The 55589-nt window shown below is 71.8% G+C and carries 50 protein-coding genes and 4 pseudogenes (1 of these 54 running past the window's edge); 23 read left to right on the top strand and 31 right to left on the bottom strand.

Annotation, left to right across the window (positions count from 1 at the left end; translation table 11 throughout):
- The 5 genes from ACIQ1J_RS33230 to ACIQ1J_RS33210 all read right to left on the bottom strand — a co-directional run.
- Positions 1–253: the 5' portion of a glycosyltransferase gene (locus ACIQ1J_RS33230; protein WP_210957713.1), read on the bottom strand. The gene continues 938 nt to the left of window position 1, outside the view; 253 of the gene's 1191 nt are visible here — the first part of the coding sequence; its start codon is at positions 251–253; its stop codon lies beyond the left edge, outside the window.
- Entirely contained in the window at positions 250–1899 is a 1650-nt protein-coding gene (locus tag ACIQ1J_RS33225; protein ID WP_403562770.1) for a phospholipid carrier-dependent glycosyltransferase, read from the bottom strand. The genes ACIQ1J_RS33230 and ACIQ1J_RS33225 overlap by 4 nt, the downstream gene beginning before the upstream one ends.
- The gene (locus ACIQ1J_RS33220) at positions 1896–3158 is read right to left on the bottom strand and encodes a glycosyltransferase (RefSeq protein ID WP_210957715.1); all 1263 of its coding nucleotides are present in this window, start codon (positions 3156–3158) and stop codon (positions 1896–1898) included. The genes ACIQ1J_RS33225 and ACIQ1J_RS33220 overlap by 4 nt, the downstream gene beginning before the upstream one ends.
- A gap of 208 nt (positions 3159–3366) precedes the next feature.
- Entirely contained in the window at positions 3367–5409 is a 2043-nt protein-coding gene (locus ACIQ1J_RS33215; protein ID WP_403562767.1) for a thioredoxin domain-containing protein, read from the bottom strand.
- A gap of 311 nt (positions 5410–5720) precedes the next feature.
- Entirely contained in the window at positions 5721–6599 is an 879-nt protein-coding gene (locus tag ACIQ1J_RS33210; RefSeq protein WP_210957717.1) for a LysR substrate-binding domain-containing protein, read from the bottom strand.
- A 274-nt stretch (positions 6600–6873) separates the two neighbouring features.
- Here ACIQ1J_RS33210 and kdgD point away from each other — a divergent pair, with 274 nt between their 5' ends.
- The 4 genes from kdgD to ACIQ1J_RS33190 all read left to right on the top strand — a co-directional run bounded on the left by kdgD (position 6874) and on the right by ACIQ1J_RS33190 (position 12467).
- Entirely contained in the window at positions 6874–7800 is a 927-nt protein-coding gene (gene kdgD / locus ACIQ1J_RS33205) for a 5-dehydro-4-deoxyglucarate dehydratase (RefSeq protein ID WP_403562764.1), read from the top strand.
- 61 nt (positions 7801–7861) lie between these two features.
- Complete coding sequence (locus tag ACIQ1J_RS33200; RefSeq protein ID WP_403562762.1) at positions 7862–9475, top strand: aldehyde dehydrogenase (NADP(+)); 1614 nt, start codon at positions 7862–7864, stop codon at positions 9473–9475.
- Positions 9476–9499: 24 nt separating this feature from the next.
- Positions 9500–10858 (top strand): enolase C-terminal domain-like protein, encoded by a 1359-nt coding sequence (locus ACIQ1J_RS33195; protein ID WP_403562759.1) that lies wholly within the window; start codon positions 9500–9502, stop codon positions 10856–10858.
- A 100-nt stretch (positions 10859–10958) separates the two neighbouring features.
- The gene (locus ACIQ1J_RS33190) at positions 10959–12467 is read left to right on the top strand and encodes a GntP family permease (protein WP_403562757.1); all 1509 of its coding nucleotides are present in this window, start codon (positions 10959–10961) and stop codon (positions 12465–12467) included.
- Between the two features lie 144 nt (positions 12468–12611).
- Here ACIQ1J_RS33190 and xdhC read toward each other — a convergent pair.
- The 3 pseudogenes from xdhC to ACIQ1J_RS33175 all read right to left on the bottom strand — a co-directional run.
- Positions 12612–13418, bottom strand: a pseudogene (gene xdhC / locus ACIQ1J_RS33185) (xanthine dehydrogenase accessory protein XdhC); the annotation flags it as partial.
- A pseudogene (locus ACIQ1J_RS33180) lies at positions 13348–13557 on the bottom strand (molybdopterin cofactor-binding domain-containing protein); the annotation flags it as partial. The pseudogenes xdhC and ACIQ1J_RS33180, both read right to left, overlap by 71 nt.
- A gap of 5 nt (positions 13558–13562) precedes the next feature.
- A pseudogene (locus ACIQ1J_RS33175) lies at positions 13563–14132 on the bottom strand (2Fe-2S iron-sulfur cluster-binding protein); the annotation flags it as partial.
- Positions 14133–14333: 201 nt separating this feature from the next.
- Here ACIQ1J_RS33175 and ACIQ1J_RS33170 point away from each other — a divergent pair.
- Entirely contained in the window at positions 14334–17537 is a 3204-nt protein-coding gene (locus tag ACIQ1J_RS33170; RefSeq protein WP_403562755.1) for a tetratricopeptide repeat protein, read from the top strand.
- 184 nt (positions 17538–17721) lie between these two features.
- Here ACIQ1J_RS33170 and ACIQ1J_RS33165 read toward each other — a convergent pair whose 3' ends face one another.
- Together ACIQ1J_RS33165 and mca are read right to left on the bottom strand one after the other, a co-directional pair.
- Positions 17722–17964 carry a hypothetical protein gene (locus ACIQ1J_RS33165; protein ID WP_403562753.1) on the bottom strand — a complete coding sequence of 81 codons (243 nt, stop codon included), beginning with the start codon at positions 17962–17964 and terminating at the stop codon, positions 17722–17724.
- On the bottom strand, positions 17957–18838 hold the full coding sequence (gene mca, locus ACIQ1J_RS33160; protein ID WP_403562751.1) for a mycothiol conjugate amidase Mca: 882 nt from the start codon (positions 18836–18838) through the stop codon (positions 17957–17959). The genes ACIQ1J_RS33165 and mca overlap by 8 nt, the downstream gene beginning before the upstream one ends.
- A gap of 158 nt (positions 18839–18996) precedes the next feature.
- Here mca and ACIQ1J_RS33155 point away from each other — a divergent pair, with 158 nt between their 5' ends.
- Both ACIQ1J_RS33155 and greA read left to right on the top strand, forming a co-directional pair.
- A complete protein-coding gene (locus ACIQ1J_RS33155) occupies positions 18997–19395 on the top strand; it encodes a DUF4307 domain-containing protein (protein WP_403562749.1) in 399 nt (132 codons plus the stop codon).
- A 181-nt stretch (positions 19396–19576) separates the two neighbouring features.
- Positions 19577–20074, top strand: a complete 498-nt coding sequence (gene greA, locus ACIQ1J_RS33150) for a transcription elongation factor GreA (protein WP_055418146.1) — start codon at positions 19577–19579, stop codon at positions 20072–20074.
- 90 nt (positions 20075–20164) lie between these two features.
- Here greA and ACIQ1J_RS33145 read toward each other — a convergent pair whose 3' ends face one another.
- From ACIQ1J_RS33145 to ilvA, 3 genes are all read right to left on the bottom strand, one after another.
- Complete coding sequence (locus ACIQ1J_RS33145) at positions 20165–21022, bottom strand: ABC transporter permease (protein ID WP_403562746.1); 858 nt, start codon at positions 21020–21022, stop codon at positions 20165–20167.
- Positions 21019–22041: an ATP-binding cassette domain-containing protein gene (locus ACIQ1J_RS33140; protein ID WP_403562744.1), complete on the bottom strand. Its 1023-nt coding sequence runs from the start codon at positions 22039–22041 to the stop codon at positions 21019–21021. Before ACIQ1J_RS33140 ends, ACIQ1J_RS33145 begins: the two co-directional genes overlap by 4 nt.
- Before the next feature lie 148 nt (positions 22042–22189).
- Complete coding sequence (gene ilvA / locus ACIQ1J_RS33135; RefSeq protein ID WP_403562742.1) at positions 22190–23419, bottom strand: threonine ammonia-lyase; 1230 nt, start codon at positions 23417–23419, stop codon at positions 22190–22192.
- A gap of 162 nt (positions 23420–23581) precedes the next feature.
- Here ilvA and ACIQ1J_RS33130 point away from each other — a divergent pair, with 162 nt between their 5' ends.
- The 3 genes from ACIQ1J_RS33130 to ACIQ1J_RS33120 all read left to right on the top strand — a co-directional run bounded on the left by ACIQ1J_RS33130 (position 23582) and on the right by ACIQ1J_RS33120 (position 25223).
- Positions 23582–24088: a MarR family winged helix-turn-helix transcriptional regulator gene (locus ACIQ1J_RS33130; protein WP_403562815.1), complete on the top strand. Its 507-nt coding sequence runs from the start codon at positions 23582–23584 to the stop codon at positions 24086–24088.
- 129 nt (positions 24089–24217) lie between these two features.
- On the top strand, positions 24218–24727 hold the full coding sequence (locus ACIQ1J_RS33125; protein WP_403562740.1) for a sigma factor-like helix-turn-helix DNA-binding protein: 510 nt from the start codon (positions 24218–24220) through the stop codon (positions 24725–24727).
- 238 nt (positions 24728–24965) lie between these two features.
- The gene (locus ACIQ1J_RS33120) at positions 24966–25223 is read left to right on the top strand and encodes a hypothetical protein (RefSeq protein ID WP_210958118.1); all 258 of its coding nucleotides are present in this window, start codon (positions 24966–24968) and stop codon (positions 25221–25223) included.
- 27 nt (positions 25224–25250) lie between these two features.
- Here ACIQ1J_RS33120 and ACIQ1J_RS33115 read toward each other — a convergent pair whose 3' ends face one another.
- Entirely contained in the window at positions 25251–26405 is a 1155-nt protein-coding gene (locus ACIQ1J_RS33115) for a cystathionine gamma-synthase (protein ID WP_210957731.1), read from the bottom strand.
- A gap of 97 nt (positions 26406–26502) precedes the next feature.
- On the opposite strand from ACIQ1J_RS33115, the gene ACIQ1J_RS33110 reads away from it, so the two are divergent.
- Positions 26503–27621: a hypothetical protein gene (locus ACIQ1J_RS33110; RefSeq protein ID WP_403562738.1), complete on the top strand. Its 1119-nt coding sequence runs from the start codon at positions 26503–26505 to the stop codon at positions 27619–27621.
- 63 nt (positions 27622–27684) lie between these two features.
- On the opposite strand, the gene msrA is transcribed toward ACIQ1J_RS33110, so the two are convergent.
- Positions 27685–28197 carry a peptide-methionine (S)-S-oxide reductase MsrA gene (gene msrA / locus ACIQ1J_RS33105; protein ID WP_403562736.1) on the bottom strand — a complete coding sequence of 171 codons (513 nt, stop codon included), beginning with the start codon at positions 28195–28197 and terminating at the stop codon, positions 27685–27687.
- A gap of 412 nt (positions 28198–28609) precedes the next feature.
- Here msrA and ACIQ1J_RS33100 point away from each other — a divergent pair.
- A pseudogene (locus ACIQ1J_RS33100) lies at positions 28610–28963 on the top strand (DUF6247 family protein).
- Between the two features lie 151 nt (positions 28964–29114).
- Here the strand turns inward: ACIQ1J_RS33100 and ACIQ1J_RS33095 are convergent.
- Entirely contained in the window at positions 29115–29714 is a 600-nt protein-coding gene (locus ACIQ1J_RS33095) for a TetR/AcrR family transcriptional regulator (RefSeq protein ID WP_403562734.1), read from the bottom strand.
- Between the two features lie 209 nt (positions 29715–29923).
- Between ACIQ1J_RS33095 and ACIQ1J_RS33090 the strand changes: the two genes are divergently transcribed.
- The gene (locus ACIQ1J_RS33090; RefSeq protein ID WP_403562732.1) at positions 29924–30943 is read left to right on the top strand and encodes an aldo/keto reductase; all 1020 of its coding nucleotides are present in this window, start codon (positions 29924–29926) and stop codon (positions 30941–30943) included.
- A gap of 24 nt (positions 30944–30967) precedes the next feature.
- Here ACIQ1J_RS33090 and ACIQ1J_RS33085 read toward each other — a convergent pair whose 3' ends face one another.
- Positions 30968–31783, bottom strand: coding sequence for an SDR family oxidoreductase (locus tag ACIQ1J_RS33085; protein WP_403562730.1), 816 nt, complete (start codon positions 31781–31783; stop codon positions 30968–30970).
- 185 nt (positions 31784–31968) lie between these two features.
- Positions 31969–33009 carry an NAD(P)-dependent alcohol dehydrogenase gene (locus ACIQ1J_RS33080; RefSeq protein WP_403562728.1) on the bottom strand — a complete coding sequence of 347 codons (1041 nt, stop codon included), beginning with the start codon at positions 33007–33009 and terminating at the stop codon, positions 31969–31971.
- A 171-nt stretch (positions 33010–33180) separates the two neighbouring features.
- On the opposite strand from ACIQ1J_RS33080, the gene ACIQ1J_RS33075 reads away from it, so the two are divergent.
- Entirely contained in the window at positions 33181–34053 is an 873-nt protein-coding gene (locus tag ACIQ1J_RS33075) for a helix-turn-helix domain-containing protein (protein ID WP_403562726.1), read from the top strand.
- A gap of 188 nt (positions 34054–34241) precedes the next feature.
- Here ACIQ1J_RS33075 and ACIQ1J_RS33070 read toward each other — a convergent pair whose 3' ends face one another.
- Positions 34242–34538: a DUF397 domain-containing protein gene (locus ACIQ1J_RS33070; protein ID WP_403562724.1), complete on the bottom strand. Its 297-nt coding sequence runs from the start codon at positions 34536–34538 to the stop codon at positions 34242–34244.
- On the bottom strand, positions 34510–35373 hold the full coding sequence (locus ACIQ1J_RS33065; RefSeq protein ID WP_403562722.1) for a helix-turn-helix domain-containing protein: 864 nt from the start codon (positions 35371–35373) through the stop codon (positions 34510–34512). The genes ACIQ1J_RS33070 and ACIQ1J_RS33065 overlap by 29 nt, the downstream gene beginning before the upstream one ends.
- 115 nt (positions 35374–35488) lie before the next feature.
- Between ACIQ1J_RS33065 and ACIQ1J_RS33060 the strand changes: the two genes are divergently transcribed.
- Together ACIQ1J_RS33060 and ACIQ1J_RS33055 are read left to right on the top strand one after the other, a co-directional pair.
- Complete coding sequence (locus ACIQ1J_RS33060) at positions 35489–35710, top strand: hypothetical protein (protein ID WP_403562720.1); 222 nt, start codon at positions 35489–35491, stop codon at positions 35708–35710.
- A complete protein-coding gene (locus ACIQ1J_RS33055) occupies positions 35707–36114 on the top strand; it encodes an ATP-binding protein (RefSeq protein ID WP_403562718.1) in 408 nt (135 codons plus the stop codon). Before ACIQ1J_RS33060 ends, ACIQ1J_RS33055 begins: the two co-directional genes overlap by 4 nt.
- Here ACIQ1J_RS33055 and ACIQ1J_RS33050 read toward each other — a convergent pair.
- From ACIQ1J_RS33050 to ACIQ1J_RS33030, 5 genes are all read right to left on the bottom strand, one after another.
- Positions 36078–37742: an AAA family ATPase gene (locus ACIQ1J_RS33050; RefSeq protein WP_403562717.1), complete on the bottom strand. Its 1665-nt coding sequence runs from the start codon at positions 37740–37742 to the stop codon at positions 36078–36080. The two genes, ACIQ1J_RS33055 and ACIQ1J_RS33050, sit on opposite strands and share 37 nt — an antisense overlap.
- Before the next feature lie 134 nt (positions 37743–37876).
- A complete protein-coding gene (locus ACIQ1J_RS33045; RefSeq protein WP_403562715.1) occupies positions 37877–38728 on the bottom strand; it encodes a hypothetical protein in 852 nt (283 codons plus the stop codon).
- An 81-nt stretch (positions 38729–38809) separates the two neighbouring features.
- On the bottom strand, positions 38810–42133 hold the full coding sequence (locus tag ACIQ1J_RS33040) for a S8 family peptidase (RefSeq protein ID WP_403562812.1): 3324 nt from the start codon (positions 42131–42133) through the stop codon (positions 38810–38812).
- 434 nt (positions 42134–42567) lie between these two features.
- Positions 42568–43815, bottom strand: coding sequence for an Ig-like domain-containing protein (locus tag ACIQ1J_RS33035; protein ID WP_403562713.1), 1248 nt, complete (start codon positions 43813–43815; stop codon positions 42568–42570).
- 224 nt (positions 43816–44039) lie between these two features.
- The gene (locus ACIQ1J_RS33030) at positions 44040–44393 is read right to left on the bottom strand and encodes a hypothetical protein (protein ID WP_210957746.1); all 354 of its coding nucleotides are present in this window, start codon (positions 44391–44393) and stop codon (positions 44040–44042) included.
- 109 nt (positions 44394–44502) lie between these two features.
- On the opposite strand from ACIQ1J_RS33030, the gene ACIQ1J_RS33025 reads away from it, so the two are divergent.
- Complete coding sequence (locus tag ACIQ1J_RS33025; RefSeq protein ID WP_403562711.1) at positions 44503–44820, top strand: hypothetical protein; 318 nt, start codon at positions 44503–44505, stop codon at positions 44818–44820.
- 210 nt (positions 44821–45030) lie between these two features.
- On the opposite strand, the gene hutH is transcribed toward ACIQ1J_RS33025, so the two are convergent.
- The 3 genes from hutH to ACIQ1J_RS33010 form a co-directional block, all read right to left on the bottom strand.
- Positions 45031–46569 (bottom strand): histidine ammonia-lyase, encoded by a 1539-nt coding sequence (gene hutH / locus ACIQ1J_RS33020; RefSeq protein WP_403562810.1) that lies wholly within the window; start codon positions 46567–46569, stop codon positions 45031–45033.
- 93 nt (positions 46570–46662) lie between these two features.
- A complete protein-coding gene (locus ACIQ1J_RS33015) occupies positions 46663–47811 on the bottom strand; it encodes a diguanylate cyclase domain-containing protein (protein ID WP_210957748.1) in 1149 nt (382 codons plus the stop codon).
- Between the two features lie 122 nt (positions 47812–47933).
- Entirely contained in the window at positions 47934–48734 is an 801-nt protein-coding gene (locus tag ACIQ1J_RS33010) for an enoyl-CoA hydratase/isomerase family protein (RefSeq protein ID WP_210957749.1), read from the bottom strand.
- 209 nt (positions 48735–48943) lie between these two features.
- Between ACIQ1J_RS33010 and ACIQ1J_RS33005 the strand changes: the two genes are divergently transcribed.
- Positions 48944–49609: a hypothetical protein gene (locus tag ACIQ1J_RS33005; RefSeq protein WP_403562708.1), complete on the top strand. Its 666-nt coding sequence runs from the start codon at positions 48944–48946 to the stop codon at positions 49607–49609.
- Positions 49610–49704: 95 nt separating this feature from the next.
- Here the strand turns inward: ACIQ1J_RS33005 and ACIQ1J_RS33000 are convergent, their stop codons facing one another.
- Together ACIQ1J_RS33000 and ACIQ1J_RS32995 are read right to left on the bottom strand one after the other, a co-directional pair.
- Positions 49705–50847, bottom strand: a complete 1143-nt coding sequence (locus ACIQ1J_RS33000; RefSeq protein ID WP_403562706.1) for an adenylate/guanylate cyclase domain-containing protein — start codon at positions 50845–50847, stop codon at positions 49705–49707.
- A 119-nt stretch (positions 50848–50966) separates the two neighbouring features.
- A complete protein-coding gene (locus ACIQ1J_RS32995) occupies positions 50967–51833 on the bottom strand; it encodes a biotin--[acetyl-CoA-carboxylase] ligase (RefSeq protein ID WP_403562704.1) in 867 nt (288 codons plus the stop codon).
- A 110-nt stretch (positions 51834–51943) separates the two neighbouring features.
- On the opposite strand from ACIQ1J_RS32995, the gene ACIQ1J_RS32990 reads away from it, so the two are divergent.
- From ACIQ1J_RS32990 to ACIQ1J_RS32975, 4 genes are all read left to right on the top strand, one after another.
- Positions 51944–53536: an acyl-CoA carboxylase subunit beta gene (locus ACIQ1J_RS32990; protein ID WP_403562702.1), complete on the top strand. Its 1593-nt coding sequence runs from the start codon at positions 51944–51946 to the stop codon at positions 53534–53536.
- 9 nt (positions 53537–53545) lie between these two features.
- Complete coding sequence (locus tag ACIQ1J_RS32985) at positions 53546–53755, top strand: acyl-CoA carboxylase epsilon subunit (protein WP_403562700.1); 210 nt, start codon at positions 53546–53548, stop codon at positions 53753–53755.
- Between the two features lie 136 nt (positions 53756–53891).
- Complete coding sequence (gene mmpB, locus ACIQ1J_RS32980) at positions 53892–54020, top strand: morphogenic membrane protein MmpB (protein WP_282107431.1); 129 nt, start codon at positions 53892–53894, stop codon at positions 54018–54020.
- 31 nt (positions 54021–54051) lie between these two features.
- The gene (locus tag ACIQ1J_RS32975; RefSeq protein WP_210957754.1) at positions 54052–54672 is read left to right on the top strand and encodes a nucleoside triphosphate pyrophosphatase; all 621 of its coding nucleotides are present in this window, start codon (positions 54052–54054) and stop codon (positions 54670–54672) included.
- Here the strand turns inward: ACIQ1J_RS32975 and ACIQ1J_RS32970 are convergent.
- Positions 54641–55123, bottom strand: coding sequence for a hypothetical protein (locus tag ACIQ1J_RS32970; RefSeq protein ID WP_403562697.1), 483 nt, complete (start codon positions 55121–55123; stop codon positions 54641–54643). The genes ACIQ1J_RS32975 and ACIQ1J_RS32970 overlap by 32 nt on opposite strands.
- Positions 55124–55497: 374 nt before the next feature.
- On the opposite strand from ACIQ1J_RS32970, the gene ACIQ1J_RS32965 reads away from it, so the two are divergent.
- On the top strand, positions 55498–55589 hold a 92-nt coding region (locus tag ACIQ1J_RS32965; RefSeq protein ID WP_308427085.1), incomplete at its 3' end, for a biotin carboxylase N-terminal domain-containing protein.

The raw sequence follows: 55589 nt of genomic DNA, 5'->3' as shown, positions 1-55589 counted from the left end.
TGACCGGGAAGGGGCAGTCGAGCGCCGCCTCGCGGATCACGTCCGGGGTGTCGTCGGTGGAGTCGTCCACGAAGACGACCTCGCAGGGCAGCCGGGCGGGTACGGACTCGGTGATCAGGTGCAGCAGCCGCCGTACGTTCCCCGACTCGTTGAAGGTCGGTACGACGATGGTGACGGCGCCCGGCTCGGGCACCTCCGAGGCGCCTACGGCCGGACGTCCCAGCTCGTCGGGGACGGTGGACTCGTGGCTCATCGGGCGGCTCCGGAAGGCTGGATACGGCGGATCTCGATGCGGTCCGCACCGGTGCCGAAGACGGCGACCGGGGCCGAATGGTTCATGGCGGCCTTGACGTTGGGCAGGTCGACCGCGTCGCGCCGCACGGTCGGGGAGGCGACCACGTAGTCGATGTCGCGCCAGCCGCCCGGCATCGTCTTCGTCACCGCCGGGTCGAGGTCGGCCTTGTAGAACCAGATGACCCCGAGTCCGGGTTCGTATCCGGCGTGCACGAGGTCCAGCCAGAGCGCGTCGTCGACGAGGACGCGGGTGTCCTCCGGATTCGGCACCTCGGTCGCCAGCCAGTCGGCGGCGGCCTCGTAGGGAGCGTTGGCGTCGGCCGTGACCGCGGTGCGGGCGCCGTCGTACCAGCGGGGTACGACGTAGGCGCCGGCGGTCAGCACCAGGACGCCGGCGAGCGCGTACCGGCCGATGGTGAGCCCTCGTTTCTCGGCCTCGGTGCGCCATCTGCGCAGTACGGCGTGGGCGACGCTCGCCGCGCCGCCGGCCAGGACCAGGGCGAGGAAGGGCAGGGCCTGGATGACGTACATCGCGGGCAGGTAGCCGGTGGGGCGCAGGGCGAGACCGGCGAGGATCGCGACCGTCAGCGCCGGTCCGGCGAGCGCCCGCGCGGTGACCGACCAGCTCCAGGTGACGAGCAGGAGCAGCGCCCCGGCGAGGCCGCCGAGCGGCAGCACGCGGTCGTAGTACAGCCAGGACTGGAGGACGCCCCAGGATCCGGAGCCCTCGTCGAGGATGAAGCCGGAGCCGGGGCGGGTGAGCTGGTACTCGATGCCCTCCCACAGGGAGACGTGCCCGCTGCCCGGCAGCAGCTCGCCCTTGAGCAGGGCGAAGAGCGGATACGAGAACCCGATGAGGACGCAGGCCGTGACGGCGCCGGTCAGCGCGAACTTGCGGGTGTCCCGGTGGCTGTGCCGCCACATGGTGACCAGCAGGGCGGGCAGGACGACGAGCATCGTCTCCTTGGTGAGCACGGCCGTGGCGGCGACGATGCCCGCGCCGAAGTGGTGCCACAGGTGGCGGCTCGGGGAGGCGGCGAGCGCGAAGGCCAGCAGCGTCCACATCACCGCGAGGTTGTCGAGGAAGATCTCCCGCTGGAGGACCACCGACAGCGGGGAGAGGCCGAAGAGGGCCATGGCGAGCCCGGCCGCCCAGCGGGGCAGGGAGAGGCGGCGGGCGATGACGTAGACGAGGACGGCGGAGACGGCGCTGACGATCAGCATCACGCCGCGCATGGCGCCGACCGTCATCGAATCGGGGCTGAGCAGCGCGGGGATCCAGGTCAGCACGGCTATCTGGATCCAGCCGAGCGGCGGGTGGTCGTACCAGTAGGTGTAGTGGGCCAGCCCCTCGCCCTGCTGGACGGCCCAGGCCTGGGCGAGGTAGGTGCCCTCGTCGTCGCTGAGGGTCGGGTAGTCGGAGATGTTCCAGCCCTGCACGAGCATGATCGCCACGAGGAGTCCGCCGCACAGCAGCAGGTCGGGGCGCGAGGAGCGAAGGCGGCTTGGCGGCGCCTTCGGTTCGGGGGGCGGGCCGGTGTCGTGCGCAGGCCGGCGCTGCGCGGGGACCTTGGTGCCGGTCGCCGCGGGGAGGGTGGAGGTCACGCGGGAACGTCCTCTCGTTCCACGGGCGCGAGGTGCGCGCCCACGTGGCTGGTCAGCTCCCAGTCGTTGCGGCCGCGCTGCTCACGCCATACGGCGCGGACGGCGGCCCCGGCGAGGAGTACCTGGTAGAAGGGGCCGCCGACGATCAGCTTCAGGTAGTGCGTGAAGCGGACCCGCAGGCCGTACTGCCGGCCGAAGTCGTGCAGTCCGACGACCTCGAAGACGAAGGTGACCAGGGCGGTGACGGCCGGCAGGAAGGTGACGAAGGCGATGCCGACGGGCACGTCCAGGAGGAGCGCGATGGCCACGTTGAGCGGAATGATGACGCCGGTGAAGGCTTGCAGGAAGGGCGTCATCAGGGTGTAGCGGGCCAGCAACCGCTGGGTGAAGGTGGGCAGTTGCTTCCAGTCCTTCTTCCGGTACACCTGGAGGAAGCCTTGGTTCCAGCGGGTGCGCTGCTTGAGCAGGGAGACCAGCGAGCCCGGGGTCTCCTCCCGGGTCACCATGTCGGAGTCGTAGGCGACGACGACCTTCTTGCCGACGCTGGAGAGCCGGACGCCGAGGTCGCAGTCCTCGGCCAGGCAGTTCGGGTCCCAGCCGTCGGCCGCCCGCAGCACGTCGGTGCGGACGAAGACGGTGTTGCCGCCGAGCGGGATGAACCCCTTCTGCGCGTGCAGGTGCAGCCGGGAGCGGAACCAGAAGAAGTACTCCAGGCAGTTGCGCAGGCTGTACCAGCTGGAGTGGAAGTTGATCAGCTGGACCCCGCCCTGCACGACGTCGGCGCCGGTGGTGCGGAAGGCGTGGTCGACGTGGGCGAGCAGTTCGGGGTGGACCTGGTCCTCGGCGTCGAAGACCCCGACGACGTCGCCGCGGCAGTGCGGCAGCGCCGTGTTCATGGCCTTCGGCTTGTTCTTCTTCTCGTGGGTGTCGACGACGACCCGGACGCGCGGATCGCGGCCGGCGGCCTTCTCGGCGACGGCGGTGGTCTCGGGATCGTCGTGTCCGACGATCACGATGATCTCGAAGTCGGTGTGGGACGAGGTCAGCAGCCGCTGGATGGTGTGGTCGAGCACGGCCTGCTCGTGCCGTGCGGGCAGGAGCAGCGAGAACGACACGTGCTCGTCGCCGTCGGGCCGGCTGAACCGGGTGGAGGCGAGTACCTCCGGCGTACGCCAGGCGTGCATCTGCCACCAGAGCGTGAACGCCGCCATCCAGAAGAGTGCCAGTGAAACGGCAGCGATGAAGACGGACGTAAGCAAGAAAGATCCCCCCAGATCTTTGAACTCCCCCTGCGCGACGGAGCAACCCGGATCGGGCGCCCGCTCCGCCGCGTCATGATGAAGAGATTAGGGGCAACCTGTGAAACCCATAAGGTGTTTGAGTGAAGAGCGTGTTTCCTCACCATGAGGACCAGGTCTGAACAATTCGCCCGCCGGTCTCGTATCAGATGCTTCCGTTTATGTCGTTTTAGCTGCTCACGGCTACACCCAGCGCGGTACGCAGCCGCTCCGGGTCGGTCGTCGGCGCGTCACAGGTGAAGTTCCGGCAGACGTACGCGGCCGGTGCCCCGTCCACCAGGGGCCGGTCGGCGAACAGGGGGAACTCGTCGCTGCCCTCGGCACCGAAGGCGACGACCGCTCCCGGCGCCGTCCCCAGCAGCGCCGTACGGTGCAGGCCCTTCGCGGCGCTGTCGTCCAGCCCCGGCCCGACGACGGCGACTTCGCGCGGCCCGTCGAGCAGCGCCTCGGCGGCGGCCAGCCCCCAGCCGACGAAGCGCGGAACCCTCGGGCCGAGCGCCTTCACCACGCCGAGGGCGTGCTCGGCGGCGGTGCGGTGCGGCTCGGAGCCGGTGTGCGCGGCGTAGGACAGCAGGGCGCCCGCGGCCGCGGACCAGCCGGACGGGGTGGCGTTGTCGGTGGGGTCCTGGGGGCGGCGGATCAGTTGCTCGGCGTCGGCCGCGGTGTCGTAGAGGGAGCCGGACTCGTCGGTGAAGCGGGTGAGGACGTGGTCGAGCAGCAGGCCGGCCAAGTCCAGCCAGACGCCCTCCCCGGTGACCGACGCGAGCGAGAGGAACCCCTCCGCCACGTCGGCGTAGTCCTCCAGCACCCCCGCGTTGGCGCCCGCCCGGCCGTCCTTGCTGGTGCGGAAGAGCCGGGCCTGCTCGTCGAGATGCAGCCGCACGAGCAGGTCGGCGGCGGCGACGGCGGCCTCCACCAGGTCGGGGCGCTCGAAGTAGGCGCCCGTCTCTGCGAGCGCGGCGATCGCGAGGCCGTTCCAGGCGGCGACCACCTTGTCGTCCCGGGCCGGGGCGGGGCGCCCGGCCCGCGCGGCCAGCAGCCGCTCCCGGACGGAGGAGATGCGCTCGGCGTCGAACACGCCCTCCTGCCTCGGCAGTTGCAGCACCGACGACCCGTGCTCGAAGGTGCCCTCCTCGGTCACGCCGAAGTACTGCGCGGCGAGCGCGGCGTCGTCGGCCCCGAGGACCTCGGTGAGCTGCGCGGGCGTCCACACGTAGTACGCGCCCTCGACGTGCCTGCCCGTGCCGTCGTCGCTGTCGGCGTCCAGCGCGGAGGCGAAGCCGCCCTCCGCGGTGCGCAGTTCACGCACCATGAAGTCGGCGGTCTCCAGGGCGACGCGGCGGGCGAGGTCCGAGCCCGTGGCGCGCCACAGGTGAGCGTAGACGCGGCACAGCAGGGCGTTGTCGTAGAGCATCTTCTCGAAGTGCGGCACGACCCAGTCGCGGTCGACGGAGTACCGGGCGAAGCCGCCGCCCAGCTGGTCGTAGATCCCGCCGCGCGCCATCCGCTCGCAGGTGTCGCGCGCCATCTCCAGCGCGCCGTCGGCGCCGGTGCGGGCGTGGTGGCGCAGCAGGAACTCGACCACCATGGACGGCGGGAACTTCGGCGCCCCGCCGAACCCGCCGCGCTGCGGGTCGTACTCCCGGGTGAGACCGAGGAGCGCCTGCCCGAGTTCCGCCTCCCCGGGGGGCTGCGCGTCGCCGTAGGAGATCTCCCGTCCGGCGAGGTCCCGCACGATCTTCCCCGCGACCTCGGTGACCTCGTCCCGGCGCTCGGCCCAGGCCTGGTGCACGCCCTGGAGCACCTGGCGGAAGGACGGCATGCCGTGCCGGGGCTCGGGCGGGTAGTAGGTGCCGAAGTAGAAGGGCTCGGCGTCCGGGGTGAGGAACACGGTCATGGGCCAGCCGCCCTGCCCGGTCGCCGCCTGTACGGCCTCCATGTAGACGGCGTCGACGTCGGGACGCTCCTCGCGGTCGACCTTGACGCTCACGAAGTGGGAGTTGAGGAAGTCGGCCGTGGGGCCGTCCTCGAAGGACTCGTGCGCCATCACGTGGCACCAGTGGCACGCGGAGTAGCCGACGCTCAGCAGGACGGGCACGTCGCGGCGCCGGGCCTCTTCGAAGGCGGCGTCCTCCCACGGCCACCAGTCGACCGGGTTCTCCGCGTGCTGGAGGAGGTACGGGGACGTCGCCTGCGCAAGTCGGTTCGGCATACCTCCATCCTCGCGCACGCGCCGCCGCCCCGCCGATACGCCACGGGGGGGGTGACGCGCGGATGGGGCCTTCGTCCGCCTTCCCGCGCCCGTGGAAGCGGTCTCCGGGCGTGGAAGTGCTCTCCACCCGTGGAAGCGGTCTCCACCCGGAAGTGCTCTCCGGGCGAGGAAGCGGTCTCCGGGCGTACGCACACGCACTGCTCGGGGCCGGCGCGCTCCCGGCGCCGCCTTCCGGTCCTCGGGTCCTCGCCCGGCCGGTGGCGGTCCGGGCGTCTTCGGCGCCAGCACCTCCGTGGTCGTACCGCGCGGCGTCACAGGTGCTGGAGGAGGACGTGCAGCGCGGGATTGTCGTTGTTCTTCCGCCAGACCAGGTTCAGCTCGACCGAGGCGGGCGCGGCCAGACCCACGGGCCGGAAGACCACGCCCGGGAAACGCGCCTGCGCGGCCGTCTCGGGGACGAGCGCGACGCCCCAGCCCGCGTTGACCATCGCCAGGATGCTGTGCACCTGCGTGAGGTAGTGGGTGAACTCGGGCATGACGCCCGCGGCGCGGAAGACACTGATCAGCAGCTCGTGGAAGTAGCGCGCCTCGACGGGCGCGTACATCAGCAGCTCCTGACCGTCGAAGTCGGTGATGTGCAGGCCCGCGCTCTGTTCGGCCAGCCGGTGGCCGACCGGCAGGGCGGCGAGGAGGGCCTCCCGGGCGGCCGGACGGGAGACGAGCTCGGCGCCGGTGGTGGCGGCGGGGCGAACCATGCCCAGGTCGAGGGCGCCTTCGGCGATGGCCTCCAACTGGTCCCGGGTGACCATCTCACGCAGCACGATGTCCGCGTCCGGGACGGCGCCGCGTGCCGTTTCGAGGAGCCGGCCGAGACTCGAGTAGGCGCTCGCGGCGGTGAAGCCCACGGCCACCACCCCGGCCTGGCCGGCGGAGACCTGGCGGACAGCGAGGGCCGCGTCGTGCGCCTGGCGCAGGATGCGGCGGGCCTCGTTGAAGAAGGTGCGCCCGGCCGGGGTCAGCCGGACCGAACGCGTCGTTCGGTCGAGGAGCTCCACCCGCAGTTCGCTCTCCAGCAGCTGGATCTGGCGGCTCAGCGGCGGCTGGGTCATCCGGAGGCGCTCGGCGGCTCGCGTGAAGTGCAGCTCCTCGGCCACGGCGACGAAACTGGTCAACTGCGCGAGGGTGAACATTCATGCTCTCCGAGTATCACTGGATCCAAAACAGATGTTGGACGTGGATCAGAAACGACCTTAACTTCGTCGGAACGCCGACGGCGAGACCCTTCCGGACACCACGACCGACACCGCGCACCTTCCCGCCGGTGATCCGCGGGGTGCCCGGAGCGGACCGCCGCCACCGAGCCCGGCCTTCCTCGGCCGGGCGGGTTTTCGCGTGGCTCCTGCCACCTTCCGGGGGGAGCCGCGTCCGACCCGCCCCTCCGTCCACACCTGGAGCATCGCAGCCATGTCCTCCCTCTCCCCCGTCGAACTCGGCCACCGGATCGGCTCCGGCTTGCTGTCGTTCCCCGTGACGCACTTCGCGGACGATCTCTCCTTCGACGAGGACGCCTACCGCGCGAACATCACCCGGCTCGGGAAATACCAGGTCGGGGGCCTCTTCGCCGCCGGCGGAACCGGTGAGTTCTTCTCACTCACCCCCGGCGAGGTCGAGCAGGTCACCGCCGCCGCCGTGCAGAGCGCCCCCGAGGGCACCCCGATCCTCGCGCCCGCCGGCTACGGCACCCGCACCGCCTGCGAGTTCGCCGCCGCCGCCGAGCGGGCGGGCGCCGACGGGATCCTGCTCTTCCCCCCTTACCTCACCGAGGGGTCCCAGGAGGGACTGGCCGCCCACGTCGAGGCCGTCTGCCGCGCCACCTCCCTCGGCGTCGTCGTGTACGGGCGGGCCAACGCCGTGTACGGCGCCGACACCCTCGCGCGCGTCGCCGAGGCGTGCCCCAACCTGATCGGCTACAAGGACGGCGTCGGCGACGTCGAGGCCATGACGCGGATCCACACCCGCCTCGGCGACCGGCTCACCTACATCGGCGGGCTGCCGACCGCCGAGATGTTCGCACTGCCGTACCTCGAACTCGGCGTCACCACCTACTCCTCCGCCCTCCTCAACTTCGCACCCGAATTCGCCCTCTCCTTCTACGACGCCGTGCGGGAGCACCGCCGCGAGGACGTCGCGCGGATGCTGAACGACTTCGTGCTGCCGTACACGGAGATCCGCAACCGGCGGCCCGGCTACGCGGTGAGCATCGTGAAGGCGGGCATGACGGCCGTCGGCCACGGGGCCGGCCCCGTGCGCCCGCCGCTCACCGACCTCACCGCGGGGGAGCTCACCGAACTCTCCGCGCTGATCGAGCGGCTGCCCGGCCTCCCCGCCTGACCGCGACCCGCCCCCTCTCCCCCCGTTCCCCAGGCCCGTACGCTCCGTACGAAAGGACCGCATGCCTTCGCCGGCCCCCGAAGAGACCCCCGAGACCGAACCACAGGGCACGATGTTCCTGGGAGCGAGCCGCGTCACCGGCGGTGGCGCGGAGGTCCGCTCCGTGAACCCGTGCACCGGCGAGCCGCTCGACCCCGCCTACCGCCACGGCGATGCCGAGGACGTCGACCGCGCCTGCCGGCTCGCCGAGGACGCCTTCGACACCTACCGCGCCACCACCCCCGAGGAGCGCGCCCGCTTCCTGGAGCGCGTCGCCGACAAGCTCACCGCGCTGACGGACACCGTCGTCGAGCGGGCCCACCTGGAGAGCGGGCTGCCCGTGCCCCGGCTGACCGGCGAGGTGGGGCGGACCACCGGGCAGCTTCGGCTGTTCGCCGCGGAGCTGCGCGAGGGCACCTGGCAGGGGGCCCGCATCGACCCCGCACTGCCGGACCGCACCCCCCAGCCGCGACCCGACATCCGGCAGCGGCGCATCCCCCTCGGCCCCGTCGCCGTGTTCGGGGCGAGCAACTTCCCGCTCGCGTTCTCCGTCCTCGGCGGCGACACCGCATCGGCACTCGCCGCCGGGTGCCCCGTCGTCGTCAAGGCGCACGACGCGCATCTGGGCACGTCCGAACTGGCGGCCGGAGCCCTGCGTTCGGCCGTCCGGGAGTGCGGGCTGCCGGAGGGCGTCTTCTCACTCCTGATCGGTGACGGCCCCACGCTCGGCACCCGGCTCGTGGCCGACCGGCGTATCCGGGCCGTCGGGTTCACCGGCTCCCGTGCCGCCGGGCTGGCACTGATGCGCACGGCCGCCGAACGTGGCGTTCCCATCCCGGTGTACGCCGAGATGAGCAGCGTCAACCCCGTCGTCCTGATGCCGGGCGCGCTGGACGAGCGAGCGCGGGACCTCGCCGAGGGCTTCGTGGGCTCCCTGACACTGGGCGCCGGCCAGTTCTGCACCAACCCGGGGCTGGTCCTGGCGGTGGACGGTCCGGGGCTCGACACGTTCCTCGCGGCGGCGGCCGGGGCCGTCGAGGGCCACGCCGGGGCCACGATGCTCACGCCGGACATCGCCGCGTCGTACCGCACGCGGGCCGAGGCGGTCGGCGCGCACCACGCCGTGACCCGCCTCGCGCACGGCGGGTCCCCGGACAGCGCCAGCCCCTGCCAGGCCCGCCTGTCGGCGGTCGGCGCCGACGACTTCGTCGCCGAGCCGGCGCTGCAGCAGGAGATGTTCGGCGCCGCCGCTCTCGTGGTGCGCTGCCGCGACCTCGGACAGGTCGCCGACGTGCTGCGCGCCCTGGAGGGGCAGCTCACCGCGACCGTGCACACCGCCGAACGCGATCTGGACGCCGCACACGCCCTGCTGCCCGTCCTCGAGCGCGGCGCCGGCCGCGTGTTGTTCAACGGCTGGCCGACCGGGGTCGAGGTGGGCCACGCCATGGTGCACGGCGGCCCCTTCCCCGCCACGTCCGACGGCCGCAGTACCTCGGTCGGCTCCCTCGCCATCGAGCGCTACCTGCGCCCGGTGGCGTACCAGGACCTGCCCGCCGAGCTGTTGCCCCGTCCGCTGGCGGACGGCAACCCCGAAGGTCTGTGGCGCCGCGTCGACGGCGTACCGGGCCGGCACTGAGTCCACGTGAAAGCGGAGAAGAACATGGCAGTCACAGACCACGGGCCGACGGTCGCCTCGGTGCGCGTCGTCCCGGTCGCGGGCCGGGACAGCATGCTGCTCAACCTGAGCGGCGCGCACGGCCCCTACTTCACCCGCAACCTGGTGATCCTCACCGACTCGGACGGCAGGACGGGGCTCGGTGAGGTACCCGGCGGCGAGGCGATCCGCCGCACGCTGGAGGCGGCCGCCGAGCTCGTCGCCGGCCGGCCGGTGGCCCGGCTGCGCTCCCTCGTCGCGCAGGTGCAGGCGCGGTTCGCGGACCGCGACTCCGGCGGGCGCGGGGCGCAGACCTTCGACCTGCGCGTGGCCGTGCACGCCGCCACGGCCATCGAGTCGGCGCTGCTGGACCTGCACGGCAAGTACCTGGGCGTGCCGGTCGCCGAGCTGCTCGGTGAAGGGCAGCAGCGCACCGAGGTACCCGTGCTGGGCTACCTCTTCTACATCGGTGACCGCGATCGCACCGACCTCGGCTATCTCGGCCCGGAGGACGAGCGGGACACCGCGGACCCGGCCGACACCTGGCTGCGGCTGCGGCACGAGGAGGCGCTCACCCCGGAGGCCGTCGTACGGCTGGCGGAGGCCGCGCACGCGCGGTACGGCTTCCGCGACTTCAAGCTCAAGGGCGGGGTGCTGCCCGCCGAGGAGGAGGCGGCGGCGGTCACCGCGCTCGCGCGGCGCTTCCCCGAGGCACGCGTCACCCTCGACCCCAACGGGGCATGGCGGCTGGCGGAGGCCGTCCGGGTCGGCCGCGGCCTGCGGGACGTCCTCGCCTACGCGGAGGACCCGTGCGGCGCCGAGGACGGCTACTCCGGCCGGGAGACCATGGCGGAGTTCCGGCGGGCCACCGGTCTGCCCACCGCCACCAACATGATCGCCACGGACTGGCGGCAACTCGCCCACGCGCTGCGCACGGACGCCGTGGACATCCCGCTCGCCGATCCGCACTTCTGGACGATGAGCGGCTCGGTGCGGGTGGCGCAGCTGTGCCAGGCGTGGGGGCTCACCTGGGGCTCGCACTCGAACAACCACTTCGACGTGTCGCTGGCGATGTTCACTCACGTCGCCGCCGCGGCGCCCGGCGAGATCACGGCGATCGACACGCACTGGATCTGGCAGGACGGCCAGCACCTCACCCGCGATCCGCTCACCATCAGTGACGGGCTGCTGCGCGTCCCCGAGGCCCCCGGCCTCGGCGTCGAGCTGGACGAGGAGCAGGTCGCGGCCGCCCACGAGCTGTACGAACGCGAAGGACTCGGCGCCCGCGACGACGCGGTGGCGATGCGCCACCTCGTACCCGGCTGGTCCTTCGATCCCAAGCGCCCGGCTCTCGACCGGGACTGAGCTTTCCGCGGGCCGGCAGCCACCGGCCCCGCGCTGTCCTCACCCGGCAGGCGAGCCGCTCACGGCCCGCCGGGTCATCCATGCCCGACAGGAGGCAACGATGCCTACTGCACCATCGGATCTCATATCCCCGCTGCCCTGGTACACGCTGGCGGCCGATGCGCCGACCACCACCTGGGACCTGCCGCCCTGGGCGCTGCTGCTGCTGGTGGCGGGCGGGGTCGCGCTGCTGCTCCTCCTCGTCATCAAAGTGAAGCTGCACGCCTTCCTCGCCCTGCTCGTGGTGAGCATCGGCTTCGCCGCCGCCGCCGGAATCAGCCTCGACGAACTGCCCGGCGTACTCGAACAGGGCATGGGCGACACCCTGGGCGAGATCGCCGTCATCGTCGCCCTCGGCGCGATGCTGGGCCGGGTCATGCAGGAGTCCGGCGCCGTGCAAGTGCTCTCCGGGAGACTCCTCGCGGCCTTCGGGGAGAAGCGGGCTCCGCTCGCCGTGGGGCTCACCGCGCTCCTGGTGGGCGTGCCGGTCTTCTTCGACGTCGGCTTCATCCTGCTGATTCCGCTGATCTACGCGGTCGCGGAGCGCTCGGGCCGCTCACTGATCAGCGTGGCGCTGCCCGCCGTCGGCGGCCTGGCCATCATGCATGCGGTGCTGCCGCCGCACCCGGGTCCCGTCGCCGCCGCCGGGCTGCTCGGCGCCAGCCTGGGCTGGGTGACCGTCATGGGACTGATCTGCGGCCTTCCGGCCTGGTTCATCGGCTCCTATCTCTTCGGCACCAGGATCGGGGACCGGCTGAACGTCCCGGTCCCCGAGCACGCGCGCGGGCTCTCGTCGGAGAAGGGCGCCGGGGAGAGGGGCGCCGGGGAGAGGGAGAGCCTAACGGCGGGGGACGACTCGCAGGGGCCGGGGGCTGGGGACACCTCGCCGCCGCAGCCCTCGCTGGGCGTCACCGTCCTCGTGATCCTCCTGCCGGTGCTGCTGATCATGCTGCACACCTTCGCCGGCCTGGTCTTCGACGAGGGCGCGCTGCGCACGGCTCTCGAGTTCATCGGCTCCCCGATCATCGCCCTGACCGTCGCCACGCTTCTGTCGATCTGGGTGCTCGGAGTGCGGGGCGGCATCAGCATGGCGCGCATCGAGACGGCGGCCTCGGCGTCGCTGGGCCCGGTGGCGCTGGTGCTGCTGGTGACCGGCGCGGGTGGTGTCTTCGGTGCCGTCCTGGAGCGGTCGAACGCCGGGGACGCGCTTGCGGACCTCATGGGTTCGACGGCGCTGCCGGCCGTGGTGCTCGCGTTCCTCATCGCCACGGTCCTGCGGGTGGCGCTCGGTTCGAAGACGGTCGCGATCGTGACCACGGCGCCGATCGTCGCGCCGCTCATACGCGAGTCGGACCTGTCCCAGCCGGAGATCGCGCTCGTCGTCGTGGCGGTGGCGGCGGGCGGCACGGTGCTGTCACACGTCAACGACTCCGGCTTCTGGCTCTTCAACCGGTACATGGGCATCGACATCCGTACGACGCTGAAGACCTGGACGCTGATGGAGACGTTCCTGGGACTTACCGCTTTCGCCATCGCCGCCGTCCTCAGCGGTGTCCTGGCCCTGGCCTGATGGCTCCGGCCCGGCCGCGCCGGTCCGGCAGGCCCGGCCGGCCGTCGCCCCCCGTCCGTGGCCGCCCTGGCCCTGTCGGTCGCGCTGGCCCTGTCGGTTTCCCTCGGCCTCGGCCTCGGCCTCGGCCTCGGCCTCGTTCTCGCTCTCGCCCTCGAAGGTGCGCAGCAGGTCCGCCGCGACGCTCACGGCGATCGTCGCGGGTTCCTTGCCGGTGATGTCGGCCAGCCCGATCGGGGTCTTGATCCGGTCGATGGTGGCCTCGTCATGACCGCCCTCGGCGGCCAGACGCTTACGGAACCGCACCCACTTGGCCGCCGATCCGATCAGCCCGATGGAACCGAGGTGAGCGGTACGCAGGGCGGCGTCGCACAGCGCGGTGTCCTCGGCGTGGTCATGCGTCATGATCAGGATGTGGGTGCCGTGCGGCAACCGGTCCAGCACCTCCTCGGGCAGCAGCGGCGTGTGGTGCACGTGCACCTGCGCCACCGCGTCCGCCAGCACGTCGAGCCGCTCCTCGGTGAGCATGTCGGAGCGGTTGTCGACCAGGTGGAGGTCGAGGTCCTGACGGGCCAGGATGCGCGCCAGTTCGAGCCCGACGTGCCCGACACCGAAGACGGCCACGGCCCGTACCACCGGCAGCGGTTCCAGCAGCACCGAAACCGTGCCGCCGCAGCACTGCACGCCGTGCTGGTTGGTCACCTTGTCGTTCAGGGCGAAGTCGATCAACTCCGGTCCCGGCCTGGCCGCGGCGATCATCTCCCGGGCCCGGTCGATCGCGACGGCCTCGATGTTGCCGCCGCCGACGGAGCCCCACGTCCCGGTCCGCCCCACGACGAGTTTCGCACCGGCGTCGCGCGGGGCGTGGCCGCGCACGGTCGCGACGGTCACCAGCACGCCGGCCTCCCAGCCGGCTCGCCGCCACCTGCAGCAGCCGCTCGCGCAGCTGCTCACAGGCGTTCTTGATCGCCCCACCGTTGAGGTCCGCCCCGGAACTGGCCGCGGTGGCGGAGGTGTTGGGCACCTTGTCGGTCCGCGTCGGGGCGAGGCGCACCTTGTGCAACGGGATGCCCAGCGTGGTCGCGGCCACCTGCGTCCCCTCCGCAGGAACTCGCCGTCGTCCTGGTGGTATTCGGTGGCGACCGGCGCGGGCGGGGACTGCTCACGGCGCCGCGCCAGCGGGTCCTCGTCGGTGGGCGTGCCGACGGCGAAGGCCGCGTCGCGGATCGGGCGGTAACCGGTGCAGCGGCACAGGTTACCGCTGAGGGCGTGCAGATCGAAGCCGTTCGGGCCGTGCTCGGCGTCGGTGCCGACGGAGTCGTCGGTGCCGACGGCCGCGTGCGCGCAGCGGTCGGGCCGGTAGTACTCGGCGGCCATGCTGCAGACGAAGCCCGGCGTGCAGTAGCCGCACTGGGAGCCGCCGCGGACCGCCATCTCCTCCTGCACCGGGTGCAGGGCGGGCGGCGTGCCCGGCTCGCCGACGGTGGCGAGACCTTCGGAGGTGACGACCTCCTGACCGTCGAGCGCCGCGACCGGAACCAGGCAGGCGTTGACCGGCACCCAGTCGGTGGGCTTGTTCACCCCGGGGCGGGCCACGAGGATCGAGCAGGCGCCGCATTCCCCCTCGGCACAACCCTTCTTGGTGCCGGTGAGGCCGCGGTCGCGCAGGAATTAGTGGCCGCGGTCACCGGGGTCAAGAGGGGAATTCGTCGACTGCCCCGGGCCTGCGGGGGAAACCTCCTCAGGGTCTCCCCGTCGCAGGACACTTGACCGAGGCACAACTGGGGAAGGACCCGGGACGGGCCGGGAGAGCCCCAGCGAGGTCTGGGGACACCCGGGTGACACCGATGCCGCCGGAGGGGGCGCGACATGCGGGACAGTCATCGGTCGGAGGCCGAGCGGCTACTGGGGCGGGCCGTGGAGGAGGAGGTACGGCGCTCGGGCGGGCGCACGGACGGGAACGTGCTGCTGTCCCGGGCGCGCGGGTCGCTGGACGCGATGGCGGGCACGGCCGCCGAGGAGTACGAGGCCTACACCCGCGCCCTCGACGAGGCGGCGGCCGGCCGGCTCACCTTCCGGCAGCGCTACGCCCGCGAGGGCGCCGGCACCCCCCTGCTGGTGGCAGCCGTGGCGGCGGTCGCCACGGTGGTGGCCGACATTGCGCTCGGCACCGGCACGGGCACGGCGGTGGGCGCGGGAGTGGCCGTCGGGGTCGTCGGCGCCGCGGCGACCGTGGTGAAGGTCGTCGGCTCGCACGTACCGGCCGCCCATCACCGCGCCGGGGCCGTCAGCCAGCCCGGCGGGCCCGAGCAGTTGCGGTTGCAGTGGCTGACGGCCCTGGAGGTACGCGGCATCCGGCCGTTCCTGGACCAGCAGCGGATGCTCGCCGCGTCCACCGGGCCGAAGAAGACCGGGCCGAAGCTGCGGGGTGCCGACAAGAGCGCCGCGGCCCGGGGACGCAGCGCGCTGGAACAGTCGTTCGCGCAACTCCCGGAGCCGGAGGGCACCTTCGCGGGCCGTCGGCAGGAGATGGCGCGGCTGCGGCAGTGGGTGCAGGCGGCCCGCGCGAGCACGGAGACGAAGCCGACGGTGGTCGTGCTGCACGGGTTGCCCGGCAGCGGCCGTACGACGCTCGCGGTACGCGCCGCCCATGAGCTGCGGGACTACTTCCGCGGGGCGTGCGTGGTCGATCTGCGCGGGGACGGTCCCGCGTCGGCCGACGAGTCGCCGCTGAGCACGCGGGACGCCCTGCTGCATCTGCTGAACCGGCTCGGCGCGCCCCGCGAGCAACTGCTGTTCCGTGAGCGGTCCTCGGCGGCCCAGCAGGTCAAACGGCTCAGCGAGCTGTACCACCAGCACCTGGCGGGCGTCCCGGTCGTCGTCGTCCTGGACGACGCCTCGGACGCCGAGCAGGTGCGCACGCTGGTGCCGGAGCGCTCGGACAGCCTGGTGCTGGTCACCGCGCGGGAGGCACTCCGGCTGCCGCCCGACCTGCCCGCCCGGGTGTACGACCTCCCGGTCGAGGCACTGGACGCGGCGGGCGCGGAGGAACTGCTGGGGGCGGCCGCCCAGGACGCCTCGGGGCCCTACGACGCCGAGTCCACCGACGGGATCCGGCAGCTGTGCGGCGGCCTGCCGCTGGCGCTGCGGGTGGCGGGGTCGTCGCTGGGGCCGCGCTCCGCCCGCGCCCTGGCCACCGACCTGGGCGCCTACGGGCCGGTGGAGCCGGTCGAGCGGGCGCTGTGGCTGCGCTACACCGACCAGCCGGAGCCGGCCCGGCGGCTGCTGCGCCGGCTGGCGCTGGCCGGCCGCACCTCGCTGGGTGCCGCTGCCGCCGCCGCGCTGCTGGCCACGGACGAGACGGAGGCGGCGCGGCAGCTGGCGGCGCTGTCACGGGCGGGTCTGCTCGACCACGTCCGGGCCGGCCGCTACCGGCTGCACGACGTGGTGCGCGCCTTCGCCCGGGCCCGGCTCGCCGACGAGGAGGAGCCGGCCGAGCGGACGGCGGCGCAGGAGCGGCTGATCGCCAACTACGCCGAGCTGGCGGACTCGGTACTGCGCCTGGTCGACGGCAACATGTCGACCCGCTCGAACCAGTTCGGCAGCTACGGCTTCACGTCCCTGGACGAGGCACTGCGCTGGCTGGACGACGAGTCGAGCTTCATCACGGCGACGCTCAGACACGCGGAGGGCGTCGACCAGGGCGCGGTGCTGAACCTGCTGGGCGCGCTGTGCGACTACTGCCTGCTGCGCGGCGACCTCTACCGGCTGGGTGAGATCAGCGAGCTGGCGCAGTCCGTGGACCAGGGGCTGCTGGTGCGTTCGGTGCAGTGGCGTACCGGTATCGCGGCCCGGCAGCTCGGCGAGCTGGACAAGGCGCGGACGACGCTCACCTCCGTGGTCGACCTGTACATGGAGGCCCACCACGACGCGGGGGCGGCCCGCGCGCTGTGCTCGCTGGGCATCACGCTGCACCACCAGGGCAACCTGACCGAGGCGGCGGCGAAACTGCGGGAGGCGCTGGACCTCCAGGTCTCGCCCGAGCTGGACACGGACCGGGCGTGGACACTGCACGCGCTGGCGGCGGTGCAGCGCGACCGGGCCCGGCTCGCGGAGGCCCTGGACCTGCTCACCGAGTCACTGGTGCTGCACCGCGCCGGCGAGTCGGTGCACGGCCAGGCGTGGGCCCACTTCCAGCTCGGCCAGCTGCACCTGCGCATGGGCGACGTACCGCGCGCGGAAGCGGACCTGCGCGCGGCCCTGGAGCTGTACGGCCGCACCCAGGACGCGCGGGGCGAGGCCTGGGCGCTGACCCAGCTGGCGCGGGCGCGTCTGGTGGACGGCGACGCCTTCGAGGCGGTCGAGGAGCTGCGGCGGGCGGCGGCCCGGCACCGGGAGAACGAGGACGCGCGCGGCGAGGCGTGGACGGTCTACTACGTCGGCCAGGCGCTGGAGGAGACCGGAGCCCTGGATCAGTCGGTGCGCGAGCTGGAACGCTCCCGGACGATGTTCTCCCGGATGCGCGACGTGTACGGCCTGGCCTGCGCCCGGCACCACTCGGCGCGGGTCACCCGCGACCAGCGCGCCGCCCAGACCGGTTCGCTCCGCAACTCCGGCTTCGCCCGGCAGCTCCTGGTCGACGCCCGCGCGGACTTCCGGCGCATCGGTGTCGGCCACGGCGAGGCGTGGACCTGCCTGGAGCTGGCGGTCGTGGACGCGGGCAACGCCCGTACGCCGCAGGCGCTGGCGCTCTGTGACGAGGCGGTGGCACTCTTCGCGGCGTACGGCGACCGGCGGGGCGACGACTGGGCCCGCTTCCTGCGCTGCACGCTTCTGCCGTACGCCGCTCCGGGCGGCGTGGAGGTCGGCACGGCGGTGGCGCAGGAGGAACTCGCCCAACTGTCCCGCGCCCGCCACCCGGCCCGGGACGCCAAGCTGGACGACTACATCGAGGCGTACCAGCTCCTCCTGGAACGCGGCGTCCGACTGGAATCCGGCTGGCAGGCCTGGCACCTGGGCATGGTCCCGAACCGCCAGGCACGGGAGGTGATGGGGGTGGCGGTGACGGCGTAGCCGCGAGTCGCGCCGCGCCGCTGCGGGCAGTCCGTGCCGCACAACTGCGGGCAGTCGTGCCGCTAGGGCGGCACGGGTGGGCGCGGCGGCACCCCGCAACGCCGGGCCGCGTCACCCACCCGGCGTTCAGAGCCGCGCCGGGCAGCGTCACGCACCTGCGGCCCGTTTCGGCACCGCTGCGCCGCTAACCCCGCTGCGGCTTCACCGGCTCACCGCCGGAGGCATCCGCGTCGGCGTCCGGCGCCTCCTTGAAGTCCACCTTCCCCATGTGCCGGCTCATGGACCGCATCAGCCCCCACACCGCCAGGGCCATCACCGCGAAGACGATGAACCCGAGGACACCGGGCGTGACCTTGTCCTCGTCGAGTTCGGCGAGAGTGACGAGGTGCGTCATTGCCATGCTTGCGCTTGCACTCATGTCAGGCATTGTCCCGGATGCCCGCGAAGAGGTCGTCCTCGGGGAGGGAGGTGTCCACGAGGGACTTCGCGAGCTCGTACTCCTCGGTGGGCCAGACCTTCTTCTGGATGTCCATCGGCACCCGGAACCAGCCCCCCTCGGGATCGATCTGCGTGGCGTGCGCGATCAGCGCCCGGTCCCGGGTCTCGAAGAAGTCGGCGCACGGCACGTGCGTGGTGAGCGTGCGCTCCTTGCGCTCGAACTGTGACCAGCGCTTGAGCCAGTCCCCGTAGGGCGACTCCAGGCCGCGCTCCAGCAGCGCGCTGTGCAGCGCCTCGGTGCGCGGGCGGTTGAAGCCCTGGTTGTAGTACACCTTCTGCGGCTGGTACGCCGCCCCGTACTCGCTCTCCGGGTACTTCTCGGTGTCGGCCGCGCCCTCGAAGGCCACCATCGTGATCTTGTGGGTCATGATGTGGTCGGGGTGCGGATAGCCGCCGTTCTCGTCGTAGGTGGTGATCACCTGGGGACGGAAGGAGCGGATCTTCCGCACCAGCTCACCGGCCGCCTTGTCGACGTCCTCCAGGGCGAAGCAGCCGCCCGGCAGCGGCGGCAGCGGGTCGCCCTCGGGCAGGCCGGAGTCGACGAAGCCGAGCCACTCCTGCCGCACGCCCAGGATCTCCCGGGCCTCGTCCATCTCCTTCTTGCGCACCTCGTGGATGTTCTCCTCGATGTACGCGTCGCCCTGGAGCTTGGGGTTGAGGATGGAGCCGCGCTCCCCGCCCGTGCAGGTCACCACCAGCACGTCCACCCCCTCGGACACGTACTTCGCCATGGTGGCCGCGCCCTTGCTCGACTCGTCGTCGGGGTGGGCGTGCACGGCCATCAGTCGCAGCTGGTCAGTCAAGACTCAATCCTCGGTCAGTCGGCGCCCGTGTGCGTCGGCGCAATCGGCGGCTTCTATAGTGACCGAATCGGGAGCCGAATAATTCCGGAGCCCGGGAAGACCGGGTGCCGGGGCCCCTTCCGGGACACGCCCGTCCCGCTCCTGCCGAGAGGACGATCATGAGTACGGCGAGCACGCAGACGCCCGAGAGCCGGTACGGCCGCTCCTCGGACGAACGGGCCGACCGCACGCTCAAGATCGTCGGCGCCGTGCTCGGTGCCGTCCTGCTCGCCGTGATCGGCTGGTTCGGCTACCACTACGTCGGACAGAACAAGATCAGCGGCGAGTTGATCGGGTTCGAGCTCGCCGAGGACTCGGTGCAGGTACGCCTGGAGGTCCGCAAGGACGCCGGTGTCGCCGGCTACTGCACGGTGCGTTCCCAGGCGGAGGACGGCGACGAGGTGGGCCGGGCCGACTTCCGCTTCGACGGGGACTCCACGCGCGTCGACAAGGTCGTCACCCTGCGGACCAAGGCCGCCGGCACGACGGCCGAGCTGCTCGGCTGCCACGCGGACTGATCCCGCAGAGCCCGGTCGGCGCCAATACCTGGGCACTGACCTGCGGTGACATGAATCTGGTGGCTTATGTCCTCCCCCTTTGGCCACTGAATTGTTAGGCTCGTGGTTTCGCCCTTCCGTGAAGGAACATCCTTCTGGGTAGGGCGTTGATTTGTATTCCCAGTACCAACGAGGAGCACCCGTGACCCAGACCAGCGAGAACGTCACCTGGCTGACCCAGGAGGCGTACAACAAGCTCAAGGAGGAGCTTGAATACCTTACTGGTCCTGCGCGCACCGAGATCTCTGCCAAGATCGCCGCGGCCCGCGAGGAGGGGGACCTGCGCGAGAACGGCGGGTACCACGCGGCGAAGGAGGAGCAGGGCAAGCAGGAGCTCCGCGTGCGCCAGCTGACCCAGCTGCTGGAGAGCGCCAAGGTCGGTGAGGCTCCGGCCGCGGATGGCGCGGTGGCGCCCGGCATGGTCGTCACGATCGCCTTCGACGGTGACGAGGACGACACGCTGACCTTCCTGCTCGCCTCGCGCGAGTACGCGAGCTCGGACATCGAGACCTACTCGCCGCAGTCCCCGCTGGGCTCGGGCGTCATGGGCCACAAGGTCGGCGAGGACGCGCAGTACGAGCTGCCCAACGGCAAGCCGGCGTCCGTGAAGATCCTCAAGGCCGAGCCCTACAACGGCTGACCGGTCTCCCTCCCCCGGCCGGTGGTACACCCGGTCGGCCGTCTGGCGTTGACGAGCCCCCGGCGTCCCGGTGACGCCGGGGGCTCGTCGTCATGTGGCGGCCGAGCGGTACTTGCGCACCGCGAGGGTCCGGAAGACCGCGATGATCAGAACGGACCAGATCAGCGACGCCCAGATCGGGTGCTCCATCGGCCACGCACCTGTAACTGTCTTCGGGACGCCCGGCATCTCGTTCCCGAAGAGTTCACGGGCACCCGCCACCGTTGCGCTGAAGGGGTTCCACTCGGCGACATACTGAAGGAACGTCGGCATGCCGGTGACCGGCACGAAGGCGTTCGAGATGAACGTCAAGGGGAACAGCCAGATCAACCCGCCCGAGGTCGCCGCCTCCGGGGTCCGCACGGACAGGCCGATCACGGCTCCGATCCAGGAGAACGCGTAGCCGAGCAGGAGCAGGAGCAGGAAGCCGCAGAACACCTTGCCGATGTTCTCGTGGGCGCGCCAGCCGACGATCAGGGCGACTCCCGCGAGCACGACGATCGTGAGGGTGGTCTGCACGAGATCGGCGAGCGTCCGCCCGGTGAGGACGGCCCCCCGCGCCATCGGCAGCGACCTGAAGCGGTCGATCAGCCCCTTGTGCATGTCGTCCGCGATGCCCGCGCCCGCACCGGCTGTGGCGAAGGTGACGGTCTGCGCGAAGATCCCGGCCATCAGGAACTCTTTGTACAGCTGCGGGTCGGTGGAACCGCCGATGCTGATGGAGCCACCGAAGACGTACGTAAAGAGCACAACGAACATAACTGGCTGGATGACCCCGAAAAGGAGCATCTCAGGAATCCTGGTCATCCGAATTAGGTTCCTGCGGGCGATGACCAGGGAATCCCGGACGGACTGGCCGAGGGGGTTGGTGGGCGCCGCAGCCCGAGCGGCGTCGGTGGTGGCGCTCACTTGGCGGTCTCCTTCTTGGCCGTGTGGCCGGCGTCCTTGTCCTCGCGGCCGGCGTCGGCCGCGAGGCCGTTCTCCTTCACCTCGGCCACATGGCCGGTGAGGGAGAGGAAGACGTCGTCGAGGGTGGGGCGGCGCAGGCCGATGTCGTCGATCTCGATACCGCGGGTGTCGAGTTCCCGGATGACCTCGGCGAGCAGCTTGGCGCCGCCGGTGACGGGGACGGTGAGCTTGCGGGTGTGCTCCTCGACGGTGGTCGAGCCCTTGCCGAACCCTCCGAGCACCTTGGCGGCCGGCGCCATGTGCTCGCGTTCGTGGACCACGACCTCGACGCGCTCTCCGCCGGTGCGGGCCTTGAGCTGGTCGGAGGTGCCGCGGGCGATGACGCGGCCGTGGTCGACGACCGCGATGTCGTGCGCGAGGTGGTCGGCCTCCTCCAGGTACTGCGTGGTCAGCAGCAGGGTCGTACCGCGGGCGACCAGCTGTTTGATGACCTCCCACAGCTCCTGGCGGTTGCGCGGGTCGAGGCCGGTCGTCGGCTCGTCCATGAACATGACGGGCGGGGAGACGACCAGGGCGGCCGCCAGGTCGAGCCGGCGGCGCATGCCTCCCGAGTAGGTCTTCGTCGGGCGGTCGGCGGCGTCCGCGAGGTGGAACTGTTCGAGCAGCTCGCCGGCCCGGGCCTTCGCGGCCTTGGCCCTCATCTGGTAGAGCTGGCCGACCATCTGGAGATTCTCCCGGCCGGTCAGGTATTCGTCGACGGCGGCGAACTGGCCGGAGAGGCCGATCGACCGCCGTACCTCGTTGGGCTGTTTGAGCACGTCGATGCCCGCGACGACCGCCTTGCCGCTGTCGGGTCGCAGCAGGGTAGTGAGGCAGCGCACGGCGGTCGTCTTGCCCGCGCCGTTCGGCCCGAGCAGGCCCAGGACCGTGCCTTCGGGAACGTCGAGGTCGACGCCGTCCAGAGCCCTTACGTCACCGAAGGTTTTCACCAGGCCTTCGGCATAGATGGCGCCTGGCATATGAGTCTCCACGTCGTCGGGGATTCTTCGGAAAGCCTAGGTTCGTGCTTTTCGCTCTGTGCAGCGAGCGATTTACGACACACCATAACGCGATGTATCGCGTCTCACAATGAAATTGCTCGAACGAGTGACCCAAGTCGATGGCGGGTCAGCCGATGACGGGATAGCCCGCCTCCCGCAGCGCCCGGCCGACCTCGACGCAGTGCTCCGGGCCCTTCGTCTCCAGGTGCAGTTCGACCTCCGCCTCCGTGAGCCCGAGCCGCGGATCGGTCCGGACGTGGCTCACATCGAGGACGTTAGCGTCGACCACTGACAACACCCCGAGAAGCGTGGCGAGGGCGCCGGGCCGGTCCGTCAGACGCAGCCGGACCGCCAGGTAGCGGCCCTGCGCGGCCATGCCGTGCCGCAGCACGCCCTGCATCAGCACCGGGTCCACGTTGCCGCCGGACAGCACCGCCACCACCGGTCCCTCGAAGGCACCCGGATCACTCAGCAACGCCGCCACCGGAGACGCCCCGGCCGGCTCCACGACCAGCTTTGCCCGCTCCAGGCAGAGGAGCAGCGCGGTGGACAGCTCGTCCTCGGAGACCGTGCGGACCTCGTCCACCAGCTCGCCGACGATCCCGAACGGCACGTCACCGGGCCGCCCGACCTTGATGCCGTCGGCCATCGTCGCCGGATGCTCGACTGCCACCGGGCGCCCCGCCGCCAGCGACGGCGGATACGCCGCCGCACCCTCCGCCTGGACGCCCACGATCCGCACATCCGGCCGCAGCGCCTTCACCGCGACCGCGATCCCGGCCGCCAGCCCGCCCCCGCCGATGCCGACCACGACGGTCCGCACCTCGGGACACTGCTCCAGGATCTCCAGTCCGACCGTGCCCTGGCCCGCGATGATGTCCGGGTGGTCGAAGGGGTGAATGAACACCGCGCCGGTCCGCTCCGCGTACTCCTGCGCGGCGGCCAGCGTCTCGTCGACCACCTGACCGTGCAGCCGCACCTCGGCGCCGTAGTCCCGGGTCGCGCTGATCTTCGGCAGCGGGGCGCCCTTCGGCATGAACACCGTCGAGCCCACCCCGAGCAGTGACGACGCCAGCGCCACACCCTGCGCGTGGTTGCCCGCGCTCGCCGCGACCACACCGGCGGCCCGCTGCTCGGGCAGCAGCCCGGCGATACGGACGTAGGCGCCGCGCAGCTTGAACGAACCCGTCCGCTGGAGGTTCTCGCACTTGAGGTGCACCGGCGCGCCGACCAGCTGGGACAGGTGCCTGCTGCCCTCCATCGCCGTCACCCGCGCCACACCCGAGAGCATCTTCTGGGCACCGCGCACATCGTCGAGGGTGACGGGTCCGACAAGGGAGGCCGTGCTGTAGCTCATGTCTCCAGCATCGCAGTTCACGGGCGCCGTGGACCGTTGTGACCAACCTCCGAGACCCGCTTTGCGCAGCGCCGGTACGCCTCGCCGCCCGGCCGCGTACCCTGTCCCCCAATTAGCAGCCCTCCACGAAGTGAGCCCCCGGCCATGCCCACAACACCTGAAATGTCGATGGACATGACGACCGCCGGTGACACCGGTCTTCTCGAGACGCTCCAGCACGAGGTGGCACTCTTCGCCCGTCGTGCCGAACAGACCCGGCTCGGCGGGGTCGGGCAGGTGCGCAACTCCATGGATCGCGCCGCATACCTGCTGCTCAACCGCCTCGACAAAGAGGGCCCGATGGGCGTCAAGGCGCTCGCCGCGAGTATGGGAATCGACTCCTCGACGGTCACCCGGCAGGTGGCACCGCTCGTCGACACCGGACTCGTCAAGCGGACCTCGCACCCCGAGGACGGACGCGCGGTCGTGCTCCAGCTGTCCCCGCGCGGCGTGTCGCGGCTGGAAGAGGTCCGGTCCTCCCGGCGCCAGCTCATGGCCGAACTGACCAACGACTGGGCGCCGGAGGAGCGTGAGGCGTTCTGCGCGCTCCTCGCGCGCTTCAACGGCGCCCTGTCCGCCCGTATGGCCCCGCCGGGCGTGGCGGGCCCGGAGTCGTCGTCGGCCTCCTGAGCCACCCTCCACGCCTTTCCGCGGCGGTTCGTACCGAACTCTTGACCGGCGGGCCGCCCCTGGCCTGATATGAGACCCAGGGGTCGTCTACGGGACTCAGGGGTCGTCGCCCTCTGGGCGGGAGGCGCGGTGCGAGAACGGCAGGCATTCCACAGTGCCCGCCGGGCCCGGGAGTTCGAGGCGTTCGTCGCGGGCGCGGCAGGGCGGCTGCTGCATACCGCCACCCTGCTCACGGCCGAGCCACCGGGCGACAATCCGCGCGCGCGGCGCCTGCTGGCCGTGTCCCTCGCCCACACGTTCGCGTGCTGGGACCGACTGCACGGGGAGGACCCGTACGACCGGGCCCGCCAGTACCTGGCCGCCCGCTTCGCCCGCGAGTCCTGGCACCGGTACGGCGGCGGCATCGGCCGGGCCCGCCGGCACGCCGCGGGCCCTCTGCGCGGGCTCACCCCGCGGGAACGCCTGATCCTGGTGCTCAGACTCTACGAGGGCGTCGCCGAGGAACAGGCGGCCGCCCTGCTGGGCCTGCCCGCGGAACGCGTACGGACGGTCTGCGACCGTGCGACGGCCACCCTGCTGCACCCGCCCGCGCAGCCGGCCCGCCCGGTGGCGGCTGAAGCGAAGGCGGCGACGCCGTGAAGGGCGCGGCACTCGATACGACGGCCGCCGGGGCGGCGGGCACGCGCGCGTGGAGCACGAGCCCACCCGCGCGCAGCACCAGCCCACCCGCGCGCAGCACGAGCACGCGCGCATGGAACACCAGCCCACCCGCGCGCAGCACGAGCGCACCCGAGAGCAGCACGAGCGCACCCGTGTGGAGCACGGGCACGCGCGCGTGGAGGACCGGGAGCCGCGCCTGGATGATCGGGAGGCGCTGGTGAACCGCCCCCAGCGAGAGGCCGCCGCACGGCGGATCATGGAGCAGTCGCCGCCCCGGGTACCGCCCGAGCTGTACGCGGAGGCGGTGCGCCGCGGCGGCCGCATGCTGCGGCGCAGGACCGCCGCCCGCCGCCTGATGTGGCTGGTGCTGTGCGCCGCCGCCGTGGCGTTCACGGTGTGGGCGCTGACCGTCCAGCCCTGGGTGGAGCCGCCGTCGGAGACGACCCCACCCGTGACGGGCTGGGAGGGCTGGTGAACCCGCCCTGCTCGTCGGACTGTCGGACTAGCCGAGGGCCTGCTGGAGGTCCGCGAGCAGGTCGTCGACGTTCTCGATACCGACCGACAGACGCACCAGGTCGGCGGGCACCTCAAGGGCCGAACCGGCGGCGGACGCGTGCGTCATCCGGCCGGGGTGCTCGATCAGCGACTCCACACCGCCCAGGGACTCACCCAGCGTGAACACCTTCGCGCGGTTGCAGAGCTCGACCGCCGCCTCCTCGCCGCCCTCGACGCGGAACGACACCATGCCGCCGAACGCCTTCATCTGCTTGGCGGCGACCTCGTGCCCGGGGTGCTCCGGCAGCCCCGGGTACAGGACGCTCGTCACGCGCGCGTGCCGGGAGAGCATCTCGGCGACCTTGGTGGCGTTCTCGCTGTGCCGGTCCATGCGCACCGCCAGCGTCTTGGTGCCGCGCAGCACCAGCCAGGAGTCGAAGGGACCGGCGATGGCGCCCATCGCGTTCTGGTGGAACGCCAGCTCCTCCCCCAGCTCCCGGTCACCCACGATCAGCGCGCCGCCGACGACGTCCGAGTGGCCGCCCATGTACTTGGTCAGGGAGTGCACGACGACGTCCGCACCGAGCGCCAGCGGCTGCTGGAGGTAGGGCGTGGCGAAGGTGTTGTCGACGACGAGCCGGGCGCCGGCGTCCCGGGCGACCTGGGCCACGGCGGCGATGTCGGTGATGCCGAGCAGCGGGTTGGAGGGCGTCTCCACCCAGACGGCCTTGGTCTTCGGCGTCAGCGCGGCCCGCACGGCGGCGGGGTCGCTCGAGTCGGCCACGGACCATTCCACACCCCACCGGGTGGCGACCTTGGCGAAGAGCCGGAAGGTCCCGCCGTACGCGTCGTTGGGGATCACCACGTGGTCGCCGGGACGCAGCAGCGTACGCAACAGGCAGTCCTCGGCCGCCAGTCCGGACGCGAACGCGAGGCCGCGACGGCCGCCCTCCAGGGCGGCGAGGTTCTCCTCCAGGGCCGTACGGGTCGGGTTCGCGCTGCGGCTGTACTCGTATCCGCCGCGCAGCCCGCCGACGCCGTCCTGCTTGTAGGTCGACACCTGGTAGATCGGCGGGACGACCGCGCCCGTCTGGGGATCGGCGGTGTTGCCCGCGTGAATCGCGAGCGTCTCGAAGTGCTGACTGATGTGCCTGTCGCTCATGGGCACCGAGGGTAGCGGCGCGGACGACTCCGCGCGTTTTCCACAGGGCGGGGGGACAGGTTGGCCAATTGTCGGCGCAGTCTGGTTCGCTTGAGACATGGAGATTCTCTGGGTCCTGATGGCACTGGCCATGCTGGCTGTGGTGCTGCTCCCCATTCTGCGGCGCCGGCGGAGCGCGGTCGGTCTGGTACCCGCCGGCCACCCGGACGCGGCGGACCCCGCGAACTACGGCTTCGCGCGCGAGGAGGAGCTGGACATCCGCATGCCCGGCCCCGACCAGGACCTGCTGGACGTGCTGGACCTGGTGCAGCGCACGCAGGACTACCGGGGTGCGCAGCAGCTCCTCGCCGGTACGGAGGCGGAGGGTGAGCGGCGCTGGCAGCGGGTGCAGGCCTTCGCGGGCGCCGCGTCGCTGGAGCTGCGGCAGCGGCCCGGTGGTGTCGGCGAGACGCCGGGCGGGCAGTGGCTGCGGGTGTGGCGGGCCGAGGCCCCCAAGGACGCGGGCGGCGCGGCGGTGCACGCCGAGTTCCTGGTGCAGCAGGCGTGGCGGACGGCGGCGCCGGGCACGGACGACTTCCGGATCATCATGGAGGAGGCGAAGGCGGCCTGCGGTGAGGCGGCGCTGCTCGCTCCCGGTGACCCGATCCCGTACATCGTCGAGCTCTCGGTCGCCCGTGGGCTCGCCTACCCGCGCGCGGACTTCGAGCAGCTCTGGCTGAAGATCCTCGACCGTGCCCCGGACCACATGGGCGCGCACCTGGCCGCCCTGCACTACTGGTGCGAGAAATGGCACGGCTCCCGCGACCTGGCGTACTCCTTCGCGGAGGCGGCGGCGGCGCGCGCCCCGAGGGGGTCGCTGCTGGCGGCGATGCCGCTCTTCGCGGTGTTCGAGCATCTCCCCGAGGTCAACCTGGTCAGAGGCTTCTACCAGAGCGAGGTCGTGACCAAGGCGGTCCACGGCGCCCTGCACGCGGTCCACGCGGCCCGCCCGGGCGACCCGATGCAGGCGCACGTCCGCCATCTGCTGGTCTTCTTCCTGGTCCGCGGCGAGCGCTGGGCCGAGGCGATGAACCAGCTGATACTCATCGACGGCCACGTCGGCGCCCTGCCCTGGACCCTCTCCCCCGACCCGGCGGCGGAGTTCGCGGTCTACCGCGCGCTGGCGGTCGCGGGCTACGAGGCGAACGGCGGCAGCCCGGCGACGCTCCCCCACTGACGGTTCCGCGACAGGCGGCCCGGCACAAACGCCGACCGGGCCGCCTCCCGGTACGGGTACGAGTCAGCCCTCGGTGCGTGCGGGCAGCCGCCACCCCGGGCGCGGGAAGTGGCAGGTGTAGCCCTCCGGGTAACGCTGCAGGTAGTCCTGATGCTCGGGCTCGGCCTCCCAGAAGGGGCCGACCGGCTCCACCTCGGTGACGACCTTGCCCGGCCACAGCCCGGAGGCGTCCACGTCCGCGATCGTGTCCTCGGCGATCCGCTTCTGCTCGTCGTCCACGTAGTAGATCGCCGAGCGGTAGCTGAGGCCGATGTCGTTGCCCTGGCGGTTCTTGGTGCTCGGGTCGTGGATCTGGAAGAAGAACTCCAGCAGCGCGCGGAAGTCGGTCTTCCCGGGGTCGAAGAGGATCTCGATGGCCTCCGCGTGCGTGCCGTGGTTGCGATACGTCGCGTTCGGCAGGTCTCCCCCGGTGTATCCCACCCGGGTCGCCGTCACTCCCGGCAGCCGGCGGATCAGCTCCTCCATCCCCCAGAAGCACCCACCCGCGAGCACGGCCCTCTGCGTCTGCGCAGCCATTGCGGCCCTCCAATATCTGTTGCCTGGATCACTCGGGCTGCTCGGCTCGCACGCCACCGACATCTCACGCCCGCCCTCGTCAACGCGCGAGAGTTCCGAGCGATTCCGTGCCCGCCCAGGGCGATCCTGCGGCCACCTGCCGCCCCTTCCCGCGCTGGTACGGGGCTCTGGGATGGGCGGGACGGAGACACGGGTGACCCGTTCGGGACACACGAATCGGGTCACGCCGGACGGAGGCCCGCTCCTGTGCACGAGGCCATGGACGCGTAGGCCGCCCCATGGCCACGGGGTCCAGCAGGCCGATGGGTACAGACGGGCGAATCGGTTCTGCCTCACCCGTTCGAGCGGTGGGGCAGCGCTCCCGCCCGATACTCCGAGGCGTGGGACCAGCATCGCGCCCATGGGAGTAGCAATGACCACCTTCGCTGCCGGGCAGCCGCTCATCCCCCAGCCACCCGCCACGGTCGCCGCGCTGCGCCAGGCCGTCAGGCAGATCGAGCCGGCCGCGCTACCGGCGTTCACGCGCGAGCTGGATCAGGCGGCAGACCAGTCCCGGCAGGGTTCGGATCTGGCTCCCCTGCAACGGTTCGTCGCCCAGTGGGCCGTCTACGTCCACATCCAGCGTCAGCCCGACCTGGCAGCAGACTTCCGGAGCTGGGAGGAGAGCGCCGAGTCCGGTGATGCCACCCAGGCGTGACAGGCTGCCTCCAAGATCGGTCGGATCCTCGACCAGGCCCACGCCGCCGTCGGACTTCCCTCCCGGTGACCGTGGACTGGCGATGGGAGTACGCGGCTCCCTCCCCCGTCTACTCGACCTCGATGCCGAAGTCCCGCACGACCCGCTCCACGCCTACCGTGTAACCCTTGCCGCCCAGGACGAAGTCCCAATCTCCGTTCGCCCTCCGGCGGAAGGAGGGTCAGTCCGGTCGGCGCAGCCCCCCGATGAGGTGGGCGACCAGGCGTCGGGCGTCGTAGCGCGGGTCGTTCTCCGCGCCGATGCAGAGGTTGCCGACGCCGCGCATGAGTTCCAGGGCGGAGAGGTCGGACCGGATTTCCCCGGAGGCGGTCGCGGCGTCGAGGAGGCGGGTGCACACGGGCACGAGGCGGTCGAGGAAGTACGCGTGCAGCGTCTCGAAGCCGGCGTTGTCCGACTGCAGTACGGCGGCGAGTCCGTGTTTGGTGACCAGGAAGTCGACGAAGAGGTCGATCCACCGCTCGAGTGCGGCGTACGGGGTCGGGCTGCTCGCCAGCAGGGCCGGGCCGGCCTCGGCGCAGGCCTCCACCTGGTGCCGGTAGACGCCGATGATGAGGTCCGCCCGCGTCGGGAAGTGGCGGTAGATCGTGGCCGTTCCGACGTCGGCCCTGGCCGCGATGTCACGTACCGGCGCCTCCACGCCCGACTCGACGAAGACCGCGGCGGCCGCGTCGAGCAGGGTTTTCTGGTTGCGCCGGGCGTCCGCCCGTTTGGGCCGGGCCGCCTGACCCGTGCCCTCGTCGCCGTCCTGTTCGTGCACCACGTCGTTTCCTCCGCCATCCGGGATTGTTAAACGGGACACCGTTCCGTATTGTTAAACGGGACAGCGTTCCACCTCTCCGTCATGATGCCAGAGCGGGAGTCGCCACCGAGTCCGCCTCGCCTCGTCCAACTTGGCATGGGCTTGTCATGCACGCACGGCACCCCAATTGCTTCGCCTCACCTACTCCTCCTGTAACGAAGGAACACCTCATGCAATACCGCACCTTGGGCCGCACCGGCGTCCAGGTCAGCTCGCTCGCGCTCGGCGCCATGAACTTCGGCAGCATCGGGCGCACCACCCAGGACGAGGCCACCGCCATCGTCGACGCCGCCCTGGAGGGCGGGGTCAACGTCATCGACACCGCCGACATGTACGGCCAGGGCGAGTCGGAGGAGATGGTCGGCAAGGCCATCGCCGGCCGCCGCGACGACATCGTGCTGGCCACGAAGGCGAGCATGCCCATGGGCGAGGAGCGCAACCACCGGGGCGCCTCGCGCCGCTGGCTGGTCACCGAGCTGGACAACAGCCTGCGCCGCCTCGGTGTCGACCACGTCGACCTCTACCAGATCCACCGGTGGGACCCGGCCACCAGCGACGAGGAGACCCTGTCGGCCCTGACCGACCTCCAGCGCGCGGGAAAGATCCGCTACTTCGGCTCCTCGACCTTCCCCGCCTACCGCATCGTCCAGGCCCAGTGGGCCGCCCGCGAGCACCGCCTGAGCCGGTACGTCACCGAGCAGCCCAGCTACTCCGTCCTGCAGCGCGGAATCGAGAGCCACGTGCTGCCCGTGGCCGAGGAGTACGGGCTCGGTGTGCTGGTGTGGAGCCCGCTGGCGTCGGGATGGCTGTCAGGGGCGGTGCGGGCGGGCCGGGAGATCGCCACCCACCGGTCGGCGTTCATGCCGGAGCGTTTCGACACCTCGCTGCCGGCCAACCGGGCCAGGCTCGACGCCGTCGAGCGGCTGGCCGCGGTCGCCGACGAGGCCGGCCTGACCATGGTCCAGCTCGCGCTCGGCTTCGTGACCGCGCACCCCGCCGTGACCAGCGCGCTCATCGGCCCCCGCACCCTGGACCACCTGCGCTCGCAGCTCGCCGCCGCCGACACCGTGCTCTCCGCCGATGTCCTCGACGCCGTCGACGCGATCGTGGCCCCCGGGACCGACCTGGCGGCGCATGAGAAGTCCGACACTCCGCCCGCGCTGCTGGACGCGTCGCTGCGGCGCCGCTGACGAGCGCGCCGCCCGGCGCCGGACTCAAGAGGGGCGCGCGTCAGCCGTCACCGTCCCGCGTCCCGCCCGCTCCGTGAGGAACTCCTGCCACGTCCGCCGGCCCACCCGCGCCCCCTCCAGCGTGAGGTTCGCCCCCGCGCGGTAGGCGCGGCCCGCCTTGCCGGGGATGCGTACCGGCAGCGCCGGGCGGCGGCGCCGGGCGTGCAGGGCGAGGTACGGGCGGGCCAGGGCGGCCAGGTCGTGGACCTCGGGGCCGGTCATGTCGGGGACCCGGCCGGCGGGTGCCGCGAGGGCCAGTTCGGCCAGGCGGGCGGCGACCTCGCGGGAGTCGACCGGCTGGAGGCGCAGGCCGCCCGGGACGGGCAGGACCGGCAGCTTGGTCATCTTCTCGATCACCGTCAGGGTCAGCTCGTGGAACTGGGCCGCCCGCAGCACCGTCCACCCGATGCCCGAGTCGGCGATCGCCCGCTCCGAGTCCAGCTTGGTGCGCAGCCACGCCAGCGGCACGCTGTCCGCGCCCACGACCGAGATGTGGACGAGGTGCCGTACATCCGCGTGCGAGGCGGCGCGCACCAGCGTGCGGGTCGCCTCGTCGTCGCCCTTCGGGCCGCCCGCCAGGTGCAGGACGGTGTGCACGCCGTCGACCGCGGCCTCGACGCCCTCGCCGGTAAGGAGGTCACCGGTGACGTAGGTGACGCCGTCCTCGGCCGGGCGGGGGCGCCGGGTGAGGATCCGTACCTCGTGGCCCGCCGCCCGCAGCAGCGGGACGACGTGGCCGCCGAGGGTGCCCGTGCCGCCGGTGACCAGGAGAGGGGTGGTGGGGGACGAGGGGTACGTCATGACTGCTCCCGAGGGTCCTGGCGCCCGGACGGACAGGTCGACAGCTGTCTGGTTCCTGCCCTGTCCGGGCGCCCGCCGTGTGTGTCCACGGCGGTATGACCCGGGGCGGCGCGGCCGTGTGACAGGGCCGGGAAAAATCCCCAAGGAAATCCTCCGAGGGAATCTCCGAGGATGTTTCCGGCTCGTCAGATCGTCGCCGTGTCGATCACGAAGCGGTACCGCACGTCGCTCGCCAGGACCCGCTCGTACGCCTCGTTGACCTCGGAGGCGGCGATCAGCTCGATCTCGGCGCCGATGCCGTGCTCGGCGCAGAAGTCCAGCATCTCCTGGGTCTCCCGGATGCCGCCGATCATGGACCCGGCGAGGGTCTTGCCGCCGCCGAGCAGCGCGAACAGGTTGAGGGAGACCGGCTCCTCGGGGGCACCGACGTTGGCCAGAGCACCCTCCGTCTTCAGCAGCCCCAGGTAGGCGCCGAGGTCGAGCGGGGCGGAGACCGTCGAGACGATCAGGTCGAAGGTGCCGGCCAGCTCCTCGAAGGTGGCCGGGTCGCTGGTCGCGTAGTAGTGGTCGGCGCCCAGCTTCAGGCCGTCGTCCTTCTTGCGCAGGGACTGCGACAGCACCGTCACCTCGGCGCCCAGGGCGTGCGCGAGCTTGACGGCCATGTGGCCGAGGCCGCCCATGCCGACGACGGCGACCTTCTTGCCGGGGCCGGCGTTCCAGCGCCGGAGCGGGGAGTACGTGGTGATGCCGGCGCACAGCAGCGGCGCGGCCTCGTCCAGCGCGATGCCCTCGGGGATGCCGAGGACGAAGTTCTCGTCGACGACGACCTTCTCGGAGTAGCCGCCGTAGGTCGGCTCGCCGTCCTTGCCGACGCCGTTGTAGGTCATCACGTTGCCGCCGGTGCAGTACTGCTCCAGGCCGGCCTCGCAGTTCTCGCACTCTCGGCAGGAGTCGACCATGCAGCCGACGCCCACCCGGTCGCCGACGGCGAACTTGGTGACGCCGGGGCCGACCTCGGAGACGATGCCCGCGATCTCGTGGCCGGGGACCATCGGGAAGATGGCCTCGCCCCAGCCCTCGCGGACCTGGTGGATGTCGGAGTGGCAGATGCCGGCGAACTTGATGTCGATCAGGACGTCGTGCTCGCGCACCTCGCGCCGCTCGATGGTGGTCCGCTCCAGCGGAGCCTTGGCGGCGGGTGCGGCGTATGCGGCGACAGTGGTCATGCCGGGTTCTCCGGGTTCCTCGTGACTGATCTTCTTCGGGATACCTCCAGCCTGCCGCCCCGGCGGGCGTCCACCCAGACCACGGCTTTGCCTACGACCAGCGTGCGTACCACTGACGGGGACAGGCTCACGGACGTACGACCGGGAATACGACCGGCAATACTGGAGGACATGGATGGACAGCTGGACCGGCGTGCCGAACTGAGCGAGTTCCTGCGCACCCGGCGGGCCCGGCTGAAGCCGGAGGACGTCGGGCTGCCGTCGTACGGGCGGCACCGGCGGGTGCCGGGGCTGCGGCGCGAGGAGCTGGCGCAGCTGGCCGGGGTGTCCGTGGCGTACTACACGCGCCTGGAGCAGGGCAACGGACGGAACGTGTCGGCGGAGGTCCTCGACGCGATCGCCCGCGCGCTCAGGCTGTCCGACGCCGAGCAGGCGCACCTGACGCACCTGGCGAAACCGCAGCAGCAGCGCAGGCGGGCGGCGGCGTCACGGGCGCAGCCGGTGCGCGTGGCGCTGCTCCAGCTGCTGGAGTCGATCGACACGGTCCCGGCGTACGTGACCGGCCGGCGCTCCGAGATCCTCGCCTGGAACCGGATGGCGGCGGCCCTCTTCGGCGACTGGGGCAAGCTACCGGCCCAGGAGCGGAACTGGGCGCGGCTGGTCTTCCTGAACCCGGACTACCGGGATCTGTTCGTGGACTGGGACCAGAAGGCGCACGACATGGTCAGCTTCCTGCGCATGGACGCGGGCCGGCACCCGGACGACCCGCGGCTGTCCGCGCTGGTCGGCGAGCTGTCCGTGAAGAGCGAGGAGTTCCGGCGCCTGTGGGCCACGCACGACGTCAAGGAGAAGACCTACGGCGTCAAGCGGATGCGGCACCCGCTGGTCGGTGACCTCACCCTGTCCTTCGAGACGTTCCGCCTGGTCGACGACGAGGAGCAGTGCTTCGTGACGTACCACGCGGAGCCGGGCTCGCCGTCGGCGGAGGCGCTGCGCCTGCTGGCGAGCTGGGGAGCGGACGCGGCGGCTTCGCTGCCGACGTGAGACCGGTCGCAGGCGCATACCTTTCCGGAAAGCGTGAACAATCGGGGGGAAGTGTCATTTGGGCGCTCGGATGAGCGGCGCGAGGACAAAAACCGTCCAAGTGTTCACGTTTTTCGGCAAGACCCACGGTTCCGAGCAGTCCCTCAACCGGCCGCGTCCCGCGTCGTGGCGCAAGGGATCAGCCTCGCTCACACCGTGAGCGCGCCCCGGCCCAGCGCCGCGACGAAGGGCACCCAGGCGCGGGCGGTGACGAGGAGAACGGGGCCGTCGCCGGAGACCTTGGAGTCACGGACGGGGACGAGCCCGGGGATGCCGTCGGCGACCTCTACGCAGTCGCCGCCGTCGCCGTTGCTGTAGCTCGACTTGCGCCAGAGCGCGGCGCCGGGGAAGTCGCTCGCCACCTCGACGCACTCCCCGCCGTCACCGTTGCTGTAGCTGCTCTTCGCCCAGAGCGCGTCACTCAAGTCGATCCGGTTGCTTGCCATTTCGGTAATCCCCTGCCGCTGCCTCGATCCTGGCCAGGGACGTCTCCGGTGACAGTGCGACGGCCCTGAGCCGATCGTATGCCCTGCGGTACTGCTTCACGAGGGCCGGATCGTCGATGGTGTCCCCGCTGTAGGACGCCTCGGTGTAGACGAGCGGCGGCGCGTCCGGAAAGGTCATGACCATGATGGAGGCGGCCATCAGGGGATACGCCCCGCACTTCCGCGGCACGATCTGCGGAGTGATCCGGTGTCGCCCGGCCAACTCCACGACCTGGTCGAGCTGCGCGGCCATCTCCCCCGGTGGCACGATCGCATCGAGCAGCAGCGACTCGTGCAGGATCGCCCAGTACTCCGGGGTGGCGTGGTCGTCCTCGAAGAGGCGGGCACGGGCCAACCGGGCCTGCACCTTCTCCTCCACCCACTCGTCAACGGCCTGCGGGTGGGCGGCGCGCACGAGAGCCCGCGCGTACGGGGCGGTCTGGAGCAGCCCGGGGAACGTGCTGGGGGACCACAACTCGATGGACTCGGCGCGCCGCTCGGCCTCCAGCGCCTTCTCGAAGTACGCGGCGTGCGGCCCGCGCCGCGCCTTCCGCACATCCTCACACCGCCGCTCGAAGAACCCGTCCGTCCCCAGCACCTGGTCCGCGTGCCGGGCCGGGTCCAACGGCATGCGCCGCTCGCCCCGTTCGATGTCGCTCAGGTGCGACTTGCCGTAGAAGCTGCCCTCGACCAACGCCTCCAGCGACAGCCCGACCCGCTCCCGCTGCCACCTCAACTCTTTCCCATAGAAGGTCGGGACGCTGGTCGAACCGTCGATGTCCTTGCGCTGTGCCATGGCACAACCCCTTCCGCACTGCGGGCTGCCGACGCGAGATCCCTTTCAAGGTAGGGCGCCGGACGCCACTGTGTGAGGAGTTCATCACAGAGCGCACACGGAAAGGTGCCTGTTCATGCCCCAGCCCCCTCACCCGGAAGACGACATGCCCCGCTGCGTGGAGGAACTCCGCGCCGCCCTCACCCTCCACGGCATCACCTTTCCGTCCCTCAGCGTGGACCTGCCGACGTTCGCCGGGGCGTACACGCCGCCCGCGGGGCTCGTGGCGCTCGGGAACTGCAACACCGCCACGGCCCGCGCCCTCACCGCCGTACTCCGCGAGGCGGCTGCGCTGTGACCGTCGAGATCAGCGTGCTCGCCACGCCGAAGGCGGTACCCGAACTGCGGCACCTCCTGCGCCACCACGGCTACTACGTCCGCCTCTGCGCAAGCGAGTTGCTGACGAACGTCATCGACCACCTCGGCGAGGGCACACCCGTGACTGTCCGAGTGACCCGCACCGGCTCGGGCCGCACCCGCGTGGAGGTCACCGACCCCGATCCGCGTGCACTGCCCGTCCTCGTCCGGCCGGTCACCGCCACCGCCGAGTCCGGACGCGGCCTCGCCCTCCTCGACTCGTTGGCAGTGCGGTGGGGTGCGGAGCAACGTGCGGAGGGCAAGACGGTCTGGTGCGAGCTGGAAGGGGAACCGCCGCGCGGCGCCGTTCAGGCCCCCCCGACCCCGGCCCGGATCTCGCGGTAGGCGTCGGTGACGTCCGCCAGACGCAGGGTCGTGATGTCCTCCCGGGAGGGCGTGCCGACACCGCCGTGGGCGTCGAACAGGCGCAGGTCCCGCAGCGCGACCGCCTTCCGGCAGAGCTCGCGGGCGAAGCGGCCGTTGCCCAGTCGGTCGACCAGCCCGTCGTCGACGACGCTGCCGCAGACGGCGCCCAGGGCGCGCATCGCCTCCTCGTCCAGAACATCGCCGTGCGCCTCCACGATGCGCTGGGCGATGAGCCCCAACTCGGTGGCGGAGTACGAGGGGAAGTCGACCCGGCTGGTGAACCGGGAGGAGAGACCGGGGTTGGTGGCCAAGAGCGCGGCGATCTCGTCCGGGTAACCGGCCAGGACCACCACGAGCCTGTCCCGATCGTCCTCCGCCCGCTTGAGCAGGACCTGCAGTGCCTCGTTCCCGAAGGCGTCGCCCCCGCTGTACCCGCTGTTGCACAGTGCGTAGGCCTCATCGACGAACAGCACCCCGTCCAGGGCCGAGTCGATCACCTTGTTGGTCTTGAGGGCTGTCTCACCGAGGTGCTGACCGACCAGGTCGGGACGCTGTGCCTCGACGATCTGTCCCCTTTCCAGGAGACCCAGACCGGCGAAGACCTTTCCGACGATGCGGGCAACCGTCGTCTTGCCCGTGCCGGGCGGGCCCGCGAACACCAGGTGCTGTGGGGCCGCGGTGGACGGCAGGCCCTGCTCGGCGCGAAGGGCGGACATGCGCAGTTGAGCGGTCAGAGCGCGAACCTGACGCTTGACCGGGTCGAGTCCCACCATGTCGTCCAGCAGCGAGAGGGCATCGGCCAGAACCTCCTCCCGCGTCGGCGAGCCGTCCAGTCCGTCAGGCGGCACCGTGGGGGCGGGGGAAGGTCCGGCCGGAGGCGTGGACGGTTCGGCCGGTACGGTGACCGGCTCGGGAGCGGCAGCGGTGGCTCGCGCGCGGTCGGCGACGTCGAGCAGGCCCGGATAGCACCGGTACGCGTACTGGAAATGGCGCAGCGCGTCCTCGTCCCGTCCAAGCCCTTCCTCGGCGAGGCCGCGCACATAGGCCACCTCCCCGTCGAACCTGCTCTCGGCATCGAATCGTTGAGGTAACGGTGCCAGCACGTTCAGCGCCTCATGGTGGACGCCCCGTTCCACAAGCGCCCGCGCCGCATAGAGCTGCGCCTCGTCGCGCAGGAAGCCGTCGGTGATGGACCGTGAAAAGGAGAGGACGAGCGGCCAGTCCTGCTTCAGGAAGGCATACCGGGTACAGATGAAACGGGTTTCGTCACAGTCCAGGTAAGCCACTCCCAGCGACTGCCACGCCTCGTCGAGTCGCTCCTCGGACAAGAGCCGAGACATCACGGCGAGCCAGAGGTCACGCTGTGTACGCAGCCGGAAGGTGACGTAGACACCGAGGTCGAAGCGAGACTCCAGCGGGAGGCCCAGCTTTCCGCGCAACGCACCGAATGCCGCCGTGTTGCGGGCCATCATGTCGACGGCCTCTGCTTGGCGGTAGCCCATGGCGTGCAGCCCCAGCCATGCGTCGGCGGCGGACGGATCGTGCCGCACCGCCATGTCGAACTGCTGCGCGGCCTGATCTCTGCGGCCGCGTTGTAGACAAGCCATCGCCTCCGCCCATGCCCTTTCGCACTTCTTGGCGGAAAGCCAGGACGCGGAACTTCCCGACACGTCTCTCCCCTCGACGACGGCCACGCGACTGATCCAGCGGTGCGGTGATCCATCCTTCCATGCACACGAGCTCAGAGACCGAGCACGGGCCGGGTGGAGAAGGTGTCGTAGACATCCTCGCCGTCGGGGCCGTACACGAAGTCCGCCAAGTCGGGTTGACGGTTGGCAGTGGCCAGGGGCAGCCATGCCAGCAGGTGGCCGTAGCCGCCGCACACCGACTCGCCGCCGTCTCCGCCGTGCACCGCCGTGGTGTCGGTGGTGAGCTCCGTCCGGTAGGTGTCGTAAGTGATGTGCAGGCCCAAGGCGTTCGGCTGATTGTGCGGGCCGACAGGGTCGCCGTACGGGACGCGGTCCAGGGGGCATTCGCTCCCCCACCGGAATAGGGTGTCCGCCCCCGTGCCGCAGGCGTGCTCCCACTCGTCGGAGGTCGGCATCCGCAGGCCGCGTGCCATCCGCAGGCCGCGTGCCATCCGCAGGCCGCGTGCCATCCGCAGGCCGCGTGCGTTGAGCAGAGCCGGTATCTCGGCAGGGGGTGCGTCCATGTTCTCGTCCACCACGGCCATCAGTGCCGTCGGCAGGACGACGCTTCGGCGCGGGCTCAGGGTTCGCGCGAGGTGGGTCCGCAGTTCGGGTGCGTAGCCTAAGCCCGCGTGCCAGCTCTCGGCGTAGTCGGCGGCCTGGTCGGGCGTCGGCTGCCAGGCGTCCAGGTCGAAGCCGAGGGACAGCCGGCCTCCGGGTATCAGGGCGAACTCCTGCCCCTCCCGCTCGACCCGCACCCGGTGCAGCGGGGCCCCGAGATGCTCGACGGTTTCGACGGCAATCACTCGGCCGCTCACCGCCTCGGCGGCGTCGAGGGCCACGCGGCGAGCGTCGGACGGCGCGAGGGAGTGCCACTGTTCGAAAGTGAGGTCAGCGACAGGCATGCGGCGCAGTGTTGCACGCGGGTCCGACACAGCGACCTGCCCGGAGCCACCGGCTCCGAGCAGGCCGTTCATCTGTGCTGCCTACTTGCCGTAATACGCGTCGTAGATCGTGATCACCGACTCGTTCTTCTTCTTGTCGACGATCGTGGCGCGGAAGGAGAGGGACTTCCCCTTCGCCGGGTTCTTGACGCTGACCTTGCCCTTCTTCACGGTGACCTTCTTCCAGGTCTTGCCGTGGTCGTACGACACGTGCACCGTGAGGGACTTGAGGTTGCGGCCGGCGGCCGCGCCCTCGACGGTGACCGGGACGGTCACCGTCCTGCCGGCCGTGACCTTGCTGTCCAGGCCAGTGGCCGCGGTGAAGCGGGCGGTGGAGGCGGGCAGCTCGGTGCGGTCGGCCGTCTTCTTGGAGCGGAACGTCCAGCTCGCGTCGATGCGGCTGGAGGCCGCGGCGACCTTGGCGGAACGCTTGACCGACGTCGTCAGCCGGTACCGGGCGTCACCGGAGGGGACCTTGAACTCGCCCTCGCCGAACAGCGGGTCCTTGTGGGAGCCGACCTTGGTGCCGTTGCGGTAGAGCGTGGTGGCGACCGACGTGAAGGCCGAGGAGCCGGCGTGGCCCTCGCCGTCGGCGAACAGCGGGACCGTTCCGGTGATGGTGTCACCGTCGCGGTGGAGGCCGAAGTCGGCGTTGAGGCGCGGGCCGAAGACGGGGGTGTTGAACGTCGCCGAGTAGCTCTTGCCCGCCTTGTAGCGCTGCGGGGCACCGAGGACGTAGCCGGCCTCGACGGCCGGGAAGCCGTCGGCGTCCCGGCCGCCGTACTGCTCGAAGCCGAGGTCCCACCTCACGCCGTTCCCGGTGGACAGGTGCAGGGTGCGGGTGCCGGGCAGGGACTGCTCGATGCCGATCGAGGAGCCGCCGGCGCCGCCGGGCAACCAGCCGGTCGCGGAGACGGCGCCCTTCCTGCCGCTCGCGGAGGCGCCGAGGCCGGCCTTGAGGGTGGCCAGTTCGCCCGCCTTGTAGTGCCGGGTGTAGCCGGTGGCGAGCTGCTCGACCGGGCCGCCGGCGACGGTGTCGTACTGCTCCTTGGCGCCCTTGGTCCAGTGGCCGTCCCACTGCTGGCTGAGCGAGCCGTCGGTGATCCGCGGGCCGAGGTGCTTGGTGCGCAGGCCCTCGTAGGAGTCCAGCCACCAGCCGTAGCTGTAGCTGTTGCCGCCCGCCTCCACCGTGAAGTCCGCGGAGGCGAACTCCGACTTCGCGGCCTTGTCCGGCACGGTGATGTCCACCGGCTTCGCGGTGCGCGCGTCCAGGGTGACGGTGGTCTTCTTCGTGACGTTCAGCTTCGGCTGCGCGATCCAGTCGGCGCCCTTCCACCTCTCCGGGTCGTCGCTCACGCGGATCGAGGAGTTGAGGATGTAGGCGCCCTTGGGCACCCGCACGGTGACGGTGCCGTCGGCCTCGTACGGTGTGAACCAGGTGTCCGTGGCGAGGCCGGAGACGCCGGTCAGGTCGGTCTCGTAGTTCGCGGTGGGCCTGCCGTCGCGGCCGAGGGCCTTCAGGGTGACGTCGTACGACTCCACCTCGCGCTCCACGGCGGCGGCCGTGCGGACGCTCTGTCCGCCGCCGGTCGCCGTGACGTAGGCCGAGTAGGCCCCGTCCACCGTGCCGCCGAGCCTGGTGTCGGCGGTGAGGGCCACGGAGGCCTTGCCCCCCGCCGGGACGGTGACCGAGGTGGCGCCCAGCTTGAAGAAGCCGGCGGGGGCCGCCTTGCCCCCCGGGCCGGTGGCGGTCGACGTCAGCCTCAGCGTGACGTCCTCGGCGCCGAGGTTGCGGTAGGTCAGCTGCTTGGTGACCGGCTTGTCGTCGGTGTGCGGCCACTGCTGGGTGCCGAAGGTGGCCGACACGGGGTCGGCGATCACGGTCTGTTCGACCGCCTTGCCGACCTGGACGCGGCCCGAACCCTGCTCGAAGGGCGTGTACTTGCCGCCCTTCGCCGATCCCGTCAGCGCGCCCTTCAGCTCGGCGTACGTCCAGTCGGGGTGCTGCTGCTTGAGGAGGGCCGCGGCGCCCGCGACGTGCGGGGTCGCCATCGACGTGCCGGAGATGGTGACGTATCCGGTGGGCTTCTCGCCCTCCTCGCGGGCGATGAGGCTGCCCTTGGCGGAGGCGGCGGTGATGTCGACGCCGGGCGCGGTGACGTCGGGCTTGACCGCGCCGTCGAGACCGGGGCCGGTGCTGGAGAAGGAGGCGAGCTTGTCCCCGTCGTCGACCGCGCCGACGGTCAGCGCGGCGGCGGCGCTGCCCGGGGAGCCCACGGTGCGGTCGCCGAATTCGCCGTCGTTGCCGGCGGCGATGGCGAAGAGGATGCCCTTCTCCTCGGAGAGCCTGTTGACCTCGGCTTCCAGCGGGTCGATCTCCGGGGTGTCGCCGCCTCCCAGGCTGAGGTTGATGACGTCGGCGCCCTGCGCGGCCGCCCACTCCATGCCGGCGAGGATGCCGGAGTCGTCGCCGAAGCCCTCGTCGCTGAGCACCTTGCCGTTGAGCAGCTCGGCGCCGGGGGCCACGCCCTTGTACGTGGCGCCCGCCTTCGCGCCGGTGCCGGCGGCGATGGAGGCGACGTGGGTGCCGTGGCCGTACTTGTCGGTGGCGTCGGGAGAGACGGAGAAGTTCTTGGACGCGACGACCTGGTTCTTCAGGTCGGGGTGGGTGGTGTCGACGCCGGTGTCCAGTACGGCGATCCTGACGCCCTCGCCGTCGTAGCCGGCGGCCCATGCCCTGGGGGCGCCGATCTGCGGGACGGACTTGTCGAGGCTGGCCGTGCGCACGCCGTCGAGCCAGACGCGCGCGATGCCGGAGGCGGTCTTCTCGCCGTCGGTCACCGCGGCCCACAGCTCGGGCGCGTTCTCGTGCGGGGTCTGTACGGCGTCGGCGTTCAGGGAGGTGAGGGCGCGGCGGAGGGTGCCCGCGTCGCGGACGTCGGCCTTGGTGGCCCGCGCGCTGCCCCGGTAGCCGACGATGACCTTCAGGCCGTTCTTCTGGGCCTTGCGGGTGGTGGCCTTGTTCAGCTCGGTGATGTCGAAGAGGCGCTGGTCCAGTCTGCCGGTGGCGACCAGGCGGGCGGCGTCGGCCGGGACGACGAGGGTGTGCCCGCCGGCTCTGCGGATCTGGACGGGTATGTGCTCGCGGCCCTCGGCCCGCTCCAGGCCGACGACGCGGCCCTCGGGGTCGACGGCGACCCGGTCGCCGGTGATCAGCGTGACGCGGTGCCTGGCCGTGCCGGAGGCGGCCAGCGCGGCACCGTCCCGCGCGGCGGCACCGTCCCGTGCGGTCTCGGCCCGCGCCGTGGCCGCCGTGCGGTCCGCGTCCGTCGTCCGTGCTCCGTCCGCCGCTGCCGGGCCGGTCATGCCCGCCGCGAGGGCCACGGCCGCCGCCGTGGCGACGGTGGCCGCGCCGGCCTTCTTCACTTGTCTGCGCAACGTTCCCCCTTGCGGAAGTACCGGGAGAATTCCCCGTTCACCCGGCCGGGGGTGGTCCAGCACGCGTGTGCTCCCCCCGGAACTCGGAGTATGGCGAGGGGAGATCAGCCGCTCAAGAGCGCGAAGGGCGGTGGTGGGGACGGTCGGGAAACCGCCTGCCAACTGTTACGTGATCGCCGTCCGGTGTTACGCGTTCGCGCGAACTCCGTTACGTGTCACTGGGGTTGGACGACGGAGATGCGCCAGAGAGTTGAACGACTCAGACGTGCCGGTCGGGTTGAACGGCGGACGCCCGCCGCCCCGGTGAGGGGCGACGGGCGCCGGATGAAGCGAAGTCGCGGTGGGCCGCGGTGTGTTCGGCGTCAGACCGCCGAACCCGCCTTCCACTGGGCCCAGTCCATGTTCCAGCCGTTGAGGCCGTTGTCCGGGGCGATGGTCTTGTCGCCGGTGTTCTGGACGACGACCACGTCACCGATCATCGAGTTGTCGTAGAACCACGCGCCCGGCGTGTTCGTGTCGTCGGCGCCCTGGGTGTCGGCGAGGCCGACGCAGCCGTGGCTGGTGTTGGCGCTGCCGAAGATGCCCTTGCTCCAGTAGTTGCCGTGGATGAAGGTGCCGGAGGTGCTCAGGCGCATGGCGTGGGGCACGTCCTTGATGTCGTACTCGCCCTTGCCGTCGTCGTCGGTGAAGCCGACCGTCGAGCCGTTCATCCGGGTCTCCTTGAACTTCTCGGAGATCACCATCTGGCCTTCGTAGGTCTTGTTCTCGGGGGAGCCGGCGGAGATCGGGATCGTCTTGACGGTCTTGCCGTCCTGCGTGATCTTCATCTGCTTGGTCTTCGCGTCGACGTACGAGACCTGGTTGCGGCCGATCTTGAAGGTGACCGACTTCTGCTGGACGCCGTAGACGCCCTCGGCGCCCTCGACCCCGTCGAGCGCCAGCTTGAGGGTGACGGTCGAGCCCTCCTGCCAGTAGTTCTCCGGGCGGCAGTCCATGCGCTGGGTGCTGAACCAGTGGCAGGCGACCTCCTGGCCGCTGCTGGTGTTGACCGTGATGCCCTTCTGGACGGCGGCCTTGTCGGTGATCTCCTTGTCGAAGTTGATCGACACCGGCATGCCGACGCCGACGGTCTTGCCGTCGTCCGGGGTGAAGGTGCCGATGAAGCTGTTCTTCTGGGAGACCGTGGTGAACGACGCGTTCTCGTGGGCGGCGCGGCCCTCGGAGTCCGTCGCGGTCGCCGTCAGCTTGTAGGTGGTGGCCCGCTCCAGCTGACCGCTGGGCTTCCAACTGGTCTTGTCGGCGGATATCTCGCCGCTGACCTCGGTGCCGTCGGAGGTGGTCATCTTCACCTCGGTGAGCGTGCCCTTGCTCACGGTGACGCCGGCGGAGTTGTTGATGGAGGCGTTGTCCGAGTTGTCCTCGGGCGTGATCTTGATCTGGGCCTCGGACGACTTCCTGGCCGCCGCCTCGTCGGCCTCGGCCTGCGAGGTCCTGCCGTCCCCGCTCCCGGAGGTGCCGGCGTCGCCACTGGAACATGCCGAGAGCACCAGCACACCGCCGAGCAGTGCGGACGCGGCCGCCAGACCCTTGCGCCGCTTACCGTCCGTCATCACACGCTTCTCCATCGTTGCCGAGTCCGGAAACCCCGAGATTCCCCGTCAAGAACTTCAACGCTACGACCGGTTCGTCCCGTTCCACATCGCCGGCGGGTGTGGGGCATACCACGTTTACCGCGGAGGCGGGAGCGGCGCGGGGGCCGGTCGGTGCGCCCCTTGAGACGACGAAACCCCGGACGACGGTTGCCGCCCGGGGTCACGTTTTTCCCCACACTGCGTCAGCCGACCGTCATTTCATCGTCTTCCGGGTCGTTCTCGCCGCCATCTTCCTCGTCCAGGTCCCACTCGGGCGAATCGGGGTCGTAGTCGATCTGTTCGCTGCTCCAGGAGGCCTGCTGGAGCTCGACTCCGGGCACCGCGCTGACCAGGTCGAACGGGTCCACGAGGTGAGCCAGGGCCTCCGCGGTGTCCTCCGTCACAGCACGCTCGGCATGCGCCCTTTCCGCGTCGGGCAGGTCGGCGTCGTCGGCGAGCGCCTGCAGGGCGGCCCCGGTGACGGCCTCGTCGTCGTCGACCTCGAGAACGAGCTCGACGCGAATCCGTACAAACCGTGATGTCTCTGGAGTACTCATGCCCGGAGCGTAAGGCCGACCGCTCCCGTGACTTTCCTGTGACCCGCGGCTTTCACTAACATCTGCCCACACGGCCAATTCGCCAGCGCCACAAGGGGATCGATATTCCGTGTCATCCGCTCGCCGACCGTTGCTGACCGCCGCCGCCGCAGGCGGCCTGCTGTGCGCCATGTGGTTCGTCCCGTCCGCCAACGCGACACCCGACACACCGGTGCTCAAGTCCGCCTCCGCGAGCCCGTCTCCGCAGGTCACCGCGCAGGCCAGAGTCGCTTCCACCGGCACGGCGGCCACCGGTGAGGGCACGGCCCGCCTGGCCGACACCGGCAGCTTCGACAGCACGCCGTACGTCGTCGGCGGCGCCCTCTGCCTCGGTCTCGGCGCCGGGTTCGTCGGGTATTCGGTGCGCCGGGAACGCCTCGATTTTTGACAGCGCTTGACGTTCTTTTGGCTTTTTTGACCGTTCGGGAGGCGCAGGTCCTGCGGAGACAGCGCAGAGGGGCCCCGTCCTGCCGACAGGGCCCCTCCGACTTCGCCGTCCCGGCCGGGGCCTGTCGTTCGGATCTTGCCGGCGCCGCGGGTCGGCCGAGAGGCGCGGTGTCTCTCAGCCGACCTGATCCAAACGACAGGACCTGGCTTCCTAGCGCAGCGGCCCGGTGACCGTCTCCGCGGCCGCGACCAGGTGCCCGGCGCGCACGAACGCGTCCGCCGCGGCGAGATCGGGCGCCAGGAACCGGTCCGGTCCGGGGCCCTCGACACCGGCCGCCCGTACGGCGTCGATGACGGCCTGCGAGGCCGGGGCCGGGGTGAGTCCCTCGCGGAGCTGGATCGCGCGCGTGGCGGCGTACAGCTCGACGGCGATCACGCGGGTGAGGTTGTCGACGGCCGTGCGCAGCTTGCGCGCCGCCGACCAGCCCATGGAGACGTGGTCCTCCTGCATCGCGGAGGACGGGATCGAGTCCGCCGAGGCCGGTACGGCGAGCCGCTTCAGCTCGCTGACCAGGGCGGCCTGCGTGTACTGGGCGATCATCAGACCGGAGTCGACACCGGCGTCGTCGGCGAGGAACGGCGGCAGGCCGTGGCTGCGGTTCTTGTCGAGGAGCCGGTCGGTGCGCCGCTCGGCGATGGAGCCGAGGTCGGCGACGGCGACGGCGAGGAAGTCGAGGACGTAGGCGACGGGGGCGCCGTGGAAGTTGCCGTTGGACTCCACGCGGCCGTCGGGCAGGACGACCGGGTTGTCCACGGCCGCGGCCAGCTCGCGCTCGGCGACGAGACCGGCGTGGGCCATCGTGTCGCGTCCGGCACCGGCGACCTGCGGGGCGCAGCGCACCGAGTAGGCGTCCTGGACGCGGGGGGCGTCGTCCTGGTGGTGCCCGGTAAGGCCGGAGCCCTTGAGCACGGCGGCCATGTTGGCGGCGCTGGCGGCCTGCCCGGGGTGCGGGCGGATGGCGTGCAACTCGGGGGCGAGCACGCGGTCGGTGCCGAGCAGGGCCTCCATCGTCAGCGCGGCGGTGACGTCGGCGGACTTGTAGAGGGTGTCGAGGTCGGCGAGGGCCATGACCAGCATGCCGAGCATGCCGTCGGTGCCGTTGAGGAGGGCGAGGCCCTCCTTCTCGCGCAGCTCGACGGGGTCGATCCCGTGCTCGGCGAGCAGCTCGCCGGCCGGCCGTACGGCCCCGTCGGGACCCTCGGCGTCGCCCTCGCCCATGAGGGTGAGCGCGCAGTGCGAGAGCGGCGCGAGGTCGCCGGAGCAGCCGAGGGAGCCGTACTCGTGGACGACCGGGGTGATCCCGGCGTTGAGTACGTCGGCCATGGTCTGCGCGACCTCGGGGCGGACGCCGGTGTGCCCGGAGCAGACGGTCTTCAGCCGCAGGAACATCAGCGCGCGGACCACCTCGCGCTCGACGCGCGGGCCCATCCCGGCGGCGTGCGAGCGGACGATGTTGCGCTGCAGCCGGGCCCGCAGGTCCGGGCTGATGTGCCGGGTCGCCAGGGCGCCGAAACCGGTGCTCACGCCGTACACGGGGTCCGGCTTGGCGGCCAGCGCGTCCACGATCCCGCGGGCCGCGGCCAGGGCCGCCACCGCTTCGCCGGAGAGTTCGACCCGGGCGCCGTCCCGCGCCACGGCGAGAACGTCGGACGCGGTGACCCCAGACGTCCCCACCACCACAGTGTGCATATCCATATTCAGGAGCGTACGCAGTGAATTCGATGATGTCACGAGGGGGTACGTCACGGATGCGTGCCGCCTGCGCCCCTTACCGGACCGGCGTCACGGCGAGTGCCGTCCGCGGAACCGCCGGCGCTCCCCGTCCTCCTCCCGCGACGGTTCGTCCGCGAGCCGCACGACGGGGTCGTCGGGCCCCTGGCGACCGGCGACGACCGGCCCGGCGGACCGTTCGGCCTTGGCGCGGTACTGGGCGGCGTCGGCGAGCCGGAAGAGCCTGCGGGCGGAGCGCACGGGGCCGACGGGGTCCTCCGTGGACGCGACCCCGCAGGCCACGCCGTCCCCCAGCTCCAGGTCGGCCGCGCGGCGGCACAACTCCTCGGCCGCCTTGACCACCTCGTCGGCGGACGGCCCGACCGCGAGCAGACAGAACTCGTCCCCGCCGAGCCGCGCGGCGAGCGCCCCCGGCAGCATCGCCCCGCACAGCGACAGCACCGACCCGAAACGCTCCAGGAGCCGGTCACCGACGGCGTGCCCGTGCGTGTCGTTCACCCGCTTGAGGCCGTTCAGATCGCATACGACGAGACTGACGACGACGTCCTCCCCGCGGTGCCGTTCGACGGCCTCGTCCAGTGCCGTGTCGACGGCCCGGCGGTTGGCCAGCCCCGTGAGCGCGTCGGTGTACGCGAGGCGCCGGACCTCCTCCAGCCGCTCGGTCTGGGCGATACCGGCCGCGACGACCGAGGCCAGCACGGTGGCGAAGTCGGCGTCGGGCCGCTCGAAGACCCGCTCCCCCACCGGACGGGCCACGTACAGCTCGCCCCAGGCGCGGCCGTGCAGCACGATCGGCGCGACCACGCAGCAGCCGCGCCCCCGGCGCCGCAGGGCGGCGACGCGCTGGTGGACGTAGCCGGGACGCCCGGCGGCGGGCCCCTCGGCCGTCTCGACCCAGGCGTCGGGCTCACCGCCGCCGGCCCAGCGCTCGTGCAGGAACTCGGTGATCTCCGCGAACTGGTGCACCGGGTAGGACTCGTCCTCCGGGAACTCCTCCTCGCCCTCGGCCCGTCGGCCGACGTTCACGAGGACCCGGAGCCTGCCCAGCTCGCGCTCCCACACCGACAGCGCGGCGAAGCTGCCGCCCAGCGCCAGGCAGGCACCGAGGGCCGCCGCCCGCCACGCCTCACGCGAGCTGTGCGCGGCGGCCATGCCCTGCGCCAGTGCCACCACGGCCGCGAGCCGCCTGTCGTCACCCATCACTCCAGGCTAGGGAGATACGCGACGAAACGGCATTCAAACAGGGCGAACGGGGGCGTGCGCGGCGTCACCGTCCAGCACCCGGCGGGTCGCCGGACACCCGCCCGCGCGGCACGGCCGGCTCACTCCCCGGGCCACCGCGGCGCCCGCTTCTCGTTGAACGCCGCCACCCCCTCGGCCCGGTCCGCCGAGAACGCCACCGCCCGCCACGCCGCGTCCTCGACCTCCAGCCCGGCCCGCAGGTCAAGACCGTGCCCCAGCCGCAGCGCCCGCTTGGCCGCCCGCAGTCCCACGGGGGAGTTCGCGGCCATCCGGGAGGCGAGGTCCAGCGCCTCCTCCCGGTCCCGGCCCTCGTCCACCAGCTGGTCCACGAGCCCCAGCTCGCGCGCCTCCCCGGCCGCCACCCGCCGCGCCGTGAACACCAGCTCGGCGGCGCGCGCCGCCCCCACCCGCCGCGGCAGCAGCTGCGTACCGCCGCCGCCCGGAATCACCCCGACCGACACCTCGGGCAGCCCCACCACCGCCGTGGGGTCGGCCACGATCACGTCGCACGACAGCGCCAGCTCGAACCCGCCGCCCAGCGCGAACCCGTGCACGGCCGCGATCGTCGGCACCGGCAGCTCCAGCACCGCGGTGTAGGCGCCCCGCGTCACCGGCCGCTGCCGCAGCAGGTCGGCGTCGGAGAAGGAGTTGCGCTCCTTCAGGTCGGCCCCGACGCAGAACGCGCGCTCGTGGGTCGAGGTCAGCACCACCACCCGTACGCTCCGGTCCTCGCCCAGCGCCGCGCACGCCGCCCCGACGGACCGGGCCATCGCGGTCGAGACGGCGTTCATGGCCTTCGGCCGGTCGAGCGCGAGTTCCGCGACATGTCCGTCCCCGTGCCGCCGCACCAGGACGAACTCTCCGAACCGCTCCTCGCTCATGACACCCTCCGGTTAACGCGTGTTAACAAGTCGACCACCCGATCATCGCAGGCGTGCCCCCGCGGCGAAAGGGCGGACGCGCGCGCTGACCGCCCCGCCCCGCCCACCCGTTCGGGTGACATCCGGCCGACCGGCGTGTCCCGGCCCACGGCAGCCCGTAGCGTCGCTCCGCCACGGGCAGGGGGGCGCGTGCGCACCGGGGAGGGATCATGACGACGAGCGGCACGAGCGGCACGACCGGCACACCGGCGAAACCGCAGCACCCGTGGGGAAACCGTGGCCGGCACCGCAGGCCCCGCCCCCGCAAGGCGGTACTCACCGTCGGCGGCCTCGCACTGGCGGCCGGCGCACTGAGCCTCGTACGCCTGCTTCCCGGACCCGGCGACGGCGACGTGGACGGGTACGGCGCCGAGGCCGGGCCGCGCGTGGAGACGGGCGGGGGTCAGGGCGCCGCGCCGGGCCCGGCGACGACACCCGCCGCCGCGAGCACCGCCGGTCCGCCCGAGGTGAGCCCGTCGGCGACTTCGGCCATGGGCGGCCTGAGCGGCACCCCGGGACCGGGTCTCATACCGGGGCCGGGGCCGGGGCCGTTCGCGAGCGGCCCCTCGGCCGCCCTTCCCTCCGCGACGTCCGTCCCGGGCCTCCCGAACACGGACGACGAGGCTCCGCCGCCCGCTCACACCACGCGGCCGCCGCAGCCTCCGGGGTCTTCGCGGCCACCGCGGCCGGACACCCCCGCACCGCGCCCCGCGCCGGCCCCGCCCCCGGACCGGGGCACACCGCCCGCGCCCGCCCCGACGCCGGAGCCGGGCCCTCCGGGTCTGTGCGTGCCGGTCATCGGCCTGTGCGTGGGCCTGCTCGACGGCGACGGCTGACGGACACGGACAGGCCCTGCGAAACTCCCGCCGTCCCCCTGCCGCGCAGCAGGCCCTGCGACTCCCCGCCGCCCCCTCGCCGCGTGAGAGCGGCCCTACGACTCCCCGCCGTTCCCCCGCCGCGTGAGCAGCCACGGCTCCACCACGCCGAGACCGCGCACCGGCCGCTGCCACATCGGCTGGAGCGCGAAGCGGTACGCCGGCGGCTGCTCGCCCTCCTTCTCCGCCGCGGCGGCCTCCTCGGCGGCCGCCGCCTCCGAGGCCGGGGCGTCGCGCGTACGGATCAGTTCCTCCGCGAGGGCGGCATCGACGAGGACGGCGTCCCGGGGAGCTATCGAGGTGAGCCGGGAGGCCAGGTTGACCGTCGTGCCGAAGACGTCGCCCATCCGGGTGGTCACCGTGCCGAAGGCGATGCCGACGCGCAGTTCCGGCATGGTCTCGTCGTTCGCCATCGTCTCGATGAGACGCAGCGCGATCTCGGCGGCCGTACCGGCGTCGTCCGCGGCGTAGAGCACCTCGTCGCCGAGGGTCTTGATCAGCCGTCCGCCGCGTGCGGCCACCAGGTCGGCGCAGGTGGTCTCGAAGGCCTCGACCAGCTCGCCGAGCTCCTCCTCCTCCATCCGGCGGGTCAGCCGGGTGAACCCGACCAGGTCCGCGAAGCCGACCGCGAGACGCCGGTCCACCATCTCCTCGTCGTCACCGGCCTGGACGACCCGGCCGGCGGAGGCGGCGAGCTGGCGCCGCCAGACGTAGACGAGGAACTCCTGCAGTTCGGGCAGGAGCAGCTCGACGATGGGATACGTCACCTCGGTGCGTGTCATCCCGGGCTCCGGAGGCTCGGTCAGACCCTCCAGGAAGGAGTCGATCTGCCACTCGGCCAACCGGGCGGTGGTCTGCCCCGTGGACCGCGCCACCTGCACGGCCATGGCCTCGCTGAGCAGCCCCGCCTCCACCAGGCCGGCCAGGCGCCGCAGGGCGAGGACGTCCGCCTCGGTGAGCGCCTTGGCCTGGCCGATGTCGGCGAAGCCCATGGCCCGCCAGAAACGGGAGGCCAGCTCCATGGAGACGCCCGCGCTGCGGGCGGCCTGGAAGGGGGTGTAGCGGCGCTCGGCGCCCAGAATGAGCCCTTCGAGGCGCAGCGCGAGCGGGTCCTCGCCGGAGTCGGCGGACTCCGGGTCGGGCTCGGGGTCCACCCGGCCGCCCCCGTCCGCGCCGGAGCCCGTGTCGTCGACGGTCACGCCTGCTGCCCTTCCGATCTGCTGCGGTCAGGTTCGACCGGCCCCAACTTTACGTCAGGTGTGCCCCAGCTCACTCCCGGCGAGCTTGCGGCCGCGGCCCGCCGCACGGGTGGGCGCGTTCAAGCCGACCGCAGGTGCACGATGTCCCCCGCTCCCACCGGCTCCTGCACCCCCGCCTCGGTGGCCAGCACGAGCCTCCCGTCCCCGTCCACGGCCACCGCCTCCCCCACGAGGGACCTCTCCCCCGGAAGCTCCGCCCGCACCACCCGGCCGAGCGTCGCGCACCCCGCCGCGTAGGTCTCCTGGAGCCCGCTGGCCGCCGGGTCGCCCTCGGCCGCCCGCCACCGCCCGTACCAGTCCTCCAGCGAGCGCAGTATCCCCCGCAGCAGCGGATCCCGGTCGGTGTTCACGGCCCCGGCCAGCGCCAGGGACCCGGCCCGCGGCACCGGGAGTTCGTCGGCCCGGAGGGTGACGTTGATGCCCACACCGATGACGACCCCGTCGTCCCCGGCCCGCTCGGCGAGGATGCCGCCCGCCTTGCGCTCCTCGTCGCCGACCGTCACCAGCAGGTCGTTGGGCCACTTCAGGGCCGTGTCGACACCCGCCGCCCGGGAGAGCCCGGTCGCCACCGCGACGCCGGTGAGCAGCGGCAGCCAGCCCCAGCGGGTCACCGGCACCTCGGCGGGCCGCAGCAGTACGGAGAAGAAGAGCCCGGAGCGGGCCGGTGCCGTCCACTGCCGGTCCAGCCGGCCACGCGCGGCGGTCTGCTCCTCGGCGACGAGGACGGCCCCTTCGTCCAGGCCCCCGTCGGCCGCACGGGCCACGAGGTCGGAGTTGGTGGAGCCGGTGCGCTGCACCACGTCCACCTGCCGCCACAGCCCTCCCTCCCGCACCAGCCCCCGGCGCAGGGCCGTGGTGTTGAGGGGCGGCCGGTCCAGGTCGGACCACCGGTTGTCCGGGGAGTCGGAGGCATCTCGGGGCGTCATGCAACCCACCCTAGGTGTGGGAAACACCGCACTGCCGATCGGAAGGCCCCCTACTACTCTACGGATGAGTAACCGTCCCCCCTTTTGAGCAGGCAGGGAGCCGCATCCCGATGTCCGAGCCGGAAGAGCAGCAGCCCGACATCCACACGACCGCGGGCAAGCTCGCGGATCTCAGGCGCCGTATCGAGGAAGCGACGCACGCCGGTTCGGAACGCGCCGTCGAGAAGCAGCACGCCAAGGGCAAGCTGACGGCCCGTGAGCGCATCGACCTCCTCCTCGACGAGGGGTCCTTCGTCGAGCTGGACGAGTTCGCCCGGCACCGCTCGACCAACTTCGGCCTCGACGCCAACCGCCCCTACGGCGACGGCGTCGTCACCGGCTACGGCACCGTCGACGGCCGCCCCGTCGCGGTCTTCTCCCAGGACTTCACCGTCTTCGGCGGCGCGTTGGGCGAGGTCTACGGCCAGAAGATCGTCAAGGTCATGGACTTCGCGCTGAAGACCGGCTGCCCGGTCATCGGCATCAACGACTCCGGCGGCGCCCGCATCCAGGAGGGCGTGGCCTCCCTCGGCGCCTACGGCGAGATCTTCCGCCGCAACACCCACGCCTCCGGCGTCATCCCGCAGATCAGCCTGGTCGTCGGCCCGTGCGCGGGCGGCGCGGTCTACTCCCCCGCGATCACCGACTTCACGGTCATGGTCGACCGGACCAGCCACATGTTCATCACCGGCCCCGACGTCATCAAGACCGTCACCGGCGAGGACGTCGGCTTCGAGGAGCTGGGCGGTGCCCGCACCCACAACTCCACCTCCGGCGTGGCCCACCACATGGCCGGCGACGAGAAGGACGCCGTCGAGTACGTCAAGCAGCTGCTGTCGTACCTGCCGTCCAACAACCTCTCCGACCCGCCCGCGTTCCCGGAGGAGGCCGACCTCACGGTCACGGACGAGGACGCCGAGCTGGACGTGATCGTCCCGGACTCGGCGAACCAGCCGTACGACATGCACACCGTCATCGAGCACGTCCTCGACGACGCCGAGTTCTTCGAGACGCAGCCGCTGTTCGCGCCGAACATCCTCACCGGCTTCGGCCGCGTCGAGGGCCGCCCGGTCGGCATCGTCGCCAACCAGCCGATGCAGTTCGCCGGCTGCCTGGACATCACCGCGTCCGAGAAGGCCGCCCGCTTCGTGCGCACCTGCGACGCCTTCAACGTCCCGGTCATCACCTTCGTGGACGTCCCCGGTTTCCTCCCGGGCGTCGACCAGGAGCACGACGGCATCATCCGCCGCGGCGCCAAGCTGATCTTCGCCTACGCCGAGGCCACCGTCCCCCTGATCACGGTCATCACCCGCAAGGCCTTCGGCGGCGCCTACGACGTCATGGGCTCCAAGCACCTGGGTGCCGACCTGAACCTCGCCTGGCCCACCGCCCAGATCGCCGTCATGGGCGCCCAGGGCGCGGTCAACATCCTGCACCGGCGCACCATCACCGAGGCCGGTGACGACGCCGAGGCCACCCGCGCCCGCCTGATCCAGGAGTACGAGGACGCCCTCCTCAACCCCTACACGGCGGCCGAACGCGGCTACGTCGACGCGGTGATCATGCCGTCCGACACCCGCCGCCACATCGTCCGCGGCCTGCGTCAGCTGCGTACGAAGCGGGAATCCCTCCCCCCGAAGAAGCACGGCAACATCCCCCTCTAAGGAGCCGCTGTGACGATCAAGGTCGTACGGGGCAACCCCACCCCCGAGGAGCTGGCCGCCGCCCTGGCGGTGGTCCGCGCCCGCGCCGTGACGGCGGCCGCCGAGCCGTCCGGCGCCGAGACCCCGCACGACGCGTGGTCCGACCCGTCCCGCATCGCGGCGGCCCACCTGCCCCACCCGGGCCCGGCGTCCTGGACCCGCACCTACTGGCCGGCCTGAGCGGCAGCCACCCCAGGGGCGCGGGGCGGTGTCGATATGCGGCTCCGCCGCGTGGCGCACGGCATGACCACCCCGCGCCCCAAATGAGTACCCGTACTCAAGCGCCGCCCCTGCGCCGAGCCCCACGCTTGGTGGCATGCTGTGGTCCGACCCCGAGAACGAGCCGCCCAAGGAACTGCGCGACATGCAGAAGACGCTGCGGCGGCTCAGCGTCTTCCTGGCGGCGGCCATGGTTCTCGCGATGATCGTGATCGGCCTGGGGTGAACCGCCCCGCCCGGGTGACTAACCTGATCCCATGACTGCTCAGCGCCGCAGGCGACTCGTCCTCGCCTCCCAGTCCCCGGCCCGGCTGGGCCTGCTCCGCCAGGCCGGGCTCGCCCCCGAGGTGCTCGTGAGCGGCGTCGACGAGGACGCCGTCACCGCGCCCACCCCCGCCGAGCTGGCCCTCGCCCTCGCCGAGGCGAAGGCGTCCGTCGTGGCCGCGAAGCCCGAGGTGCACGGCGCCCTGGTGATCGGCTGCGACTCGGTGCTCGACCTGGACGGCCAGGCCCTCGGCAAGCCGGCGGACGCCGAGGAGGCCACCGCCCGCTGGAAGGCGATGCGCGGCCGGGCGGGCACGCTGCAGACCGGCCACTGCGTCTGGGACACCGCCTCCGGCCGCCACGTCTCGGCCACCGCCTCCACCGTCGTCCGCTTCGGTGAGCCGACCGACGAGGAGGTCGCGGCCTACGTGGCCTCTGGGGAGCCCCTGTACGTCGCCGGGGCCTTCACCCTGGACGGCCGCTCGGCCCCGTTCATCGACGGCATCGAGGGCGACCACGGGAACGTGATCGGCATCAGCCTGCCCCTCGTACGCCGACTGCTCGCCGAACTCGGGGTCGGCATCACGGAGTTGTGGGCGCCGGCGGAGGGCTGACCGGGGCGGCGTCGCCACCCGTGCCCTCGTCGGGCCGCTGCCCGGCCACGGGTTCCTCGCGAGCGTCGTAGGTCATCAGCAGCAGCACGATGAGGGCGAGGGCGAGGATCATGAAGAGGAAGGCGTGCCAGCCGACCAACCCCCAGGTGAAGGCACCCAGCACCCCGTGCACCACGGCCGCGCTGATCAGCAGGACCCGGCCGAGGCCGGCGGGCGCCCGGTCGCGCAGCGCCACGAGCAGGGCCACCAGCCCGCACAGCGCGAAGTAGAGCCCGAAGACGACACCGCCGATCTTCGAGGACACGGACATCATGTCCGGGTCGAGACCGGCCAGGGACATGTCCTGCCGGTCGACGACGGTCCCGAGGAACCAGTTCAGCGCCGCGACGCCGACCGCCTCCGCGAAGAGCACGACCGCCACGATCCACGCCACCGGCCTGCGCACCGTCACCGGGCCCCACCCACTTTCGACCGCTGCCGCACAGGACAGCTGTTACCCCAAGTACGTTCGAGACACCGGGAACGTTACTAACGGGTAAACCTCGCGACAAGGGGTCTGCGGCGAGCAAAGAATCATTGGGCCATTCGTAGGGACTCCACAAAGAAACGGAGTGGCCCGCAGCACCCTCTTACAGAGACCTTGCCCACATCAGGGGGCTAGGGTTTCCCCGAGGAGTCCTGCGTATCGCGGTACGACAAGGGATTTCGCGGGTCGAGCGAGCCTCGAGTCACACTCCGTGTGGGCAAGCTCACCAGTGGGGACGGGTCGAAGTGTCGTGTCGGCAGTCCCTAAACTCGGCTTGTTTCAAGGAGGGAGCCTCAATCGTGCGCAAGGTGCTCATCGCCAATCGTGGCGAAATCGCTGTCCGTGTGGCCCGGGCCTGCCGGGACGCCGGGATCGCGAGCGTGGCCGTCTA

It is taken from the genome of Streptomyces sp. NPDC097107 (assembly GCF_044762405.1).
Taxonomy (GTDB): domain Bacteria; phylum Actinomycetota; class Actinomycetes; order Streptomycetales; family Streptomycetaceae; genus Streptomyces; species Streptomyces thinghirensis.
This window is presented reverse-complemented; position numbering and strand designations above follow the sequence as displayed.

Excerpts from the sequence above, each read along its gene's own strand:
- ilvA (WP_403562742.1), bottom strand. The coding sequence starts at position 23,419 with ATGAGCTACAGCACGGCCTCCCTTGTCGGACCCGTCACCCTCGACGAT.
- ACIQ1J_RS32990 (WP_403562702.1), top strand. The coding sequence starts at position 51,944 with ATGTCCGAGCCGGAAGAGCAGCAGCCCGACATCCACACGACCGCGGGC.
- ACIQ1J_RS33050 (WP_403562717.1), bottom strand. The coding sequence starts at position 37,742 with ATGGCTTGTCTACAACGCGGCCGCAGAGATCAGGCCGCGCAGCAGTTC.
- ACIQ1J_RS33165 (WP_403562753.1), bottom strand. The coding sequence starts at position 17,964 with ATGCCTGACATGAGTGCAAGCGCAAGCATGGCAATGACGCACCTCGTC.
- ACIQ1J_RS33130 (WP_403562815.1), top strand. The coding sequence starts at position 23,582 with ATGTCGATGGACATGACGACCGCCGGTGACACCGGTCTTCTCGAGACG.
- ACIQ1J_RS33215 (WP_403562767.1), bottom strand. The coding sequence starts at position 5,409 with ATGCCGAACCGACTTGCGCAGGCGACGTCCCCGTACCTCCTCCAGCAC.
- ACIQ1J_RS33200 (WP_403562762.1), top strand. The coding sequence starts at position 7,862 with ATGCCTTCGCCGGCCCCCGAAGAGACCCCCGAGACCGAACCACAGGGC.
- ACIQ1J_RS33190 (WP_403562757.1), top strand. The coding sequence starts at position 10,959 with ATGCCTACTGCACCATCGGATCTCATATCCCCGCTGCCCTGGTACACG.
- mmpB (WP_282107431.1), top strand. The coding sequence starts at position 53,892 with ATGCTGTGGTCCGACCCCGAGAACGAGCCGCCCAAGGAACTGCGCGAC.
- ACIQ1J_RS33210 (WP_210957717.1), bottom strand. The coding sequence starts at position 6,599 with ATGTTCACCCTCGCGCAGTTGACCAGTTTCGTCGCCGTGGCCGAGGAG.
- ACIQ1J_RS33115 (WP_210957731.1), bottom strand. The coding sequence starts at position 26,405 with ATGAGCGACAGGCACATCAGTCAGCACTTCGAGACGCTCGCGATTCAC.
- msrA (WP_403562736.1), bottom strand. The coding sequence starts at position 28,197 with ATGGCTGCGCAGACGCAGAGGGCCGTGCTCGCGGGTGGGTGCTTCTGG.
- hutH (WP_403562810.1), bottom strand. The coding sequence starts at position 46,569 with ATGCACACTGTGGTGGTGGGGACGTCTGGGGTCACCGCGTCCGACGTT.
- ACIQ1J_RS33090 (WP_403562732.1), top strand. The coding sequence starts at position 29,924 with ATGCAATACCGCACCTTGGGCCGCACCGGCGTCCAGGTCAGCTCGCTC.
- ACIQ1J_RS33155 (WP_403562749.1), top strand. The coding sequence starts at position 18,997 with ATGAGTACGGCGAGCACGCAGACGCCCGAGAGCCGGTACGGCCGCTCC.
- kdgD (WP_403562764.1), top strand. The coding sequence starts at position 6,874 with ATGTCCTCCCTCTCCCCCGTCGAACTCGGCCACCGGATCGGCTCCGGC.
- ACIQ1J_RS32995 (WP_403562704.1), bottom strand. The coding sequence starts at position 51,833 with ATGACGCCCCGAGATGCCTCCGACTCCCCGGACAACCGGTGGTCCGAC.
- ACIQ1J_RS33195 (WP_403562759.1), top strand. The coding sequence starts at position 9,500 with ATGGCAGTCACAGACCACGGGCCGACGGTCGCCTCGGTGCGCGTCGTC.
- ACIQ1J_RS33060 (WP_403562720.1), top strand. The coding sequence starts at position 35,489 with ATGCCCCAGCCCCCTCACCCGGAAGACGACATGCCCCGCTGCGTGGAG.
- ACIQ1J_RS33075 (WP_403562726.1), top strand. The coding sequence starts at position 33,181 with ATGGATGGACAGCTGGACCGGCGTGCCGAACTGAGCGAGTTCCTGCGC.
- ACIQ1J_RS33040 (WP_403562812.1), bottom strand. The coding sequence starts at position 42,133 with ATGACCGGCCCGGCAGCGGCGGACGGAGCACGGACGACGGACGCGGAC.
- ACIQ1J_RS33065 (WP_403562722.1), bottom strand. The coding sequence starts at position 35,373 with ATGGCACAGCGCAAGGACATCGACGGTTCGACCAGCGTCCCGACCTTC.
- ACIQ1J_RS33045 (WP_403562715.1), bottom strand. The coding sequence starts at position 38,728 with ATGCCTGTCGCTGACCTCACTTTCGAACAGTGGCACTCCCTCGCGCCG.
- ACIQ1J_RS33170 (WP_403562755.1), top strand. The coding sequence starts at position 14,334 with ATGCGGGACAGTCATCGGTCGGAGGCCGAGCGGCTACTGGGGCGGGCC.
- ACIQ1J_RS33140 (WP_403562744.1), bottom strand. The coding sequence starts at position 22,041 with ATGCCAGGCGCCATCTATGCCGAAGGCCTGGTGAAAACCTTCGGTGAC.
- ACIQ1J_RS33070 (WP_403562724.1), bottom strand. The coding sequence starts at position 34,538 with ATGGCAAGCAACCGGATCGACTTGAGTGACGCGCTCTGGGCGAAGAGC.
- ACIQ1J_RS33005 (WP_403562708.1), top strand. The coding sequence starts at position 48,944 with ATGACGACGAGCGGCACGAGCGGCACGACCGGCACACCGGCGAAACCG.
- ACIQ1J_RS32975 (WP_210957754.1), top strand. The coding sequence starts at position 54,052 with ATGACTGCTCAGCGCCGCAGGCGACTCGTCCTCGCCTCCCAGTCCCCG.
- ACIQ1J_RS33010 (WP_210957749.1), bottom strand. The coding sequence starts at position 48,734 with ATGAGCGAGGAGCGGTTCGGAGAGTTCGTCCTGGTGCGGCGGCACGGG.
- ACIQ1J_RS33015 (WP_210957748.1), bottom strand. The coding sequence starts at position 47,811 with ATGGGTGACGACAGGCGGCTCGCGGCCGTGGTGGCACTGGCGCAGGGC.
- ACIQ1J_RS33085 (WP_403562730.1), bottom strand. The coding sequence starts at position 31,783 with ATGACGTACCCCTCGTCCCCCACCACCCCTCTCCTGGTCACCGGCGGC.
- ACIQ1J_RS33030 (WP_210957746.1), bottom strand. The coding sequence starts at position 44,393 with ATGAGTACTCCAGAGACATCACGGTTTGTACGGATTCGCGTCGAGCTC.
- ACIQ1J_RS33035 (WP_403562713.1), bottom strand. The coding sequence starts at position 43,815 with ATGACGGACGGTAAGCGGCGCAAGGGTCTGGCGGCCGCGTCCGCACTG.
- ACIQ1J_RS33080 (WP_403562728.1), bottom strand. The coding sequence starts at position 33,009 with ATGACCACTGTCGCCGCATACGCCGCACCCGCCGCCAAGGCTCCGCTG.
- ACIQ1J_RS33110 (WP_403562738.1), top strand. The coding sequence starts at position 26,503 with ATGGAGATTCTCTGGGTCCTGATGGCACTGGCCATGCTGGCTGTGGTG.